Genomic DNA, 57529 nt, shown 5'->3' on the forward strand with positions numbered 1-57529 from the left:
AAATCATTCAGCAGCAGAGCGCCAGAGACAATACCCAGCCCAAGGGAGAGCATGACGCGACGTGTCAGTATTGCGAGACCGATGGCTATGATCGGGGCGAGCAGCGAAAGCGGGGACGCCGCGTAGCTGGTCAGTTCCATGTATCACCTGTTTTCAAAGGCAGGCGCCGGGACAATGCGCGCTGCCGGGTGCCGTAATGGCTGTTAGGGTGCGTGGGCGTCAGGGAAGAGCACCGTCCTGATGTGGCGCATCCGACCGGCCGCAGTCGTGGTGTCGCAACTGGGGGAGGGCGTCGCTGATGCGCCGAACATGTCCTGCAGCATCAGGCTGACCGATGCCTGCAGGTGGGAAGGGGGCGCATTATGCCCGAGAGGATCAGACAGCGAAACATTGCCTTGTGCATCTAAAGTCTAGGATGCAGTGAAAAAGACCGACATTTCGCCGGTTCCCCACTAGAATCCCGCTGTGAAACGCCAATGTTCAGTATGCTCTTCTTGCTAATCCGTGTCGGATATGAAGAATGGCGCTCACCAAAGCATGTCGAGCAACCCTTTCGTAGTGGTTGCTCGCTGCCAGCGGCAGGAAGGCCATGGCTTTTCACGCCGCCTGGCAGCGTCGACAAGATCAAAAACCCGCCAAAGCGAGACCGACATGTCGGAAACAACGTCCATCATTCCAGCGCCGATTCTGGCGTTGATCGATGCAGGCAATGGCCTGCTGTGGGGCAGCGTATTGATCTACCTGCTCATCGGAGCGGGTCTTTTCTTCACGGTCATGACCAAGGGCATCCAGTTCCGCTACTTCGGGCACATGTGGAAACTGCTGGCCACCTCACGTCAGGGTAGCGAAGGTGGGATCTCCTCCTTCCAGGCGCTGGCCACCTCCCTGGCGGCACGTGTCGGTACCGGTAACCTGGCCGGTGTCGCCGTGGCGATTTCCCTGGGTGGCCCGGGTGCCATCTTCTGGATGTGGATGACGGCACTGGTGGGCATGTCCACCAGTTTCATCGAGTCCACCCTGGCCCAGGCCTACAAGGTGTCACACGATGACAATACCTTCCGTGGTGGCCCGGCCTACTACATCGAGAAGGGCCTGGGACAGCGCTGGATGGCGATCCTGTTCTCCGTGTGTCTGATCATCGCCTTCGGTCTGGCCTTCAACTCCGTGCAGTCCAACTCCATCGCGCTGGCCATGGAGCAGGCCTTCAGCGTGCCGCCGTGGATCATGGGCGTGATTCTGGTCGTGGTGATGGTTCCGATCATCTTCGGTGGCATGAAGCGCATCACGCGGACCGCCGAGCTGATCGTGCCGATCATGGCGCTGCTCTATCTGCTGCTGGCCATCTTCGTCGTGGCGATCAACATCACCGAGCTTCCGGCGGCACTTGGCACCATCTTCCGCAGCGCCTTCGGTCTTGAGCAGGCAGCAGGTGGTGCACTGGGCTACACCATCGCGCAGGCGATGATGAACGGCATCAAGCGCGGTCTGTTCTCCAATGAAGCCGGCATGGGCTCTGCGCCGAATGCCGCGGCGATGGCGACCACCCGGCACCCGGCTTCCCAGGGCTTCGTCCAGATGCTGGGCGTCTTCATCGATACTCTGGTCATCTGCACCGCAACCGCTGCCATCATCATCATGAGCGGCACGCTGGGCAACGATGGCGGCAATGATGGTATCCAGATCACCCAGGCGGCGTTGACCTCGCAGGTCGGCAGCTGGGGGGGTGGCTTCGTGGCGATCGCCATTCTGCTGTTCGCCTTCACCTCGCTGGTGGCGAACTACTCCTATGGCGAGTCCAACATCGAGTACATCTCGGGCAAGAAGAACGCCAAGCCGGTCATCATGCTCTATCGCTTTGCGGTGCTGGGCATGGTGATGCTGGGCGCAGTCGCCAGTCTCAAGAACATCTGGAACTTCGCTGACCTGTCGATGGGGGCGATGGCGCTGATCAACCTGATCGCCATCCTGCTGCTGTCGCCGCTGGCCTTCCGGATCTTCAAGGACTACGACCGTCAGCACAAGGCCGGTCAGGAGCCGACCTTCGACCCCGAGAAGTTCCCGGAGCTCAAGGGCAAGGTCGACCCCGCCATCTGGAAGAAATGAGCGTCACCCATGAATGCCCGCGGTGCGGAATGAGGCGTCCACCTCTCCCTGACCACCCGGTCAGAATCTCCGTGATTTGACATGCCAATGGCCGCGCATCGTGATACGATGCGCGGCCATTCTGGTTCTCGACGGCGAGATATCGCGCGAGATACCGTCAATCGTCAGCTGTTATGCCGTCTGTCAGGGTTCCCTCACCCCTGCTGTTGGCCTGGAACCAAAAAGGACCTCAGATGCTCCTCCTCACCGCGAGTCAATCGCGTCGTGCGCTCGTCGCACTGTCCCTGTTTCATATCCTGATCATCACGGCCAGCAACTACCTGGTGCAGTTGCCGATGACACTGTTCGGCTTCCATACCACCTGGGGTGCCTTCAGCTTCCCGTTCATCTTCCTGGCCACTGACCTGACCGTCCGGCTGTTCGGCAAGGTACATGCTCGCCGCATCATCGCGCTGGTCATGCTGCCGGCATTGCTGGTCAGCTACATGATCTCGGTGATCTTCCATGGCGGCAGCCTTGCCGGGATCGAGGCGTTGGGCGAGTTCAATCTGGTCGTGGCACGCATTGCGCTGGCGAGCTTCATCGCCTATGTGATCGGCCAGCTGTTGGATATTCAGGTCTTTGATCGTCTGCGTCGCAATGCTCACTGGTGGGTCGCGCCCATGGCATCGACGCTCTTCGGCAATCTCGCCGATACCTTCGCCTTCTTTTCGGTGGCATTTCGCAATGGCCCGGACGTCTTCATGGCGGCACATTGGGTCGAGATCGCCTGGGTGGACTACGCCATCAAGTTGATCATTTCGCTGCTGCTCTTCCTCCCGATGTACGGTCTGTTGCTTGGCTGGTTGACGCGTCAACTGCTGGCGAGAGGCTTCATCGCCGGGCGTGAAGGCGCCTGATCAGTCCGACATCTCCCTGTACTCGAATTGCCGCCACGATGTGGTAGCCTTGAGAAAAACAGGGAGTTGATCTGCAATGAAAATCGCGGCGGTGTACAGCATCAAGGGCGGTGTCGGCAAGACGGCTTCTGCCATCAACCTCGCGTATGTCGCTGCCAACAGTGGTCTCAGAGTGCTGTTGTGGGATCTGGACCCTCAAGCCGCCGCGACTTTCTATGTGCGGACCAAGCCCAAGCTCAAGGGCGGCGTCGAGAAGCTGATCAGCGGCAAGCAGGACCTGTCACGCGTGATCCGGGCGACCGACTATCGCAATCTGGATGTCCTGCCGGCCGAGTTCTCCTATCGCAATCTCGATCACATTCTCGAGGAAGAGAAGCGCTCTCGCCTGCGCAAGGTGTTGAAGCCGGTGCGTGACGATTACGACCTCGTCATCCTGGATTGCCCCCCGAGTATCTCGACCCTCTCCGAGCAGGTCTTCGCGGCCGCTGATACGCTGCTGGTCCCGATGATTCCGACGGTGTTGTCACTGCGCACGCTGGAGCAGCTCAATGCCTATCTGGCCGAGATCGATCTCGATGTGCCTGTCTGGCCATTCTTCACGCTGGTCGATCGTCGCAAGACCTTGCACAAGGATGTGATGGAGTCCCTCAAGCAGGACCATCCGCTGCAGCTCAGTGGGCATATTCCTTACTCCAGCATCGTCGAGCGCATGGGAATCGAGCGCAAGCCGGTGCCGGTCTTCTCGCGCAACAGTGCTCCGGCGGCAAGCTACCGAGAGTTGTGGAAGGAAGTCGGCCAGCGCCTCGGGCTGCTCAAGGAGCCGGCAGCTGGTGAGGGGAAGGCAGACGCAGACGCGAGCATGCCTGAGACGAGCACGACCGCTGGCACGTCCACTGCCAATCAGTCCGCTCAGCCCTCGGACAAGCCGGATGTCAGCATCGGCTCCAAGGCCAGGGCAGCCAGGTCGTCCACCGCGAAATCGTCTGGCAAGCCCTCTGACAAGTCTGCCGGCAAGCCCTCCGGGAAGTCGGGAGCCAAGCGCAGCAAGAAGGGCGGCAACCTCGGCGATTGATGCCCAGCGTCTCACTGAGGGATGCCCACAATGCAAGAAGCCCCGCACTGGCGGGGCTTCTTGCATTGTGGGGGAGGGTGACTCAAAGCCCGGGCAGGCCGGAACTGGCATCGGCATCTTCCAGCAGGCGCTTGAGCGGTGCATGCAGGGCCGGTGAGGCTACCACGATATTCTCGCCATACAGCTCCTCGGGGATGCCGTCCGGGCAACGATAGAGGTGACCGGTACGTGCGCCGGCTTCGCGGGCAATCAGCAGGCCCGCCGCAAAGTCCCAGGGAGAGACGCTCTCATAGTAGGCATCCAGGCGGCCGCAGGCGACATCGCAAAGATCCAGCGCGGCACTGCCATTGCGCCGGACATCCTGACACACCAGCAACATGGCAGAGAGACGTTTGAGCAGGGGAGGACGGCTGTCCCGGTTATAGGGGAAGCCGGTCGCGACCAGTGCGCGGCTCATGTCTTCGGTCTCGCTGACCGTGATGCTCTCGCCATTCATCCAGGCTCCCTTGCCGCGAATGGCGGTGAAGGTCTCGCCGAGGAAGGGCGCGTGAACCACTCCCATCTGGATCTTGCCACGCTCGCACCAGGCGATGGAGACGGCCACATGGCGCAGCCCGTGAGCAAAGTTGACGGTGCCGTCGATGGGGTCGATCACCCACAGGCCTCCCTTGGTGCCGATGACGTCGCGCTCGGGCGATAGCTCCTCGGTCAGGCGTGCATCTTCAGGGAATTCGGCCTCGAGCGCCTCGGCAAGGAAGGTGTCGATCGCCACATCGATGTCCGTGACCAGCTCATCGCCTTTCTTGTAGTGGTGCGCGAACCCTTGCTCCTCGCGCGCTTTCACCATGCGTTCTCCCGCGTCTCTGGCCAATTGCGTTGCACGTTCCAGGCGTTGTTCCAGCGTCATGTGGCTCTCCAGCAGCGATGATCAGGTCAGATGAGTTGACGCTCATCCCTCCGGTGACCTCCTGTATAACAGACTCATGTGGTGAGTTCAGCCTCGAGGGAGGGAGCGGGCGCCCGAAGGGTGTGCTCAGGCATCCGATTCAGGCGTTGCATGCCCCTTCATGGTGCTTTCCCTGCAAGGCGTGCACTGCCAGCGGGAGGTGGCGAGGGCCGCTTCAGCGATTATCCCGTTATCTTGATAGGGCGTTTTCTCAACACGCTTCCTGAAGCATCCCGCTTGGGGCCCTGACGAAGACCCGGCCAGCCCCGGCCAGTAGCGGAGAGCCTGTCCCATGGAAGGCATGACGTGTCTGACCGGGGCTTCGTCAGGACTGGCCGGTGGGATCTGGGGATTCAACATCCGTTTCATTTTTTGATTTCTGGCGCACTTGTTGCAGTAGTCTGGTCATGGCGTTCGGCAAGCCGCCGAACCTTCCCGCATTCAATGCCCTGATGCACAAGGAGCGAACGTGACCCCGATCCCTGACCAGATTCATCCCCCGCAGCGCCTCCTGATGGGCCCGGGCCCGATCAACGCGGACCCACGTGTGTTGCGTGCGCTGTCAGCGCCATTGATCGGCCAGTACGACCCCGCGATGACGCATTACATGAACGAGACGATGCAGCTCTATCGCGGCGTCTTCGAGACCCGGAACGCGGCGACCCTGTTGATCGATGGCACATCACGGGCCGGGATCGAGGCGGTGCTGGTCTCATTGATCCAGCCGGGGGAGCGTGTACTGGTGCCGATCTTCGGCCGTTTCGGTCATCTGCTGCGCGAGATTGCCGAGCGCTGCGGTGCCCAGGTGCACACGCTGGAATGTGAGTGGGGCGAGGTCTTTCGTCCCGAGCAGATCGAAGCCGCCATTCGCGAGGTGCAGCCAACGCTTCTCGCGCTGGTACAGGGCGATACCTCGACCACCATGTGCCAACCGCTCGAGGAGATCGGTGCCATCTGTCGCCGTGAAGGCGTGCTGTTCTACAGCGATGCCACGGCCTCGCTGGCGGGCAATCCGCTCAAGACGGACGAGTGGGGGCTGGACGCTGTCACCGCTGGCCTGCAGAAATGTCTCGCCGGTCCGTCTGGCAGTTCGCCGCTGACGCTGTCGCCGCGTGCGGTGGAGGTGGTGCATGCACGTCGGCACGTCGAGGCCGGGATCAGCAGTGGGGGCGATCGACTGGCGGAGCCGGGCGCGCGTATTCGCTCCAACTATTTCGATCTTTCCATGGTGCTCGATTACTGGGGAGAGCTGCGCCTCAATCACCACACGGAGGCCACCAGCATGCTGTATGGCGCGCGCGAGTGTGCGCGACTGCTGGTCAACGAGGGCATGGACAACGCCATCGCGCGACATGCGTTGCACGGTCAGGCGATGGTCGAGGGACTCAAGGGGCTGGGGCTTGCGCTGTTCGGTGACCAGGCGCATCGCATGAACAACGTCAGCGCGGTGAGGATTCCGGATGGCCTGGATGGCGAGGGGTTGCGTCGCAGCATGCTGGAGGATTTCGGCATCGAGATAGGCACCAGCTTCGGGCCGCTGCACGGCAAGGTCTGGCGCCTTGGCGTGATGGGCTACAACGCGCGTCGCGATACGGTACTCACCACGCTGGCGGCGCTGGAGCAGACTCTGCGACGCGGTGGCGTCCAGTGTGTCGCCGGCGGTGGTGTCGGCGCGGCGCTGGACTTTTATCAAGAGCATCAGGACCAGCCGGCGGGAGAGCGGCCATGACCATTGATGTGTCCCGAGCGCGCACGACAGCGGGCATCGCCCCACTGGAAACGGCGGCGGACGTGCTGGCAGCCTGCGATGCCCTGGCGGCGATTTCACGCAGTGACAGCGGGATCGATCGCCGTTATCTGACGCCTGAGCATGCAGCGGCCAATGCCACCACGGCGGCCTGGCTCAAGGCGGCAGGACTTCACAGCTGGCAGGACGGGGCGGGCAATCAGTGGGGGCGATGGTGCCCGGAAACGCTCTCCAGCGAGAGCGAGGCGCCGCGGCTGGTGATCGGCTCCCATCTGGACAGCGTACCGGACGCCGGTCGTTATGACGGGATTCTGGGCGTGCTTCTGGGCGTCGCGGCGCTGACCCACTTCCAGCAGCGTGCTGAACGGGAGGGTGCCGGCTTGCCGTTTGCGCTCGAGGTGGTCGGCTTTGGCGATGAGGAAGGCACGCGCTTTGGCGCGACCCTGCTCGGCAGCCATGCCATCGCGGGCAGCTGGCAACCGGGATGGGAGCTTCTGGAAGATGAGGAGGGTATCAGCCTGGGGGAGGCGCTGACCGCCTTCGGGCTCTCGGGGCAATCGGCGGCTAATGCCAGCCTGCAAGCGACTCCGCCGCTGGGCTATCTGGAAGTGCATATCGAGCAGGGGCCGGTGCTGGAAGCCGAGAATCTGGCACTGGGCACCGTGACGGGTATCGCTGGCGCGCGTCGCTTTGCCGTCAACTTCGCCGGTCAGGCCGGCCATGCCGGCACCACACCGATGGCACTGCGTCAGGATGCGCTGTGTGCCGCGGCAGAGTGGACTCTGGCCGTCGAGACCCTGGCGCGTGAGGTCCAGACAGGCAAGCGCGCTGACATGCCGGATCACTCACTGGTGGCCACCGTGGGGTGTTGCGAGTTGCGTCCCGGTGCGGTGAATGTCATTCCCGGCGCCGCGGCGTTGAGTCTGGATATCCGTGCCCTGGACGATGCACAACGTGACCGGGCGCTGGAGGAACTGCTGCATCAGGCCCACCAGATCGCCGAGCGTCGCGGCGTCACCTTCCGTTGTGAGCAGACCCACGCCGCGAATGCCGTCGCCTGTGATGAAGGGTTGATGCAGGCAGTGGATATCGGTATCGCCGCCACCGGACAGGCGCCTTTCCGGCTGCCCAGCGGTGCCGGCCATGACGCCATGGCGGTGAGTCACCTGTGCCCGGTGGGCATGCTGTTCCTGCGCTGTGAGCGGGGCATCAGTCACCACCCTGCGGAGGCGGTGACGGAGGCGGATGTCGCCAGAGCACTGGCGGCCTTGATTGCCAGCATCGAGGCAGTGGCCGCCAGATATTCATGTTGATCATCGGCGGCCAGAAGATGGCATGGGCGGCTGCCTAGCTCGCGTCCAGCAGGCCCGGCAGTCGCACTGCGGCAATGGCATCGATCTGATTCAGGGCTTCCTGAAATTCCGTCTCGGTGGATTGCGGCAGGCGTCGTTCCAGTTCGGCGAGGATGCTTGAGGCGCTATGGCCCTTCACGCAGATGATGAAGGGGATTCCGTGACGGGCCTGATAGTCGGCGTTGGCCTTGAGGAAGCGTTCGCGGGTGGCGTCATCGAGCTGGTCCAGCCCCGCGCCACGCTGTTCGCCTTGAGAGGCGGGCGTGAGACTCTCGAGCTTGCCGGCCGCCAATTCCGGGTGGGCGTCGATCAACTGGCGGCGCTCGGTCTCGCTTGCTCGGCGTACCGCCTCGGCACAGGCGCTCAGCAGGGCTTCGGTACTGGCAAAGGGGCGCTCTGCAGCGGCGCGTTCCACTACCCAGTCGGAGTGCTCATAGAGGCCGCTCAAACGACGAGCAAGCGCTTCTGGTGGCAGGGCGTTGAGGGTGTCCAGCATTGCCAGATATTCCATCGGGGTTTCGATTGGCATGTGCCTTGCTCCAGAGAAGAAAAGAGAAAAAGACGTGAAGAATCCATTGCTTGCAAGGCACATGCCGCCGCCAGACAAGCCGGGACTCGCCCTCGAGGCAGTGCGTCTGCCGGGGAGACGTGTCCCCTGCACCTTGACCGTCAGGTCAGATTAGGCGAGTGCACTCCTGCGGTGCAATGCCACCAAAGCCCTGAGCCGTGACATGCCGAGCGCCATGCATCATTGATCGGATCAGCGGCTGCATCACGGACAACGCGTCAATGTCACACGCTATCCATCACAAGGAAATGACCATGCCCAGACTTACCACGCATGTGCTCAACCAGGCTGAAGGCATCGCCGCCAGTGGCGTCACCATTCTCCTGGAGCGCCAGGATGCGCAGGGCAACTTCCAGCAGATTGCCCGAAGCATCACCAATCAGGATGGCCGTGTCGAGGCGCCATTGCTGGAGAACGCGCCATCGAGTGACGACGATCACTCCGGCGTCTACCGCCTGACGTTCCAGATAGGGGACTACTTTGCCGGGCGTCCGGTGGGCAAGGGCATGCTCGGGCGGGTGCCGGTCGAGTTCACGCTGGAGGCCAACGGCCACTATCACATTCCGCTGCTGGTCACTCCGTGGGCCTACAGCGTCTACCGCGGCAGCTAAGGAGCCGGCATGAGCGCATATCTCCTCGATTGGGCAATGCTGCTGACACGTTGGCTGCATGTCATGGCGGGTATCGCCTGGATTGGCGCCTCGTTCTTCTTCATCTGGCTCGACAATCGCCGCCAGCCTGCCCGTCATGCCCTCGATGGTCGTCCGGGGGGCGAGCTCTGGGTAGTGCACGGCGGTGGCCTCTACCATCTGTTTCGCCATGACGGCGTCAGTGAGACGCTGCCCAGCGAGATCCACTGGTTCAAGTGGGAGGCCTACGTCACCTGGCTGTCCGGGATGGGGCTGTTCACGCTGATCTACCTGCTGCAGCCGCAGGCCTATCTGATTGATCCGCGCGTGTTCGAGATGAGCGGCAGCATGGCCGTCGGTAGCGCACTGGGACTGCTCCTCGCAGGCTGGCTGGGCTACGAGGCGCTGTGTCGCAGCCCCCTCAAGCGCAGCGCTGCGGCGCTGTTCGTCGCGGTCGGTGTCTGGCTGACGCTGGCGGCCTGGTTCGCGACGGAGCTGTTCTCCGGGCGCGCCGCCTTCCTGCTGATGGGCGCGCTGATGGGCAGCATCATGGCGGGCAATGTCTTCAACGTGATCATCCCGGGTCAGAAGGCGCTGCTTGCCGCCGCGCAGCGTGGCGAGACCCCGGACCCGATCCACGGTCAGCGCGCCAAGCAGCGCTCGGTGCACAACACCTTCATCACGCTGCCGGCGGTCCTGATGATGATCAGCAACCATTACCCGCTGCTGTACGCCAATGACTATCGTCTCGGCGTCATCCTGCTGCTGCTGGTGACGGGGGGGCTGATTCGCATCGCCACGGTGGATCACCACAAGGGTGTCAAACGACGTTGGGTGCCGGTGGGAGCCGTAGCGGCGCTGATCGGCGTGATCGTGCTGTGTGCACCACGCGCTCAGCCCGTTCCGGCAACGGCCGGAAGCGCCGCGTCTTCACCGTCCGTGGCGGCCAGCAACACCGCTGACAATGCGGTGATGGGAGAGAATGAGGCTCTGCGCGAGAAGGTCCGCCATATCGTCGAGCAACGCTGCGCCGGCTGTCACAGTGATTCGCCGACGTTGATCGGGCTTACCGCGCCGGCCGCAGGGGTCGCCTTCAATGGCTGGGAGGACATCCAGCGTCAGGCACTGCGCATCCACCAGCGCACGGTGGTCGACAAGAGCATGCCGCTGGCCAACATGACCCAGATGACCGATGCCGAGCGTCAGATGCTGGACGACTGGTGGCAGGCGACACGCTGAGAGAGTGCCGGGTCAGTCATGCATGTCATCGCTACAGTTGTGGGGCGTTCGGCCGATAGTCGTGATACTTCACTCACGGATCGGAATCGCGCGCAATGATGACAACAAGAAGGCGACTGGCCCGCGCCAGCGTCGGCAGCAAGTTGGCCTTGCTGGTGCTGGGGTTGATGATGGTGGCCTTCATCGTGCTGGGACTGGTGTTCTCCACTGCCAGCAAGCATCAGGTGGAAGAGGGCACGGAACGTGCCCTTGCCCAGCAGCAGCAACAGATCACCAATACCATCGAACTGTTCGATACCACCATGCAGGCCAGCGTGACGCGCATGCTCAATGCCTTCCTGGCCACCATCCCGGACAATTTCACGCGGATAGAGACACGCCGCCTGCCGATCGGTCAGCGAGATGCACCGGCGCTGCTCAATGCCGGTTTCATGCTCAATGATCAATCCGACTATCTGGCCGATTTTGCCAAGCGCACCGGAGCCCCGGTCAGTTTCTTCGTGCGCGATGGTGATGATTTCGTGCGCATTGCCACCACGCTCAAGACCGAGGATGGCTCGAGCCTGCTCGGGCTGACGCTGAGTGGTGGGGTCAAGGAAGCACTGAATGCCGGCCAGCCCTATACCGGCATGCTCTATCTCGCCGGCCATCACTACATGACGCGCTATCGCCCGATCACCGACTTCAATGACAACGTCATCGGAGCCTCCTTCATCGGAGTGGATATCGGAGCGCAGATCGATGAGCTCTACGCCACCATCACCAGTATCCAGTTGCATGACAAGGATTTCAGTCTGGTGGCCAGCACGGCGGCTGAGCAACGTGGGCAGGTATTGACCGAGGGGCCGTGGCAGGGCCGTTCATTGACGGACTTCAAGGATGAGGCGGGCCGGTCGGCCATGGCGCCGCTGTTTGCCGCCGATAGTGGCCAGTTTGAATATCGCCTGGCAGGCGAGGACAGCTCACGCATCACTCGCTTCCAGCACTACCCGGCATGGAACTGGGTCGTGGCCACCACCATCGACAAGGACGAGGTGACCGCTGGCATCACCCGTCTTCGCAATCAGGTCTTCGGCCTGGCGTTGCTGCTGGCGCTCTCGGTGGCCGCCATACTCTATTTCCTTGAGCGTCGCTTGATCAGTCGCCCGCTCGATGCCCTGGTCAAACTGGCTCAGGCACTGGCGCGTGGGGATCTTTCCCAGCGCATCACGAGCCAGCGTCAGGACGAGATCGGCAAGCTGACGGACGCCATGAACAGTATCGGTGAGGACCTGAGCCGCGTGGTCGGTCAGGTCCGGACGACCACCGTCGCCGTCAATCAGGCCGCCGGGGAGATCGCCCAGGGCAACGAGGAGCTGTCGGCCCGCACCGAGCAGTCGGCGTCGAGTCTGCAGGAAACCTCCGCCTCGATGGAGGAGATCACCACGACGGTGCAGCACAGTGCCGATTCCGCTCAGCAGGCCAGCCAGCTGGTCAACTCGACCTCGGAACAGGCGCGCCGTGGCAACGAGGACATGAACAAGGCGCAGGCGAGCATGGAAGACATCAATCGCTCTGCCGAACGCATCAACGAGATCATCAGCCTGATCGACGGCATCGCCTTCCAGACCAATATCCTGGCGCTCAATGCGTCGGTGGAGGCTGCGCGGGCCGGCGAGCATGGGCGTGGCTTCGCGGTGGTTGCCCAGGAAGTGCGAACGCTGGCGACACGCTCCAGCGATGCCTCTCGTGAGATTCGCGGTCTGATCGATGAGTCCATCTCCCACACGCAGCAGGGTGTGGCACAGGTGAAGGACGCCAGTCATGCGATGGCCGAGATTCTGTCGAGCGTCGAGCGTGTCAACGACATGATCGCCGAGATCAGCGCCGGTGCCCGTGAGCAGAGTGCCGGGGTCGGTCAGGTGAATACGGCGGTCAGCGAGCTGGATGCGATGACCCAGCAGAACACCACCTTGGTCAATCAGGTCAGTGGCGCGGCGCGCAGCATGAGTGCCCAGGCACAGTCGCTGGAGTCGTTGATGTCAGGCTTCAAGGTGGCTGGCGGGCATGATGGGGCGAACCCGCACATGTCTGATGCAAACGCTTCTCCCCGACAGGAGAGTGCGGCGTTTCATCGGGCAACGCAGTCGCCGCGTGATTCGCGATTGCGCGAGGAAGAGGAATGGGAGGCCTTCTGAACCGGACTTGGGCATCATCGCCTGACTCGAGAACTGTCTCGAGGACTGACTCGAGAACCGGATAGGCGCACCTCGGGCGAGAGGGACAATCCGCGACGCCATGGCACGTTTAGCAGGCCCCCATCGACGATGTGTCGATGGGGGCCTGCTGGGTATCAAGCGCGCGGTGGACACGCCTTCAGCCTGAATGACGCGCCGCGAAGCGCGCCAGTTCATGTGGCTGGCAGGGTTCACCCACGAAGATTTCCACATAGTCAGCGACGCGCCCGATGCGCTCCGCGACGCTTTCCCGGGTGCGCATCGAAAGGTAGCCGATCTGGGTCAGGTAGATGGTGCGCGCTCGGACATCGGCCTGGGATTCAGGCTGGCCATGACGCATCAGCATCGCGGTCAGTGCCTGAATGCGTGTCTGATCCGCCTGGTCGACGACGGCGGCAACGTCCTCGTTCTGCAAGCCCCAGTTGCGGATCGCCAGCTCGAAGCGAGAGTCGAACAGCGACTCATCCAGCCAGCAGTCGAAGACATTGAGCATGGCCTCCACCACCGTGGCGGCGTATTGCTCGCAGCGCCCGATCAGCCTGGCGGTATTGTGGGCATCCCAACGGGCGAGCAAGGCGGCGAGCAGGGCATCGCGGTCCTTGAAGCTCCAGTAGAAACTGGTGCGAGACAGCCCCAATGTCTTGGCCAGCGTCAGAACGCGTACCGAGTCCACGCCTCCGAGCAACAGCTGCTGATAGGCGGCCTCCAGCCAATCCTCGGCCTTGCCACGTCCTTCCGTTCTGGCGCTCGCACTCTCGGGTCGTGTGGCGGTGGTCTCTGACATGGGCGGGCTCCTGAAGGGGCTGACAGGCGGGGGATGCAGTCGTCGGGGTCTCGAAGATCCAAGCGTGACACCCGTACGGGGGGGAGTGGCGTGGCTCGAGCATGCTGTCTGCGACAGGGATGATTCTGTCTGCGCCAGCGGGACAAGAATGCCATTTCCAGCGACGCACGATCTGGATTCTAGGGCTATAGTCAGCTCATGTACACATGTGTACACGATCAAGGCATCTCTGTTTGTGATGTCTCATGACCTGACGTTCAGGAGGCCGCATGGCTCAGGATCCGCTGCTCACACCGTTCACGCTCAAGCACCTCACTCTCAAGAATCGCTTGATGATGACCTCCCACGAGCCCGCCTATCCCGAAGATGGCATGCCCAAGGCACGTTATCGCGCCTATCACGAGGAGCGTGCGCGCGCCGGTATCGCCTTGACCATGACAGCAGGCTCCGCCTCGGTCGCCCGGGATAGTCCGCCGGTATTCAACAATATTCTCGCCTGGCGTGATGAGGTGGTGCCCTGGCTGAGCGAGCTGACCGATGCCTGCCATGAGCACGGTACCGCAGTGATGATCCAGCTCACCCACCTGGGGCGTCGAACGCGTTGGGACAAGGCCGACTGGCTACCTGCCGTGTCGGCGTCGCATCGTCGCGAGGCGGCTCATCGCGCCTTTCCCAAGCGGGTCGAGGACTGGGACATCACGCGCCTGATCCAGGACTATGCGGACGCCGCAGAACGCATGAAAGCGGCGGGTCTTGATGGTATCGAGCTGCAGGCCTACGGGCATCTGATGGATCAGTTCTGGTCACCACTGACCAACACCCTGGAGGGGCCCTACGGCGGCAGTCTCGAGAATCGACTGCGCTTCACCATGGAAGTGTTGAGCGCGATTCGTGCCCGGGTGGGCAACGAGTTCATCGTCGGGGTGCGCTACACCGGGGATGAATGCCTGAGTGGCGGCCTGGATGCCAGTGATGGCCTTGCGGTCTCGCGTCTGCTGCGCGATAGCGGTCAGGTCGATTTTCTCAATGTGGTACGCGGCCATATCGATACTGATGCGGGCCTCACCGATGTCATCCCGATCCAGGGCATGGCCAGTGCGCCGCATCTCGACTTTGCCGGACAGATTCGCGAAGCAATGGATTTCCCGACCTTCCACGGCGCCAAGATTCAGGACATCGCCACCGCGCGCCATGCCATCGCCACCGGCAAGGTCGACATGGTCGGCATGACGCGTGCCCACATGGCGGACCCGCATATCGTGCGCAAGCTGTTGGCCGGCAAGGAAGAGGATATTCGCCCCTGTGTCGGGGCCAACTATTGTCTTGATCGCATCTATCAGGGTGGCTCCGCCTACTGCATCCACAACGCCGCCACCGGGCGTGAGCTGGAGCAGCCGCATGACATCGCACCGGCCGAGGTCGCCAGGAAGGTGGTGATCATCGGGGCGGGACCGGCAGGGCTTGAGGCGGCACGTGTCGCCGGTGAGCGCGGCCATCAGGTGGTGGTGCTGGAAGCGGCGGATCAACCCGGTGGCCAGATCCGCCTGACCGCACAGAGCGAGCGGCGTCGCGAGATGATCGGCATCATCGATTGGCGCATCAGTCGCTGCGAGGCGCTGGGCGTCGAGATTCGCTACAACGTCTTCGCCGAGGCCGATGACGTGCTGGCGGAGCAGCCGGATGTGGTCATCGTCGCCACGGGCGGCTACCCCGAGGAAGACATGCCGCAGGTCGGCAGTGAGCTGGTCGTCTCCAGCTGGGACATCCTCTCTGGCCATGTCACGCCTGGCCGCAACGTGCTGCTGTTCGATGACGCGGGAGACCACGCCGCACTCCAGGCCGCCGAGATGATCGCCAACACCGGTGCCAGGCTCGAGATGATGACGCCAGATCGCACCTTCGCGCCGGAAATCATGGCCATGAACCTGGTGCCCTACATGCGCAGTCTGCAACGTCTCGCCGTCACCTTCACGCCGACCTATCGCCTCGGCGGTGTCGCGCGCGGTGAGGAGGGCCAGTTGATCGCCCAGATCGGCAGTGATTATCTGGATGACGCCGTAGCACAGGGCAAGGGCACCTGTGCCTACGCGGATCAGCGAATCGTCGATCAGGTAGTCGTCAACTACGGCGCCCGCCCGATGGAAGATCTCTACTTCGAACTCAAACCTTACTCGCGCAATGGCGGGGCAGTGGACTATGACGCCTTGATCGCAGGACTCGCCCAGCCTGCAGACGGCCCAAGTCCTGAGCACACCGAGCGCTCAGCAGACGGCAAGTTCCAGCTCTACCGCATCGGCGATGCCGTCGCGACCCGCAATACCCATGCGGCAATCTATGACGCGCTGAGGCTGATGAGGGTGGTGTGAGGGTGAGCAGAGAGGTGGGATATCACAGGGGAGCCATGGCAAGGGACAAAGAAAGGCTCACGTATTGTCTTGAGAGAAGGTGTGGATCACTCGCCCCATGACCCGCTGACAAGACAGCAAGCCCATCTTTTCAGTCGAGGTACTGTCAGGATGGGTACCTTCCAGCCAGAGCATGCCGTCTGGTTGTATCTCACGGATGCGCTTGATGATGCGGCCGAAGTGGGGGTGCCGTGCCACCACGATATCCCCGACGCGATAGCGCGATTTCCAGCGTTTCAGCGTGACGACATAATCTCCCGGCGCAAGGCCGGGAGACATGCTGATGCCATTGACGCGATAGAGCCCGATGGGCATTCGTTCACTCTTGATCAATTCACTCTTCATCAGTTCTTTGGCGCATCATGTCGCTGAATCAGTCCAGCTTCGGATAGACGACAGTTTCAGACGGCGGATACGGGCAGGTGGCGGTAAAGGTGGTGAGTCCCTTGGTATCCCAGAACGCCGCGGCGAATTCATTGATGAGGGTCAGCAGTTTCTCGCCCTTGTCGCGCTCGATGCCCTGTTTGCAGGCAGAGCCGGCCAGCATGATGCTGTGGACCAGTGCATCGATGTCCGGATAGGCGTCACGCTGAGGCTGCTTGATGTAGTCGCCCCAGATGATGCGGATCTCATGCTTGGCTTTCTCGGCGTGGCTTTCCTTCTGCTCCACCAGACGGGCGAGCAAGGCCTGGTCTGCCAGCGTCAGGCTGTCCTTCTGGCCCAGCTCATTGATCAGGTCCATGAAGCGGATCACGCTGAGTGCGGCGATCTGCGCAGCGGACGGGTCATAGATCTTGCAGGGAATATCACAGTGCGCGGAGGCCGCAGGGAGTGAGACCAGTCGGTCAACGGTGCGGAGCAGGGCATGAAGCATGTTCAATCCTCCTTTTGCTGAGTGTTGTGACGTTTGTGACGCGACTGACGAATGACAAAGAACGCGGTTCCGATGACGGCTGCGATGGCGCCATAGAACAGGGTGTGAACGAGGGGGCTGCTCCAGTCACTGTGGTCATGTCCCGGGTGGGCCAGTGCCGTATTGGCGGCGGTCAACAGCAGCAGTCCACTCGCGATGAGGGGTTTCTTCATGCCATATCTCCTGTGGGGGTGAGGATCAGTGATGGACCCGCGTCGCCGCATGACGCGCGGGGGTTGGCCGATAAGTCCGCTGACGAGAGACGCCTAGCCATTGCACGGTATTCATGATGTCCATTCGCACCTGGCCACTGCCGCGCAGCAAGGCTTGCTGGTGGGCATGGCACAGGCCCGGGGCGGAAAGCGCATGGGAGAGGCGGGCATGGGCAGCCTGCAGGGCGCTCATCGCCTGCGGGTGCTGCCCTTGGGCGCGATAGAGCTCCGCCAGGTTCTGATAGCTCACCACCAGCGCCGCGACGCCGCCTTCCGGGTCTGCACAGGGCATCAGAAAGATGTCTGCCAGGTGGCAGGCACTGAGATAGTGCTGCTCTGCCATGACGTAGTCGCCCTGTTCGAACAACGCATTGCCTGAGCGGGTTTCACGCTTCCATTGGTCCATGAGGCCCTCCTGTGACCAGGTGTCGTCAGCATGCCAATCTTCATGATTATGATTATGATAATCATTATCATTCAATAATGGTGCAATACCTCGACTGCTGCAAGGGCTCAGGGAGAATCCGTCAGGGACGTCCTGTGATACGTCTCAGGCTGGCAGGGCCAGGCAGGTGATGTCAGCGAAGCACCGAGCTTGAATGGGAGGGCTCATTGACGACTGGCAGTCGCCGGGGACGATTGGGGAAGACGGTCGCTGCCGCCATCAGACCCGGGTGAGGCAGAGGGTGTCGGGCATTCAGGTGTCAGGGGCGCTGTCGGGGCTGAGGCATAGCGCTGTCTGGCCGTGTGCATGATGGTCTCCATGCTGGCGTAGACCATGTAGAGCTCTCCCAGATGCTTGTCTGTCCTTAGCGTGGCATCGTGAAGCGGCAACAGACCGAAGCGCTTGAAGATCTTCATGTTGGCGCGCTTGCACAACGCCAGAATCCCATCACCATTTCTGGATTTCACATGGCGTGCCGCTGCAGCCATCAACAGATTGCCATGGGCGAAACGTTTGGCCTCCGGGGCCATCACCAGACGGCTGAATTCATAGATGGCACCTTCTGGGATGGAAACGACATCACTGTCGTCAAAGAGGGTGCGCGACTCGAGACCGCCAGGTGTGATGCGAATGCTGCCCAGCAAGGTATCGTGCTGTGTGTCCATCAGGCAGATATGCTGACTGTTGCTGTCGATCACGTCATCGTGGTCCGTGTGCTTCTTGAGATATGCCTTGGCGACACCATGGTGTTGGTCACGCAGCTTGAGGACCTGCTGGAAGAGTGGATGGCGACGACCGAAGAATGACACCGTCTCTCGATGGGTCTGATGCGTGAAAGAAGAGGTGAACTGCGTGATGACGGCGACGTCGTGACTGTCTTTCATTCCCTTGCTGACTCCTCGTTTCCTGAGGTGGATGAGATATCTCATGCTTGTGGGATGGTAAAGCTAGCACTTTATTAGTTTTAGTGCATGTTTGTTGCGTCGCCATGACAGGTTCATGATGGGGGAAGCCGGGTGTCGGTCTGCGCGAGACTTTGCCCTGCGGGATCACGCCAGGACTGAAGCGCGAAGAGGGCATGGTCGGATATTTGGCGATATCATTGGCAAAAATGTCGCGAAAATTGGGTTGATGGCATGATTCTGGGTGGTTCGGCGGACGCGGTCATCCATCGTGAGCCATCTTTCCGCCTTGCCAGTGGCGGGGGGGATCGTCGTCCATCGTCAGCAAGGAAATGGCGCAACCTCGAATATGCCATAACGCTACCCAAGGCTCATTGCTGGCGGAGATGTGTTGAGGAAACGGTGATGTGGCGTATCGTTTCCTATCGAGGAATTCGTCGAAAGCGATCTCACCTTCGCGAGGTTAGCCTTGGGTGACGGGCGAAAATGGCGAAGACATCGAGTCTGATGTGTCGCTTCCGATCACGAGATGCCACGAAGAGGGTTGTGGTCAATCTGCCAATCGGCCGAGATGGCAATGGAGCATGGTGGGGATGCGTGATTCAGGGGTGATGCACTGCCAGAATCACCTTACATGACACACTTGAAGGAGTTGACGATGGCGCTCAAGATTCTGGTCTTTCTGGGGTCGGTACGGACAAGTTCCCCCCCATCCCCCGCACGTCTGGGAGAGCGGGTCGCCAGATGTTGCATGGCCAAGCTTGAGGAAAGTGGTCATGAAGCGGTGTTGATCGACCCCCTGAATTACGATCTCTCGGACCCCTTCAAGCCGCTGTTTTCCTATGCACAACGCAATGCCCCTCAGGATTTGCTGACACTCGCCCAGGAAATTGAGTCGGCGGATGGCTATGTGATGGTCAGCCCCGAGTACAACCATTCCATGAGTCCGGCACTGGCCAATCTCCTGAATCACTTCGGCAGCTCGCTCTACTCCTACAAGCCCTCGGTGATCGCGACCTATTCCGCAGGCCAGTGGGGCGGCGTGCGGGCGGCGGTCAACATGCGCACCTTCCTCTCGGAGCTGGGCTGTCTGCCGGTCTCGGCGATGATCCACGTGCCCCGGGCCCAGGACGTGCTCGATGAGGACGGCAGCTACACCGAGACTCAAGATGCCCAGAAATGGAGCGGCTATCTCGAGCGGGCCTTCGAACAACTTGCCTGGTGGGCGAATGCGGCCAAGCGCTATCACGAGAGTGAAGAGGGTGAAAAACGCCCCGGTGCCTTCACGCGCAGCCCCTCGCAGCGCAACGCGCCTGAATGAATCACTGAGTGTGGAAAAGCAACAAGGGACTGCCGTGGCAGTCCCTTGTTGCTTTGCGGGTCACTCTCACGCCGCGTCATGCCATCTGGCGGATGGCTTACTCGAAGTAGGCGCGCAAGGTGTCCATGTCATCGGTTTCGGTCAGCGCCAACGAGAGCAGAATGCGCGCTTTCTGAGGGTTGAGTGCGCCGCTGCCGATACCTTCTTCCTTGGCCGTCACGATGCCGTTGCCGGTACGCGTGCTGCGAACGACAGGCAGGCCATCTTCCATCGCCTGCTTCACCAATGGCTTCAGAGTGTCCGGAATGGAGCCATTGCCGCTGCCGGCTATCACGATACCCTTGGCGCCATTGTCGAGTGCCGCGGTGAACAGCGCCGGGTCCATGTCCTGATGGGCGTAGATGATATCGACCTTGGGCAGGCCATCGAGGGACGTCACGTCAAAGTGTGGCTTGTCGGTCGGGGTCGCCGGTGTGTAGTAGAAGTGCGGCTTGCCGCTGATGAAGGCACCCAGATAGCCCTGCTCGGTCGCCTTGAAGGTGTCCATCATGATGGCATTGGTCTTGGTGGTGTAATACGCCGAACCGATGCGGTCGTTGAGCACGATCATCGCCCCACGACCCTCCGCGCCTTCATCGGCGGCCAGCGTGACCGCCTCCAGCAGATTGAAGGGACCATCGGCACTGATGGCGGTCGCCGGACGCATGGCACCCACCATCACCACCGGTTTGTCGCTTTCGACCGTGAGATCCAGGAAGAAGCCGGTCTCCTCCAGCGTATCGGTCCCATGCGTGATCACCACGCCATGTGTGGCATCGCTGGCCAGCGCCTCATTGATCGATTTCGACAGCTTTAGCAGGATTTCCTGATCGATGTTGCTGCTGCCGGTATTGGCGATCTGCTCGCCCGTCACCTCTGCCACGTCTGCCAGTTCCGGTACGGCATCCAGCAGTGCCTGCACGCCGATGCTGCCGGATTTGTAGTTGGTGGTGTCCGTGGAGGAGGCTGAACTGCCCGCTATCGTGCCGCCGGTCGCGTAGATCTTGACGCCCGGGTGATCCGCCGCATTGGCCTGAATGCCATAGGCCAGTGAACAGGCGGCGATCGAGATGGCAGCTACAAGGCGGCGAGGAGTCATGAAGGAAGCTGTGGTCATTGTGGTGAGTCGCTCTTTGTCGTTGTTGTCGGAGTTATCGATGCCAATGGCCTGTCGATACCGTGCTGGCCAATGAACATCCGATGCGTCTGTGCAGAGGCAGGCGGTTTGTCTCATGGTTTCCTCAATCATGAATAAGGAAAGTTTCATGTCATGACGAGGTCTCATCCCCTCCCCCCCGGGGTCTGACGGGGGGAGGGAGGGGGGTGAACCGTACTATTGCCAGCATCAATCTGGGCAGCAATATCCCGGCCAGTTCGTGACGCTGAGTTGGCCGGATTTCATCAGGTCAGCGCTGCACCACCATCACTGCGCGGATCGTGTGCCGCCTCGACCTGGCCATCGGGGTGACGCATCACGGCACCGGCGTGACCCAGGGTGTCGCTGAAGGCCTCATCGAGGACTTCCACTTCATGCCCCAGCTCCCTGAGTGCCTCCGCCATGTCACCCTCAAGGCGCGATTCGAGCTTGAGGCTGGTGCTGACATCGCCCCAGGTGCGACCCAGCAGCCAGCGTGGAGCACTGATCGCGGCCTGCAATGACATGCCGTGGCGGGCGATGCGCGTGAAGACAGCCGCCTGAGTCTGTGGCTGACCTTCCCCCCCCATGGTGCCGAAGGCCATCACGCGGCCATCATCGAAACACGCCAGTGAGGGATTGAGGGTGTGGAAGGGCTTGCGGCCCGGCGCCAGGCTGCGCAGTCTGTCGGGCGCCAGGTCGAACGCCAGCCCGCGGTTCTGCCACATCACGCCACTGCTCGGCAGTACCATGCCACTGCCGAACTCCCAGTAGACGCTCTGGATGAAGCTGACGGTAGTGCCCTCGCTGTCCGTGGCGCCCATCCAGATGGTGTCGCCCTCGGCGGGCTCGTGGGGCCATTCCAGGGCGGCCTGCATGTCGATCATTGCCGCCTGCTGAGTCAGGGCATCCTGTGAAAGATGTACCTGTTGCGTCGCGATGCCGCTTTCCAGCCCGCCCTCGAGGCATTCCGGAGAGGTGATCAGGCTGTCGCGCACCAGGAAGGCGCGTTTGGTGGCCTCGATCAGCGCATGCAGGTGACGCGGTGTATTGCCCTCCGCTTCGCTGATGCCGTGCCTGGCGCTCAATTCATCGTAAAGCCCCAGAATCATCAATGTCGCCAGACCCTGGGTCGGGGCGGGCAGGTTGTATACCTCACTGTCGCGCAGACGCACCTTGAGCGGCGTGACGCGTTGGGCGCGATAGCCGTTGAGGTCCTCCAGGCGCAGCGGACTGCCGGCGGACTGCAGTTCCTGCGCCATGTGCGCCGCCAGCTCGCCTCGGTAGAAATCGTCCAGCCCGGCATCCGCCAGGCGGGCGAGGGTCATGGCAAGCGCCGGCTGACGCAGGCGGGCGCCTTCCTCGAGCGCCATCGGCTCCCCTGACTCGCTCTGCCCCAGATAGCGCTGCGCAAACCCGGGTTGCCGTGACAGCACGGCCAGGTGCTTCTCGCTCAAGGCTTGCTGGCTGGCGCTGACCGCGACCCCGTCATTGGCATGGCGGATGGCCTGGCGCAACAGCGTCGCGAGTGGCAATGGCGCGCGCTCGGCGTCGGAGGTGTCTGCCGAGAAGGCCAGTGCCTCCTGCCAGCCGCCGATGGTCCCGGCCACCGTCAAGGCAGACAGCGGCCCACGGGTGGGAATGCTGTCGCCATTCACCAGGGGAGCGCCTGTCTCGTCATCGGCCACACCGTAGCCTTGCGCGGCGTAGAACTCTCGGCTGGCCAGCGCCGCGGCCGGCCCACAGGCATCGATCGCGATGGGGGCGAGACCGGGTCGCTTGATCAGCCAGAAGCCATCACCGCCGATACCATTCATGTGCGGATAGACCACGGCGATGGTCGCGGCCATCGCGACCATCGCCTCGATGGCATTGCCGCCGTCACGCAGGATGTCACGGCCGGCCTCTGCTGCCAGATGATGGGGGGCAGCGCAGGCTCCGCCGAATCCTCGTCGGGTATGCATCATGGCGTCTTGCTCCTGTGAATGTCGTTGTTGTTATTGCGCCGTTGCTATTGCGCCGTTGTCATTGCGCTGAGGGCGGAGATCAGCTGCCGGTGAACAGGTCGTAGAACATGCGCAGTGCCGTGAACATCAGGAAGATGGCGAAGACCTTCTTGAGCTTGGCGGCATCCATCGCATGGGCCAGCTTGGCACCGATCGGCGCGCACAGCATGGTCGCCGGCACGATGGCGGCGAAACCGAGCAGATTGACGTAGCCGATGGAGCCCGGCAGCAGGTTCGGCTCCCCGATGCCATTGAGCAGGAAGCTGGCGGTGCCCGGCAGGCTGATCACCAGACCAAGCGCTGCGCCCGTGCCCACGGCCAGGTGCATCGGAGTGCCCAGGGTGCTGAGGGTAGGCACGCTCAGCGTCCCGCCGCCGATGCCCATCAGGGTCGAGACGCCACCGATGAAGGTACCCAGCGCGCCACTGCCCAGCGGGCCCGGCAGGCCAGTGCCCAGCACGGTGGACTGACGACGGAACATGTTGAGCGCCACGAGGAAGGCGACAGTGGCGAACAGCCCCATCAGGACCGCGCCGCTGAACAGATTGGACAGCAGGCCGCCGATGATCACGCCGATGATCACGCCCGGCAGCAGACGCTTGAGTATCGCCGGGTCAAGATTGCCCTTGGCGTAGTGGGCCCTGGCCGACATGATCGAGGTGGGAATGATGGTCGCAAGCGAGGTGCCGACCGCCTGGTGCATGCGGACCGCCTCATCGACACCCAGCAGGCTGAAGAGGTGAAAGAGCACGGGCACGATGACGATACCGCCGCCGACCCCCAGCAAGCCGGCCATCACGCCGGCAATCATGCCGGTGACGATGAGTGCGGCGATCAGACCGAGAATCCAGTGCAGTGGATAGGCTGAGAACAGTTCCATGGTGTTTCCTTGTAGTACCCGTATGGCGCGGGGTCATTCATTGCTGGTGAAAGTTGCCGACAGACGACATCGGCAGTCGAGGCATCTCCCTGGAGCGCTTTCTCTCGCGCTGTCTCCGAGGGGGTGCGAGCGGGTTGGCGAGCCAAGACATTACGCGTTGCTGAATTATCTTTTCAATGCCCTTGTGATGGCCAGGCCCCGTTGGTGACGTCAAGTCGCCAGTCAGGCTGGCCATCGTGACCGGGTTACCAGCCGATGGCGTCCGGCAGCCAGGTGGCAAGACCCGGGAAGCAGAACAGCAGCACGACGGCCATGGCCTGCAGTCCCACGAAGGGGAGTACGCCGAGATACAGGTGGCGTGTCGTGACTTCCGGTGGCGCGACCCCCTTGAGGAAGAACAATGCCCAGCCGAAGGGAGGCGTCAGGAATGACATCTGCAGATTCATCGCCACCAGTACGCCCAGCCATACCATGTCGGTGCCATAGCCGATGAAGACCGGCAGGAACATCGGCAGTGCGATATAGCTGATCTCGATCCACTCCAGGAAAAAGCCGAGCACGAACAGTATCACCATCAGGAAGATGAGAGCGCCCAGTTCTCCCCCCGGCAGCAGATTGAACAGGTCATGCACCATGTTCTCGCCGCCCAGACCGCGGAAGGCCAGCGAGAATGGCTGCGCGCACAACAGGATGAAATAGACCATGGCGGTGATGGTCAGGGTCGAGTGCAGGCAAGCCTTGAGCATCGGGAAATCGAGGCGCCGCGCCAGCAGTGCGATCACGAGACTGCCCAGTGCGCCCATCGAGGCCGCCTCGGTGGGGGCGGCCACGCCACCCAGAATCGAGCCCAGTACCGCGAAGACCAGCATCAGCGGCGGAATCACGCTGCGCGCCAGATCCCTCAGCAATTCCTTCATGCCGCCAGCGGCGGCGCGCTCCTCTTCTGGAATGGCCGGGACGAGTTCCGGCTTCCACCAGCCCAGCACCAGCAGGTAGACGATGTAGATGACCGCGATCGCCAGGCCCGGCACGAAGGCGGCGGCGAACAGGGTACCGACGGATTCGCCGAGAATCTCCGACAGCAGGATCAACACGAGGCTCGGCGGAATGATCTGCCCCAGGGTGCCTGAGGCGCAGATGGTGGCCGAGGCCACGCCCGGGTGATAGCCGCGGCGCAGCAGGGTCGGCAATGTCAGCATGCCGACGGTGACCACAGTCGCACCGACGATCCCGGTGGAGGCGCCCATCAGTACGCCGACCAGAATGATCGCGATGCCCATGCCGCCGTTCACGCCACCCATGGCGCGTCCGATGGTCTCGAGCATGTCCTCGGCGACCCGCGATTTTTCGAGCATGACCCCCATGAACACGAACAGCGGTATCGCCAGCAACGTGTAATTGGTGACCACACCATAGAGACGTGCCGGCATCAGGCTGAACAGCAGCGGGCCGAAGCCTGCCAGACCCGCCACGAAACCGGCCACCGCCAATGAGATCGCGACCGGAATCCCGATCAGCATCAGGATCAGGAAGCCGCCGATCATGCTGAGGGCAATCCACTCATTCGGACTCATGAAGGCACCTTGGTGTTGGATGACGTGGTGGAAGAGGCGTCGGGCATGCGGTTTGTCAATGTCAGCAAGGCGCGCAGGCAATCCGCCATGCCCTGCAGGGCAAGCGCGGCGAAACCGATGGGGATGAAGGCCTTGAGCAGGTAGCGATAGGGCAGGCCGCCGGGGTCGGGTGAGCCTTCCATCAGCTGATACGACTGCTCGGTATAGCTCAGGCCGAGCCAGGCAATGGCCGTGCCGATGGCGATGGTCATCAGTGCGCCGAGCAGATCCACCAGCGCACGTCCCTTGGGGGAAAATCGATCATAGAAGACATCGACGCGAACGTCGGCGCGATGCTTGAGGGCATAGGAAATGCCCAGCAGCGCGATGGGGGAAATCAGATGCCACTCGAATTCCTGGAGTGGCACGGGACTGATGCTGAAGAAGTAACGCAACAGCACGTTACTGGCGACCAGCACCACGAGTGCCAACAGCGAGTAACGGGCAATGATGCCCAGCCGCTCGATGATGCCCTCGAGACAGTGGATGATATGCAGCATGACATGACCTCACGAACGCCACGACGGGACAGGCCGTGGCGTAGACAGGGGGAGCAGGGATGACACCAGCGGTGATCCGTTCAGGCACTGGGGACGTGAGCCACAGGTACCGCGACGGGGGAGGTTCGATGTCAGCCGTCAGAGTGCCAGGAAGGTCTTCTCGCTGACGGCGGCCCATTCCTTGTGTTGATCGCGGAAGGCCATGAACGACTCGTGCACACGTGCGGTGTCCGGATCGGCGGCCGCCATGTCGGTCAGCGTCTTCTCGGTGACTTCCTTCAGGCGCGCCACCACGGAATCGGGCAACGGCTGAGCGGTGACGCCCTCGTTTTCCACCAGATCATTGAGCGCTTCGGCGTTCACCGACTCACACCAGGCCTGGCTCTCGACATTGCACGCCTGAGCGGCGGCCTTGACGATGGCCTGCAGGTCTTCCGGCAGACTCTCCCAGGCGGCCTTGTTGATCATCAGCTCGGTCACGTTGGTCGGCTCATGCCAGCCGGTGGTGTAGTAGTACTTGGCAGCCTTCTGAAGCCCCAGACGGCGGTCCTGATAGGGCCCGACGAATTCGGCGGCATCGATGACACCGCGTTCCAGCGCCGGGAATATCTCGCCGCCCGGCAACAGGCGCACGGCGACGCCCAGCTCGGCATAGACCTTGCCGGCAAGTCCCGGGATACGCATCTTCAGGCCTTTCAAGTCCTCCACCGTGTTGATCGGCTTGCGGAACCAGCCGGTCATCTGCACGCCGGTATTGCCCATCGGGAAGGCGATCAGTCCCTTGGGGGCGTACAGCTCATGCCATAGCTCCAGGCCGCCACCGTGATACAGCCAGGCATTCATGCCCTGGGTATTCATGCCGAAGGGGACGGTAGTGAAGTACTGGGCAGCGGGAATCTTGCCGGCCCAGAAATAGGCATTGCCGGCGTTCATCTCCACCACGCCACTGGCGACGGCATTGAAGCCTTCCAGTGCCGGAATCAGCTCACCGGCCGCAAAGTGCTGGATCTTCATGCGCCCGCCCGACATGGCTTCCACCTTGCGGCAGAAGTCGGTCGGGCTACCGGGGCCCTCGACATAGAAGGGCGATCCCGGGCCGTAGGCATTGGTCATCTTCCATTGATAGGTCTTGCTGGATTCCGCGCGCACGATGGCGGGCGCACCCATCACGAGTCCAGCGGTTGAGGTTGCCAGAGCGGCACCCAGGAACTTGCGACGATCGAATGTCATGGGAGGTTCTCCTGCGGACGGATGACCAGTAGTGCCCCTGCGGCGGTGGATGTGCGGATGCGGCAAGGGGAGCCTGTACGGCGTGCTGACATCGAGGTCAGCGATCTTGTTGTGTCGGTGTTTCTGCATGCTCTTGAGTAGCGATGTCTTTCATTTGTCAGTTTTGAGGCTGTCATTTGTCATCGCGCTACGAGGATGACTCTGCAAGCCGTGTGCCATTTCGCCGCCTGAGAAATTTTTCCAATTATTTCAATGAAATATGTACAGGCAGAGGGCGCTGCTTTCCGTTGAGAATGCGCGCATGCGTCTCCGGAGTTGCACATGTGAGACCGTGGAGCCGCTGATGTGCGGAGTTCAGTGCCTGACAAATGTCAGAAGATGACGCCAATCGCGGCATTTGTTCATCGATAGCATTACGGAAGGTGACATCTGGCTCGCGAATGTGGGGTGGTGATGACCAATTGTCATGCTTGCCGCATTACGGTGCGCTTGAGTCATCGCGGTGCATTACCTCTGAACGAGGCTGTCAGGAAAGGGCTTGGCACGAGAGGGCTGAGCGGTGCGTGGGCTGATAGGGACGGGGGGCAGGGAGAAGAGAGAGCTGGGCGGAGAGAGCCGACAGGGACATGAACGGGGCCGGTGATTGCCGGGCGATGACGACAGTCAGCAAGCCCGGTGGCATCATGCGGCTTTGCCCTGTTGGAGCCTTGCATGTCACCTCATGATTCTGACGATTCCGCTTCTCCCACGCCGGCCACGTCTGCCGTCTCCTCCACGCCTTTCGCGAGACATGCTGGCGTGCGCCTGCCTGCCGCCCCCGGCGCACCCACTGACGCGCGAATACCCCGGGCCTTCCTGATCGCCATCCTGCTGGTAATGGCAGTGCTTGCCTGGTGGGAGTTGCCCCAGCAGTGGGCTCGCGATGTCATCGATGCCACCCTGGGGCAGGCCTTCAGCGCCTTCGCCATCGCCAAGGGCCTGAACGCGACCATCTCGGTGCTGCAGTCCTCGACCATCGACCTGCAGGTATTTCAGGTCTCGCCCGGGGAGGCGCTGGACCCCGCCAATGACATGATCGAGCGCTTCTCGTGGGTGATGTTCGCGGCGACCGGCTCATTGGCGCTGCAGAAATTGCTGCTGGGCATCTCCGGTTCCGTGATCATCAAGAGCATGACCACCGTGGCCTGTCTGCTGGCGGTGTTCGGCCTGCTGGCCGAGGGCAGGCGGGCAGACAGCGAAGCCGGGCGCGTCCCTCCCTGGTGGCAGCAGGCACTCGTGCGCCTGGCGCTATGGGGCATCGCGCTGCGCTTTGCCGTGCTCAGTGTCGCGCTGGCCAGTGGTGCGGCAGGCCAGACCTTTCTCGATGACAGCCGAGATGCGCAGATGGCGCAGCTGAGCGTGACGCAGCAGCAGCTGGCGGAAGTGGCGGACAAGCAGGTGGGAGGCGAGCACGAGGAACGCAGCTGGTGGCAGCAGTTCAAGGGCAGCATGGAAGGCTGGGTCGGTGGGCCGATCACCAGTGTCACCGAGGGCTTTGATGCCATGACCGACAAGGTGATCGACCTCACCATGCTGTTCATCACCCAGACGGTGCTGTTTCCGTTGGGCTTTCTGTGGGTCACCATGCGCTTGCTGCGTGGGTTGGGTCGCATGCACTGATTCGCGACCCCGGTGCGTGCTTATAGCCGTGCGCCGCCACGACGATGCTTGACACGTGTCATCAGCGACTTGCAGTCGACGGAGAGAATCTCGTCACGATTGAAGATATGTTCGCGCACGAAGCTGTCGAAGGCTTCGTAGCTGTCGGTGAGGGTGTGGATGTGCAGGCTTTTCAGGTCGCTCATGATGTAGAGGCTGACCACCTCGACACAGGCGGAGAGTTCCTCGGCGATGCGCTCGATGGCGCTGGGCGCGACGGTCAGGTCCACGAAGGTGGAGATGCCCTTGCCGAGCTTGTCCGGGTTGATGACGGCGGTGAACTGCTCGATCACGCCACTCTCGACCAATGCCTGGACGCGTGAGCGGGCGTGAGCACGCGAGATGCCCAGCTTGCGGGCGATGTCGGCATAGGACATGCGGCCGTCCTTGATCAGCAGGTTGAGCAGTTCGCTGTCGGTGCGGTTGAGGTTCATGGGCCAGGGTCTCGACGGTCTTTGTGGTGGTGGTGCGCATGGCTTATCAAACCTGTGCGATCCGCACTTGTATAGTCCGACGTCAGCCTCTGGTGAGGATATCCCGGCTCTGGAAACGACTACGGGACGCCTTGGCGTCCCGTAGTGGTCTATCTCATTCGATCACATCGCGTCGCGAACGCGTTGAGCGTCACTGATAGACGATCTCGCCCTTCGGGGCGTACGCCGAGACATCGATCGGGCTCTGCTCGGCAAGGTAGGCCTTGAGCACATCGGCATCGACGAAGCCGGTATCCAGGTAGCCCGGCAGGTCAGTGACCTTCGGATAGCCATCCCCGCCGGCGGCATTGAAGCTCGGGACGGTAAAGCGATATTGCGCGCTCATGTCCAGTGGCTGGCCCTGGATCATCACGTCAGAGACGCTGCCCTCGGCCCGGTCGACCTGCATGCTGATACCGGCGAACTGGGCATAGGCGCCGGAGTCCACCGGCTGGGTCGCCACGGAATTTAGGTAGTCGAGCACCTCGCTGCCCGACATGCTGACGACCCCCACGGTGTTGCCGAAGGGCAGTACGGTCAGCACATCCTTGTAGGTGATCTCTCCTTCAGGCAATGAGGCGCGCACGCCACCTGAGTTCATCACGCCGAAGTCTGCCTTGCCGGCCTGCATGGCGGCGGTGGCGATCAGGCGGCCCAGATTGGTCTGGGCAAAGCGCACCACGTCGCGATCCCCCTCCAGCTTGCCGTTGCTCTGCGCGACGGTGACATTGAGCTGCGCCTGGCCCTTCTCTTGATAGGGGCGCAGGAACTCGAGCAGCTCACTGTCCTCGGCGATTTCCTCCTTGACCAGCACCTTGTGACGCTCGCCGTTCACTTCGACGGTCTTCTTGAGGTTCACCGGGATCAACTGATAGTTGAGCATGGTCAGCTCGCCATTGCGGAACTCATAATCGGCACGCCCCACGTACTTGCCCCACTCGTGTGCCTGCACGATGTAGGTGCCGTTCTGACGGTCCGGCTGGCAATCATCGCCGGGCGCAAAGTCCGCCATCCGGTTGACGCCCTCCATGCACACCGGCTCCTGGGAGTGCCCTCCGACGATCATGTCCAGCGCACCGGTGGGCAGGTAGCGCGCAAGCGTGACGTCGCCCGGCGCGTTGATGCCATGCTCGGCATTCTGATAATGCCCCATGTGGGTGACGGCGAAGATCAGGTCTGGCTGCTCATGCTCGTTCAGTTGCTCGATGACCTTGCGTGCCTCTTCCTTGGGATCGCGAAACTCGAGATTGCTGAAGTACTCGGGATTGCCGATGCGCACGGTGTCTTCGGTGGTCAGGCCGATCACCGCGATATGGACGCCGTCTTCATCGAAGATCCTGTAGGGCGCGAACAGACGCTCGCCGGTGGCCTTGTCGTAGATGTTGGCGGCCAGCATCGGGAAATCGGCCCAGTCGCGCTGCTTGAGCAGCACGTCCAGCGGGTTGTCGAATTCATGATTGCCCACCGCCATGGCGTCATAGCCGATGCGATTCATGCCCTTGAAGTCGGGTTCGGCCTGCTGCAGATCGGACTCCGGCACGCCGGTATTGATGTCTCCGCCGGACAGCAGCAGCACGCTGCCACCCTCGGATTCCACTTCGGCGCGGATACGGTCGACCAGCGTCTTGCGTGCCGACATGCCGTATTCGCCATCGCTGCTGCGCCAGAAGCGACCGTGATGATCATTGGTGTGCAGCACCGTCAGGTGATAGGACGTGTCTGCCTGCCATTCATGGTCCTGATGGCTGGCGCAGGCGCTGAGCGTGCTCAGCAATGCAGCCCCCAGCAAGGTCTTCAGCGCCAGGCGCGAGCGGGGGGATGTGCGCAAGCCCGGCGCGTTTGATGAGGTGAGTCGTGTGTTCAGCATGAGCGATACGTTCCTTGTGTCTGGCTCCGAGGCGCTATGGCGCCTTCCAGCCTGAAAGTGCTGATTGTCAGGGTGCCGATTGCATGACTATTGATGAGAAAGCGCTTATGTGTAGTGGGTGAAGGGTAACCGATGGCAAGGCACACCGCTGTACGAGTCTGTCTTGCCATTGTGGAGATTGGATGACCTGCTCAGGAAGTGCGAGCTGTACGCCGTTTGCGTGCGTCAGCGAATGGCGTGAAGAAGTGCACCTGAGCTGAAGAAGCGCGACTGGCCTCAAGAGGCGACCGACATGAAAAAACCGGCCAATGATGCGCCGGTTCTTTCATGTCTCATTGCGGCGCCTGCGGCTCAGGCGTGTTCCTGCTCCGCGCTGATGCTGTCGGTGGACTCACGCTCACTCGCTTTGGGATTGAACACCTCGGCATCTTCCATCTTCGGCAGCAGCAACTCGGCGAGGATGGCAGTCAGGCCGCCCATGGTGATCGGCGAGCGCAAGGCATCGGCGAAGGCCCCCGGAATCGCGTTCAGCACATCCGGTACCATGCCGACGCCCAGGCCAAGCCCCAGGGCCAGCGCGATGATCATCATCTCGCGACGCCCGATGGGCTGCGCCATCAGGATGCGGATGCCGGAGACGGCGATCAGCGCGAACATAAGCGTGGTGGTGGCACCGAGCACCGGGCGCGGCATCTGCGTGAGCAGGGTGGCGATGAAGGGCGACAGGCCCAGCAACAGCAGGAAGCCCGCCACGTAGCGGCCCACATGGCGGCTGGCGATACCGGTCAGCTGGATCACGCCGGTGTTCTGACTGAAGGTGGTGTTGGGGAAGGTGCCGGCCAGCGCGCCGAGTGCGGAATTCAGGCCATCCCCGAGCACGCCGCCGCGCAGACGCTTCTGATGCGTGTCGTCATCCACGGCGAGCCCCGAGGCGCGTGCGCTGCCGGTGAGATCGCCGACGGTCTCGATGGCGGTGATAATGAAGATGAAGGCCACCGGCAGGAAGGCGGCCAGCGAGAAGTCGAAGCCGGTATTCAGCGTCGCCGGATGCGGCAGAGCGATCAGTGCGGCATCCGCCAGTTGCGGCGCATCGTACATGCCGCCCAGCGCCGCGATGATGCAGCCGACGGCCATGCCGATGAAGATGGAGGCGATTCTCAGCCACGGGTGACGCGAGACCTGACAGGCCAGTACCGTGATCAGCACACAGCCGGCCAGCGCCAGATTGGCGGGAGCGCCGAAGTCCGCGGCACCGAAGCCGCCACCGATATCCGTCATGCCGACCTCGATCAGACTCAACCCGATCAGCATCACCACCACGCCCGTCACCACCGGTGTGATGACGCGCTTGAGCCATGGCAGTACCGTGCCCAATGCCATCTCGATCAGGCTGCCGGCCAGACAGGTGCCGAACAGTACCGCCAGCACCTGTTCGTCACTGGCATTCTGGCTGCGCGCGATCAGGCCGGCGGTGATCAAGGCCGATACGAAGCTGAAGCTGGTGCCCTGGATGCTCAACAGCCCCGAACCGAATGGCCCCAGGCGCTGGGATTGAATCCAGGTGGCGATCCCGGAGACCACCAGCGCCATCGACAGCAGACTGGCGGTATAGGCACCGAGCGATAGCGCACTGGTGATGATCAATGTCGGTGCAATGATGCCCGCCAGACTGGCCAGCAGATGCTGGGCCCCGGCGAGCGCCGAGATGGGCACGGAGGGGCAGCTCTCGAGGCCGAGCAGTGGCTCGTCGATCCCCTTGTGCTGGGAGGAAGCTTGGGTCATGGGACGCTCCTTGTCGGCTCGCGGCAAATGCGGGAGGAATGGGCTGATGATCGAGGATGACGATGCGTGATCACGCCATGCGATTCGCGGGCGGGCAATTATAAGCAAGAAGTGAACCAATATCAGGTGTCTTTTGCTGTCACGACGTCTTGTCGCCGAGGCACTCGATGACTGGCCGGATAACGCAGGACCCCGCCGAGCGTGACTCGGCGGGGTCCTGGAATTGACGTCCCTGTGGCCCGGGCAAGCGGGTGCAGGGTCAAGCGGCTGGCGTCAGACTGTCAGCAGACGTTGGATCTTGAGGCCGATCTCGCCTTCCGCGAAGGCCCCCAGGAAGCCCTGGAAGTGCTCGGATGCCACGTGGGCTTCCAGCGCTTCTTCATCCCACCATTCCTCCAGTACCACGAAGTCGCCTTCCGGTACCGGCTCGCCTTCCTCGACCTGCTTGTCTACCGCGAAGAGTTCATACTGCAGACAGCCCTTGTCGGACTGACTCTTCTCGACCAGGTCGGCGAGAATGTCACGGGCCTTTTCCTGCTGGTCGGCGGGGAAGGTCAGAGCCGCGATAAGCTTGAGAGACATGGCATGAATCCTTTCGTGAACGAAAATGATGACGCGTGAAGCGGATGCCCCACGTGACCGGCGAACGATGGGACATGAGCAGAAACGGTGTCATGTCCGATGGGCGGATGCAATGCGGCAGGCACGGAGCCCCGTGGGGGAATGCGCTGCCCGCCGCTCGATGCCCCCTGCGCTTACAGGCGAGTGAAGAGTTCGTCTGCCGGCAGACGGGACTTGGGCAGTTCCGCATTGAAGTCGTCAGCGGCGCGATAGCCAAGGCTCACGGCGACCAGGGCGTTGAAGCCTTTCTCGCGCAGCCCGAATTCGGCGTCCAGCGCCACCGGGTCGATGCCTTCCAGCGGCACGGTGTCGATGTTCAGGCTGGAGGCGGCATACAGCAGGCTGCCGTAATTGAGGTAAACCTGCTTGTCCATCCAGTGCTGCATGTCCTTGAGATCATGACGATGCAGGTCGATGAACAGACGACGCGCGCCGTCCATCATGGCGCTGAACTCGTCATCCTTCTTGAAGCGACCATCAGAGGCTTCGGTATCCAGCAGATGGTTCAGGTAGTCGTCGTCCAGGGTAGTGCGGGTGCAGAACAGCACGACGTGGGACGCATTGGTGATCTTCGGCGAGTTGAAGGCGTACTTGTCATCCGTACCGGCGCGTGCGAAGCGCTGCTTGGCATCGTCAGACTCCAGCACCAGGAAGTGCCACGGCTGGGAATTGACGCTGGAAGCGCTCAGGCGCATCACGTTTTCCAGTTCCTGCCAGTCGGCGGCGCTGATCTTGCGCGCCGGATCGAAGGCCTTGGTGGAATAACGACGTTGCATGATGGCAGTGGGAGTCATGATGACGGACCTCGTAATGCGTCGACACCTCTGAGGGTGCCCAGGACGTTGAAAGAAGATGGCGCCATCATAACGAGTGGACTCAGCGTTGAGTATCCATGTCTCACGCACCTTTATGATGAAAAAATGGCACCAATTCTATAAATTGGCACCATTTGTCAGCATGTTGTCACACCTGTGATGCCCTCAGGGCATTAATGCTTCCGCCTGTGGGCGTGTCTTCGCAGCGGGGTGATCACTCAGCAGCATGCCGTGCCGTTTGCGGCAGCGGCCCGCCACATGCACCTCGCGAATCGCGCGGTCATCCCCGAGCATCATCAGGGCGAACAGCACCTCCCCCAGCGGTACCTGCTGTGGCTGTCCCCAGCGGGTACGCCGCGCCAGCAAGTGAGTCGCCGTGGGGTCGAGCACGATCACGTCCGCCTCCATCCCCGGACGCAGGTTGCCGACCTTGTCCTCCAGCCGCATGGCGCGCGCATTGCCCAGCGTCAATTGATAGAAGCCCTGCCAGGGCGTCAGTGGCTGGTTGGCACGTGACGCAAGCCCCGCCACATCATGGGCGACCGCACCGTGCAACTGACCGACCTGATAGGCAGCCTTGAGGCTCTCCAGCTGACACAGGCTGGAGCCACCGCCGACATCGGTGGCGATGCTGATGTTGATCCCCTGATGGCGGGCGCTGGCGCGATCGAACAGCCCGCTGCCGAGGAACAGGTTGGAGGTCGGACAGATGGCGATGCTGGCGCCACGATCCGCGATGCGCTGGCGCATGCCATCGTCCAGGTGGATGCCGTGGGCGAAGGTGGTGCGCTCGTGACTCAGGCCGACATCCTCATAGACCGCCAGATAATCCCGAGCCTCGGGGAACAGTTCCGCCACCCACTTCACTTCATCCAGGTTCTCGGCCAGATGGGTCTGCAGGTGCAGGTCCGGCTGGCACTTGAGCAGTTGACCGGCGGCCTTGAGCTGCTCGGGGGTGGAGGTCGGGGCGAAGCGCGGGGTCAGCACATAGCCGAGGCGATCACGCCCGTGCCAGTCCGCGATCAGCCGCTCATCGTCCTTGAGCGCGATGACGCCTGAATCGAGCAGTGCCGGCGGCGCATTGCGATCCATCATCACGCGACCGGCATGCACACGCATGTCGCGGCTCCGCGCGGCCCGGAACAGGGCATCGGCACTGCTGGCATGCGAGGTGGCAAACACCTGGGCACTGGTGGAGCCATGACGCAGCAGCTCATCGAGGAAGATCTCGGCGACCTCGGCGGCGTGCGCGGGGTCGGCAAAGCGCTGCTCGGCGGGGAAGGTGTAGGTATTCAGCCAGTCGATCAGGCAGTGACCATAGCTTGCGATGATATCCAGCTGCGGGAAGTGCACATGGGTATCGATGAAGCCTGGCATCATCAGACCGGTGACGCTGTGCGGCGGGCTCAGGCGGACAAGCTCGTGCATGTCGCTATGCGCGACAAGGGCGGAGCAGTCGCCCAGCGCCACCACCTTGCCGGCGTGCATCACCAGCAGGGCATCCGCGTAGTACTCGATGGCGGGGTCCCGCTCGCCTGACGCAAGCGTTCCTTGCGGGTCGTCCAGAGGCTCATCCAGGAAGTGCAGCAGGGCGCCACGCAACAGGCTGACGCTTTCTGGGGCCTTTACGGCCGAGCGCAGCGCCGCCGTCAGTCGGCGGTCATCCAGGTGGCAGGCCACAGATAGCGGGGTGTCTTGGTCAATCATCATTCGGCCTTCCGTGTCGGTTCTGTCTGGTGCATCGCGTCAGGGGCAAGGCGGGCGCGCAGCTGGCGGGCACCCTTGCGCGTCAGGCCATTGCCGTCCAGTGATGGGGGGTGTGACGAGGTTGGGGAGTTCGCGTCGTCGGTCTGCTGGGCGGCTCGGCTGGCCTGCAACTGAAGCAGTTCGGCCACCACCGCGATCGCGATCTCCTCGGGGCGTTTGCCCGGAATCCCCGACACACCGATCGGGCAACGAATGCGGGCGACCTCGTGCTCGTCGAGATCGCCGCGCAGGCGCTGGCGAAAGCGCGCCCACTTGCTGCTGGAGCCGATCAGCCCCAGCGAGGCCAGGTCATCGCGCGGTGCAAGAGCCGCCACCAGCGCCTGGTCCTCGACATGATCATGGGTCAATACCAGCACATGACTGCCCGCCCTCACTGGCAGCGAGTCGGAGGCCGGCGCCGCTTTCGAGAGCGGCAGGTCCGTCAGGATATTGAATGTCTGGCGCTGCACACGGCCCTCACTGCCCGCAGGAATCGTGGCGGACTCGAGCTGCTCGGCGCGTGAATCCCGCCAGTCGATCTGCCAGTCCAGCGGCGCCAGGAGGTGGACGATGGCCTGACCGACATGGCCGGCGCCGAACAGGGTCAGCCGTGGCGCAAGCGCCGGGTACAGCTCGATCAACACCTGCACGTGGCCACCACAGCATTGTTGAGCATGCTGGCCCAGCGCGATCTCCTCGAGATGACAGCCCGATTGTCCCTGCGCCAGCATCGCTCGGGCGCGCTCCACCACCAGCTGTTCCAGCCGGCCGCCGCCGAGGCTGTCGTGCAGCGTATCCGGGGTGATCAGCATCTTGCTGCCGGCACCTCGCGGGGCGGAGCCCGCCACCGTCACCACGGTGGCCAGGGCATGGGCCGTCAGCGCTGCCTGTGCCTCGGCGAGCGCCTGATACCAGCGGCCCGTCGTGGCACTCTTGATTGCCCTCTTGATTGCACTCATGACGGCACCTGCGTTGGCTCTGCGCCAGCAGTGGCGTGCTGCTCCCGCCAGTCACGCTGCTCACGCGCCGCCAGCATCACGCGTTCCGGCGTGGCCGGGGTATCCAGGCGCACTGCGCGGCGGTAGTCGGTCAACGAGGCCAGCGCATCGCGCAGCGCCGCCCACACGCTGATGGCGAGCATGAAGGGGGGCTCACCCACCGCCTTGGAGCGATAGATGCTGGCGGCCGAGTTGGGATGTCCTTCCAGCAGGCGTACCGTGATCGCGCCGTCGGGTACGTCGCTGATGGCGGGTATCTTGTAGGTGGCCGGGCCATCGGTCAGCAGGCGACCCTCCTCGTTCCACTTGAGTTCCTCCGTCGTCAGCCAGCCCATGCCCTGCACGAAGCCGCCTTCTATCTGGCCGATGTCGATGGCCGGATTGAGCGAATCTCCCACATCGTGCAGGATCTCGGCGCTTTCCAGTCGGTATTCGCCGCTCAAGGTATCGACGACCACTTCACACAGCGCCGCGCCGAAGGCGTAGTAGTAGAAGGGGTGTCCGGTGCCACTTTCGCGGTCGTAGTGGATGTCCGGGGTGGCATAGAAGCCCTTCTCGGAGAGCGAGATGCGTTCCAGATACGCCGCCTGGATCAGCTCCCCCCATGTCATCAGTACGCCGCTCGGGCCATGCAGTTCGCCATTGTCGAGGCTCAGGCTGGCGCGTGGCTGGGCGAGATGTTCGGCGGCGAAGTCGAGCAGGCGCGCCTTGAGGCGCAGGCAGGCATCACGTGTGGCCATGCCGTTGAGGTCCGCTCCCGAACTTGCCGCGGTCGGTGAGGTGTTGGGTACCTTGTCGGTGCGCGTGGCGGTGATGCGCACCCTGTCCACGCTCAGGCCCAGCTCACGGGCCGCGACCTGAGTGATCTTGGTGTGCAGGCCCTGGCCCATCTCGGTGCCGCCATGATTCACCTGCACGCTGCCATCCGTATAGACATGCACCAGGGCGCCGGCCTGATTGAGGTGCTTGGCGGTAAAGGAGATGCCGAACTTCACCGGCGTCAGCGCCAGCCCCTTCTTCACCACCGGATTGGCGGCATTGAAGGCGCGAATCTCGGCACGACGCGCCCAGTAGTCGCCCTGCGCCTCGAGCTGGTCGATCAGCGTGGTGAGCAGTGGGTACTGATTGACGTGCTGGCCATAATGCGTGGTCTCACGGCCCTCGCAGTAGAGGTTGCGCTTGCGGATCTCCAGCGGGTCGCGCCCCAGACGCCTTGCGATATCCTCCATGGCCGCCTCGATGGCGAGCATGCCCTGCGGACCACCGAAGCCGCGGAAGGCGGTGTTGGACGCCACGTTGGTGCGGGCACGGATACCGCGTACATGGGCATTGCCGAGGTAATAGGCGTTGTCGGCATGGAACATGGCGCGATCGACGATGGCATCCGACAGATCCGGCGAGTGGCCGCAGTCGCCGGTCAGCTCGATGATGGCGGTGTCGATGCGCCCGCTGTCATCGACACCGAACTGGTAGCGGTGATGGAAGGGATGGCGCTTGCCGGTCAGGCGCATGTCGTCATTGCGGGGCAGTCGCAGTCTGGCGGCCCGCCCCGTACGACGCGCCACCAGGGCTGCCAGACATGCCACCGGCGCGGCCTGGGTTTCCTTGCCGCCGAAGCCGCCTCCCATGCGACGGGTTTCCACCGTGATGGCATGGAAGGGCACGCCCAGCACCTCGGCGATCAGCTTCTGGACTTCACTGGGGTGCTGGGACGAGCTGTGCACCAGCATCTCGTCGTCTTCACCCGGCAAGGCCAGCGCTGCCTGGCTCTCCAGATAGAAGTGTTCCTGTCCACCGCTCTCAAGCTCGCCTTCCAATTGCCAGGCGGATCTGGCAAGTCGTTCGCTGACGCTTTCGCGTGTCGCTGCCCGGCCGTTGGTCAGACGTGCCTGGGTATGGGTCGGGCGCACCAGATCACCGCGACTGGCGGCCTGGCAGGGGTCAAGCGTCAGTGGCAAGGGGGTCACCGCCACCTTGGCCAGTCGCGCCGCCTGACGCGCCGCCCGCTCGCTCTCGGCGGCAACCACGAACAGCGCCTGACCATGATGACTGATGCGATCACTGACCAGCAGCGGGTCGCCGGGGAAGACCGGGCCGACATCGCGGTGGCCGGGGATGTCTGAAGCGCTGAGCACACAGACGACGCCGGGGGCGGCCCGCACCGCCTCGAGTGTCAGGGAATCCAGAGTGGCATGCGCGACCTCGCTCATGCCGATGGCCAGGTGCAGCGTGCCTGCGGGGAGTGGCAGGTCGTCGACGTAGCGTGCCGTGCCACTGACGTGACGCTCGGCGCTCTCATGCTGATGTGACGGCGAAGCGTTCGTGGCCGGAGTGGCACTGGGGTCGGACTCAAGACTGTGCAAGGTACGCATCGAGGCTCTCCAGTGGCATGAGGGGGGCAGTCGCGTGACGTTCATTGTGGATTCGCTGCGCCACTCGGGGGACCAGATGGCTGGCAGCCAGCAGACGATACTCGCGGGAGCCACGCACGTCCGAGAGAGGCGAGAAATCGGCCTGGATGGCCTGTTCGATCCTGTGGCGAGTGAGGGTGTCGAGCTGGGCGGGCGTGAGCGATTCCAGCGTTTCACGGCTCAGGAGTGCCTCGAGATGCGGTGCACGTGCCGGAATGCCGGCCATGCCGCCGAAGGCGACTCGCCAGTGCTGAGCATGGCCACTGGCATCGCGCCGCCAGGCGAAGACCCCCAGCAGCGTGGAGATGTCATCATCTCGCCGTTTGGAAAGCTTGTGGACCGCCAGCCGCTGATTGTGCACCGGCCGCGGCAGGAAGAGGGAATGGATGATCTCGTCCGGCATCAATTGGGTGCGCTTGTAGTCGAGGAAGAAGTCCTCAAGCTTGAGGATGCGCTCCCCATCGACACTCATCAGCTGGAGATAGGCCTCCAGCGCGATCAACAGCGGCGGCATGTCCCCGATGGGTGAGGCGTTGCCGATGTTGCCGCCCAGCGTGCCACGATTGCGGATCTGTTCACTGCCCAGGCGAGTGAGCAGGTCCGCGCCCTCGGGATAATGTTCACGCAGCAGTGGCATCAGCTGGCGGTAGGTCACCGCAGCGCCGATCCACCAGCCTGCCTGGCCGGCGTGTTCCCCTTCCTCGATGGTGCCAAGGGCCGCGACACACGTGGTATCGATCAGTGCCGGGAAGTCACGCAGGCGTTGCGTGTATTCGAGCATCAGATCCGTGCCCCCCGCGATCAAGGGCGCCTCGGGATGTGCGGCGCGCAGCGCCAGCAGCTCTTCAAGACGGGTGGGACGATGGAAGGTGTTTGAGCCTGTCAGTTCGCTATCTCGCTCGCGACGGGACGCTGAATTCGTCTCGCCAGTGGCGGCCTGACAAGCTGCCTGCCCGGATGACAGCAGGGTGGCCGGCCCGAATTCTCCCTGCAGCAGGCGATGGGCAGCCTCGCGTATCGGTCGATAGCCTGTGCAGCGGCACAGATTGCCGCCCAGCGCATGGTCGATCATCTGGTCGCGCCGCGCGGCATCGAGACTCTCGCCCTCTGCGCTGCGCAGCTGATGATCGGCGTGCAGCACCGCCAGGCTCATGGCGATGCCCGGGGTACAGAAGCCACATTGGCTGGCGTGGGTCGTCACCAGCGCTTGCTGCACCGGGGATAGCGAGGAGGTGGCGGTCTCGTTCGCCAGTCCCTCGATGGTGATCAACTCGCAATCCTGCAGCTGGTGGGCGGGCATCAGGCAGGCATTGACCGTCGTCATGGGCTGGCCCGGCACCTGCAAGGCAATCGTGCAGGCGCCGCAGTCACCGGACGCGCAGCCTTCCTTGGTGCCGGTATGCCCCAGAGAGGTGCGAAGGGCTTCAAGCGTTGTCGTTCCCGGTGCAGGCGCGGGCAGCTGACGCGCGTGTCCGTTCAAGGTGAAGTCGATCATGCAGGCATCCCGTCAGGTCGTCTTGTCATTGTGGTGCCTTCAGGCGTATGGCACAGCCGAATCTGGGCATTGCGGGCCCGATTGGCGTCTTCGAGTGTCAATGTAACAGCTCATGTTGTATTTCTAGCAAGAATCTGACCAAATGGTCAGCCCATGGTGTGGTATTTTTGCGTGGGTGGCGCAAGTGCGCGTCAGGAGAGCGACGCATCGAGCGTATCGCGCCTGCCCGGGGTGAGCATTCTGACCACAGCATCGTGACGTGAGGCCGAAATCGAAGGTCATGTTCCGGTGCTGTGGTCAAGATGCTCGAACGATAACGTCTATTTGATGAGTGATGCTGATGCCTGCAGATTCTCCTTCTTCCCTGTATGCCGAAGTTCGTCGTTCCCGAAGTGCGGAATTCAGTCCGACACCGACCAGCTCTCCCCGTGAGCAGGCGGAAAGTCGAATCATGGAAGCTGCCGAGTGTGTCTTTGCCTGTCACGGCTATCGTGGCAGCACACTCAAGCAGATCGCGGACGTGGCCGAGTTGCCCAAGGCCAATCTGCTGTATTACTTCGGTTCCAAGGAAAAGCTCTATGTGCATCTGCTGGAGCAGACGCTGACGCGCTGGAATGCGTCACTTGAGGACATCACGGCCGATGATGACCCGCGCGAGGTGCTGGAGGCGCTGGTGCGCGTCAAGCTCAAGCTGGCACGCCAGGCCCCACAGGCATCGCGCCTGTTCGCGGCGGAGGTGATCAGCGGCGCGCCGTTTCTGCGTGACTATCTCAGCGGAGAGTTGCGCCAGTGGGTCCAGGCGCGCTGCGAGGTGATGAAGGCGTGGATGGCAGCTGGCAAGCTGCGCGAGGCGGAGCCGATGTGGGTCATCTATCTGATCTGGTCCACCACGCAGCACTACGCGGACTTCGCCGCCCAGATCGACCAGCTGGGCGGTGCGCCGCGCACGGATGAGGACTGGGAACAGCTGGCGGACTTCGTGGCCAGCACGCTGTGTGATGGTCTCTGTCCGCGCTGAGCCATCGGTTCGGCCAGATGGGTCATGGCAGACACGACAACGCCCGCTCCGGTGTTCCCGGCGCGGGCGTTGTCGTGTCTGCTGGTGCGTGTCATCGGAATGTCGTCGAGATGAGGGAAGGGGGAGCCGGAACAGGAGGCTCAGCTGGCCAGCTCAAGTGCACTCGCGGCCTTGCTCGTCAGGTGGGCGCCGTTGCGTTGCTCCGGCTCACAATGCTGATGCATCTGCCAGCCATCGCGGGCGTCCTGCGCCAGATAGATCAGTGCGGCATCGGCAGTGAGCCAGAGTCTGGCAAGATCACGTTGATGTCGGGTGCGGTTGGCAATCGGCAGGGCATCCGCACACACGATGACCACCGGCGCCTTGAGCAGCCAGCGTGGCGCATGGCTTGGCCAGCTGTGGTGCACGGCGTCCAGCCAGGGCGCCTTGGGGCTGGCGGGGGAGGTCTGCCAGCGCCAGCCACGGCCGATTTCCAGGATGCCGCGTGAGGTCCACAGGAGGCTGCGACGTGGCAGCTGGGTTTCCAGGCTTGCCAGCAGCGCGTTGTCACTGTCGGCGAGTGACTGGATGGCGCCCCGCTCGAGCGCCAGGCGCTCGCCGGCATGCAGTCCGGCGTTGATGTCGAAAGTCACGCGCATCACGGGTTCGGCGTTCACTGCGCAGTTTTCCAGCGGGATGTGCATGCCGCATTCCATGCCGATGGTATAGACACTCATGCCAGCATGCCCCGACGGACCATGCTGTGACGCAACAGGGTCTGATGACGATGCTCGGCTTCCCAATCCGCGTGCACCTTGTGGTTGATGTTCGGGTCAAAGACGGCCTGTTGCTGGGCGACGCGTGATGCGTCGATATCACCGACCGCACGGGTGTCGCTCACCTGCGAGGACATCAGCAGGGGCGGAGCTTCGTAGCCCATTGCCATCACGCCCAGCAGTTGTGAGGCGCAAGCGGGGGTATCAGCGGCTTTCTCTGCGCCCACTGTCAGAGGAGTGAAGGTCTGTGCGGCAAGCTTGTGAGTCATGGCCCGACAGGTATCGAGCAGAGTGGTCATCGTAGAGGTGGCCATGAGACAACTCCTTGCGCCACGCGAGCGCTTGATCGGTAAATTTGCCATCTTGGTGTTCGGTGGGTGTCCTGTCGGGTGGTGCATTGCCTGTGCCCGCTGGGTGCCCACTTCATGTATAGCGATCTGCATGCCGCTCCAGGGAGAATTACGCCAAAACAACCACTTGGTGAACACGTGCTGAGGCCGTGCCTGTCATCGCCCGCCCTGCAGCTCATGTGATGGGCCGAATTCCCGGGTCAACCGCCACCCGAGAGGGCAATTGATGCACTGTCACCTTGCCGCTGGCCCGACGCTTGCACTGTGATGAGGCACAATGACGTCTGCGGCATCCTTGAGCCCCGGGCGCGACGCCAGTCCCCCGTTGCCATATCAGACCCTGAGTGGCGGCCCACGGGGTGCCATGACACCAGAGAGACCCTTCGCCATGACTCAAGCCACGCGTGATGACTCCAGTGCTTCAGCCACTGACTCCGAGATGCCTTCTCGCGCTGCGGCAGCGTCGCTGGCAGGCCAGAGCCTGCATCAGCGCCTGACTCACCACCTTGAGCGATTGACCCCCAACGAGCAGCGTATCGCGCGTTTTCTGCTCGCGCATCAGGATGAGCTGGCGCTCTACAATGCCGCCGAGCTCTCACGGCTGACGCATGTCTCCAAGGCTACCGTCAGTCGCCTGTTTCGCCGCCTCGGCTATCAGGACTTCCGGGAGGCACGTGATCAGGCGCGCAGCCTGCGTCATGCGGGCGTGCCTGTCGTCTCGAGCACGCCCACGCCAGACCACCATCAGCGCCACTATGAGCAGGAGTGCCGCAACCTGCGTCAGGCACTGGCGGCGCTGGACATGCTCGACATGGAAGCGCTGGGCCGCACCCTGGCCAATGCCGAACGCTTGCAGATCATCGGCTTTCGCAACGCCTATCCGCTGGCACTGCATCTACGCCAGCAACTGCTGCAATTGAGAGGGCAGGTGGCGGTCCTGCCCCAGCCGGGCCAGTCACTCGGGGAGGAGGTCGCGCGGCTGAGCGCCAATGACGCCGTGGTGATATTCGCCATGCGCCGGCGCCCGCAGGGGCTGGCACGCCTGCTGGGGTGGCTGGGCCAGGCTCCCTGCACGGTACTGCTGGTTTGCGATGACAGCCTGAGCGAGATCCCTGCCGGTATCGAGCATGTGCTGCGCTGCCCGCTGGACAGTGTCAGCGCCTTCGACAGCTATGCCGCCGCCATGAGCCAGATCAACCTGCTGGCCACACGCCTGCTGCATGACGACCTCGTCGCTGGTCGCAGCCAGATTCGCCGGGTGACGGACACCTTCGAGTCACTCGAGGAGCTGGGAGACGGCTAGCAGTGTCATTGCGGTTGCCTGCGCTGCCGCCCATCCCATCACGATGCTTCTCGCCCTGCGGGTTGCGCGCACCCGCAGGGCGCATGGGCTGCCTGATTGCACCAACAGTGTCCCTTTTCATGTCGATGACGCCCGGACACTGTGCGTTCGAAGAAGCGTCATCGAGGGCGTGCAACGCAACTTCTCTCCCTCGCACTGCCTTCCCGCTGGTATTCCAGCCCGGCCTCTAGCCCGCCCCAGGCTCTCTTGAGGCCCGTCATCTGGCCTGTCTTCACGCCTGCACTTCATCACCTGAACCATTGTCAGGCGAGCGCCTCGTGCACGTTCGGGCCCTGCTGGCGTGGCGTTGGCACACTCGTTGCAAAGATGGATAAGGGAATCACTTGTTTCATTGGTCAGGATTTGAGTTTCACGTTGCCCGCCAATGCGACGAGGAGTCAGCGGACAGGACTCGTCCGATAGGGCCCACCAGACAGGGCTTGTTGAAGAGGGCTTGCCAGACAAGCCCTCGCGAACCACCACTGCGATAACCACCAACAACAATGAAACGCCCCAGGGCGCCGAGCGCATGATGAGTCGTTCTCCTCAGCGCTCGGAATTGACTGACACCGGAGTCGACCGATGAGCAAGCGTCACGAGAGCAAGGCCTTCAAGCACGCATCACGCACAGGCAGCACGCAACGTCTTGGCAACTGGTTGCGCAAGGGGATTCTGCTGGCCGTCTGGGGCACGCTGGCCGCCACGGCCCTGACGGCCCGTGCGGATGCGCTGAGCGATATCACCGACAGCGGAGTGCTGAAGGTGGCCGTACCACAGGATTTTCCACCGTTCGGCTCAGTCGGGCCGGACCTTGAACCACGCGGCTACGATATCGACATGGCGCGTTATCTGGCGGATGAGATGAACGTGAAGCTGGAGCTGGTGCCGGTCACTTCGGCCAATCGCATCCCTTACCTGCAGACCCGCAAGGTCGATCTGGTGATCTCGAGTCTGGGCAAGAATCCGGAGCGTGAGAAGGCGATCGATTTCTCCGATGCCTATGCACCGTTCTTCCTCGGCGTGTTCGGTGAGAAGGGCAGTGAGGTGGACTCCGCCCAGGGGCTGAGCGAGAAGACCATCGGCGTGACACGTGGCTCGGTGGAAGACATGGAGCTCAGCAAGGTGGTGCCGGAATCGACCACCGTGAAGCGCTTCGAAGACAACAACACGACGTTGTCGGCCTTCCTGTCAGGGCAGGTCGAGATGATCGCCACCGGCAACCTGGTCACCGCCGCCATCGCCGAACGCAATCCCTCCCGCGTGCCGGTCAGTGTACTGCCGCTCAAGAACTCTCCCTGCTATGTGGGCATGCGGCATGACACGCCGGCGCTCAAGGCGCGCGTGAACGAGCTGATCGCCCAGGGGATCGAGGACGGCACGCTCAACGCGCTCTCCGAGACCTGGTTCAAGGCGCCGCTGCCGTCACTGGATGCCTGAATCGAGCTGTCGCACGCCTGACTCCCTTTTCCCGTGAGGCTTGATCGATGAACTATCTCCCGGATTTCTCGCGCCTGCTGCCGTATCTGCCCGACCTGCTGGCCGGGCTGATGACGACGGTCTGGTTGACCATTCTGACCACCACGCTGGGGATACTCGGTGCGGTGATGTGTGTCTGGCAGCGCCATCGTGCGCCGAGCAGCGTCTTCAGCCGGCTGCTGGGCATGCTGGTGGAGCTGCTGCGCAACACGCCCTTCATCGTCCAGCTGTTCTTCATCTTCTTCGGCCTGCCGGCGCTGGGGCTGTCACTCAGCGCCGAGATGGCCGCGGTGATCGCGATGACACTCAACCTGGCGGCCTACAGCAGCGAGATTCTGCGTGCCGGTGTCGATGCCACCGGTCGCGGCCAGTGGGAGGCCGGGCGTGCGCTGGGTCTCACGCCCTGGCAGCGCTATCGCCATGTGGTGCTGATGCCGGCGCTGGAACGCATGTATCCGGCACTGACCAGCCAGTGCGTGATCGTGATGCTGGGCTCCGCCGTGGTCTCGCAGATCAGCGTGGCGGACCTGACCTTCGCGGCCAACTTCATCCAGTCACGTACCTTCCTGAGCTTTGAAAGCTACGTGGTGACGGCAGGCATGTACCTGCTGCTGGCCATCGCGATGCGCGCCTTGCTCAACCGCATCGGGCGTCGTCTGTTCGGCTTTCGCCACCTGACGCCAGCCCCGCGCCGCCGTCTGTCTTCCCATGTGCTGAGAGAGGCCCACTCATGATCGACTTCACGCTGTGGGACATCCTGCGCAACCTGCTGCTGGCGGCGCGCTGGACGCTGGCGCTGTCTCTGATCGCCTTCATCGGCGGTAGCCTGGTGGGGCTGGCGCTGACCTTTCTGCGCCTGACCCGCTGGCCGGGGGCGGCACTCTTCTGTCGCCTCTATACGGAGCTGTTCCAGGGCACGCCGCTGTTGATGCAGCTGTTCCTGGCCTTCTTCGGCGTGGCGGTCTTCGGGCTGGATGTCTCGGCCTGGACGGCGGCGGCGGTCGCGCTGACGCTGTTCAGCAGTGCCTTCCTGCACGACATCTGGCGTGGCTGTGTCGAGGCGGTGCCCAAGGGGCAGTGGGAAGGGGCGCGAGTGCTGGGGCTCGGTTATCTGAAGACCATGCGTCACATCATCCTGCCGCAGGCGCTGCGCATGGCCATCGCACCGACCGTCGGCTTCTCGGTGCAGATCATCAAGGGCACCGCGCTTGCCTCGGTGATCGGCTTCGTCGAACTGACCAAGGCCGGCACCATGCTCAACAACGCCACCCTGGAACCCTTCACCGTCTTTGCGCTGGTCGCGTTGCTGTATTTCGCCATGTGCTATCCGCTCTCGCGGCTGGCTCGCCACCTGGAGGCACGTCTCAATGTCACTGCTCGCTGAAGTTTCCCCGCTGGACACCGTCTCATCCGATTCCTCGGTCACCGAGAGTGCTGCCGTCTCCGAGAAGGCAAAGGCGCCGCTGGTCAGCCTGTCGGCGCTCACCAAGTCCTTCGGCGATCTGACGGTACTCAAGGGCATCGATCTTGAAGTGCGCCCGGGCGAGGTGGTCTCGATCATCGGTCGCAGCGGCTCCGGCAAGAGCACATTGCTGCGCTGTATCAACCAGCTGGAACAGCATGACGGCGGTAGCATCCACGTCGCCGGCAATCTGCTGGACGGTAGCGAGATGGACGCCGCCGCTCTGGCGCAGGATGTCGGCATGGTGTTCCAGAGCTTCAATCTGTTCCCCCACAAGCGCGTCGGCGAGAACGTGATGCTGGCGCCGATGCTGGTCAAGGGCGTCGCACGGGATGTCGCGGAGCGCGAGGCCCGCGAGATGCTGGCCAAGGTCGGGCTGGGGGAGAAATTCGATGCCTGGCCGAGCCAGCTCTCCGGTGGCCAGCAGCAGCGGGTGGCGATCGCGCGCGCCCTGGCGATGCATCCCAAGGTGTTGCTGTGTGATGAGATCACCTCGGCGCTGGACCCGGAGCTGGTCGGCGATGTGCTCAAGGTGCTGGAGCAGCTCAAGCGTGAGGGCATGACGTTGATTCTGGTGACCCATGAGATGAATTTCGCCCGCGATGTGGGTGACCGCGTAATCTTCATGCACCAGGGGCGTGTGCATGAATCAGGCGACCCCGCGACGCTGTTTGCCAATCCAGCCACGGAAGAGCTGCGCCAGTTCCTTGGCGCGGTGCTGTGATCACACCGCACCGCACCGCGCCACGCCACGAAGGCGAACCCCCTGATGAGTCGAAAGGAGTCGGTCCCGATGGACAAGCGTATCTATGTTGCCCCGGCGCGTTTCTCCGGGCCGAAGGGAGAGGGGTCTCTTGAGGGCAAGCGACTGGTGGTGAAGGATCTGTTCGCGATCAAGGGCGAGCGCACCGGACAGGGCAATCCTGACCTGCTGGCGAGCGCCCCCATCGAGCGGGAGACGGCGCCCAGCGTGTTGGCGCTTCAGAAGGCGGGGGCCGATTATCGGGCGCGCACCACGACCGATGAGCTGGCCTACAGCCTCAATGGCACCAATGCCCATTGTGGCACGCCGCAGAACCCGCGTGCGCCGCTGAGGTTGCCGGGAGGCTCAAGCGTAGGCTCTGCAGTAGCGGTGGCGCGCGGTGAGGCGGAGATCGGGCTGGGAACCGATACCGGTGGCTCCATTCGCGTGCCGTCCAGCTACTGTGGGCTCTACGGGCTGCGGCCGACCCATGGCCGCATTGACATGTCAGGCCTCAAGCCGCTGGCGCCGCGCTTCGATACCATTGGCTGGATGACGCGGGATCTCGCGACGCTGACGCAGGTCAGTGAGGTGTTGATGCCGCCAACGACAGCGACTCGTTTGCCGGCGAGACTCATCCTGCTGGTGCCGGAAGGGCTGGCGGCGGGGCCTTATCAGCGACTGCTGGGGCCGCTGACGCGTCGCCTTGAATCACTCGGTTTTCGCTGCGAGCGGCGAATGTTGAGCCAGGCCTTCATGGCGAGGGCCAGTGAGGCCTTTCGGATTCTGCAGGGCTGCGAGATTCGTCGTACGCACCAGGCATGGTTGAGTACGCCGGAGCAGGGCCCCGACTCTCGCTGGCCGCAGCTGAATCCGGATATCGCGGCGCGCCTCAAATGGTGCATGACCCTGAGTGATGCCGACGAGCAGGCAGCAGAAGCCAAGGCAGACACCGTCCGCCGCTGGTACCGCCAGCAGCTGGCAGCCAGTCATGAGGGCGGCGAGAGTGCCTGCGACGATGGCAGTGCGGCTGCCCATGCCCAGGCCGAGGCCACCAGCGAGGCGGTGTTCGTGCTGCCCACCACGCCGGGCGCTTCACCGCTGCTGGGCGCAAGCCTCGAGGAGATGGAGGCCTATCGTCACCGGCTGATGGGACTCACCGCACTGGCCGGCTTGAATGGCGCACCGCAATTGAGTCTGCCGTGGCTGACCGATGACGCAGCGCGCCTGCCGGAGGAGGCTGCACCACCGCCCTGGGGCGTCTCATTGCTGGGCCTGCCGGGTCGTGATGAGAGCCTGCTGGCATTGGCCTGCATGTTGGAAAACTGACCAGCATGCTGGAAGACTGACTGGCGCAGCCTTGAAGGTGCGATCGCTGACCTTCTCCTTGATTCAACCACAAACGCCGCAGCCCGAAAGGGCTGCGGCGTTCTTTTTGCGATGTCAGCTGGCGGGGGTATAGGGATGCTCACGCTGCCAGTGCTCGGCGATATCGATGCGACGGGTGATCCATACCCTGTCGTGGGACTGGACGTAATCGAGGAAGCGTTTCAGCGCCGCGAAGCGTCCCGGTCGTCCGGCGATCCGACAGTGCAACCCGATGGAGAGCATCTTGGGTGCCGTGTCGCCCTCGGCGTAGAGCACGTCGAAGGCGTCACGCAGGTACTGGAAGAAGTCCTCACCGTTGTTGAAGCCCTGGGCGCTGGCGAAGCGCATGTCATTGGTGTCCAGGGTGTAGGGGACGACGAGATGCGGCACCTGCTCGCCATTGGCGGTGGTCACCTCCATCCATAGCGGCAGGTCATCGCCGTAGTAATCGCTGTCGTAGGTGAAACCGCCGTGCTCCACCACCAGTCGGCGGGTGTTGGGGCTGTCGCGCCCGGTGTACCAGCCCTGTGGTGCGTGACCGACCAGCTCGCGATAGCTCTCCACCGCGCGTTCCAGATGGGCGCGCTCATGGGCTTCATCCATGTGCTGGTAATGAATCCAGCGCCAGCCGTGACTGGCGATCTCGTGGCCATCCTCCAGGAAACGCGCGACCAGGTCCGGATGCCGCGCCAGCGCCATGCCGACACCGAAGACCGTCAGCGGCAACTCCCGGCGCTTGAATTCATCAAGAATCCGCCACACGCCACTGCGCGAGCCATATTCGTAGATCGACTCCATGCTCATGTGCCGCGCGGGGTAGGCCTCGGCACCGATGATCTCGGAGAGAAACTTCTCGCTCTCGCTGTCACCGTGCAGCAGGCAATTCTCGCCGCCTTCCTCATAGTTGAGCACGAACTGCACGGCGATCCTGGCACCCCCCGGCCAGTTGGCATGGGGGGGATTGGCACCATAGCCGATCAGATCACGCGGATAGTCGTCGCCCCACAGGGCGTTGTCGTTGTCTGGCATCGTTCGGCTTCCTTGCGACCGGGGAGCGGAAAGGGGATGAGGCACTGTTCTATTGCCCATTGACGTGCAGGCTTTGTGCCATCTCGGGGCAAAGGCACGCCTGGCGTCATCCTGCTCGCGTCAGTCTGTCGGCGTCCACCAGCGCGGCAGCAGTCGTGCGACTTCCGGGCGCAGGAAGCGGTCATCGATCAGGTGGATCACGCCCTGATCCTGCTCGCTGCGAATCACGCGGCCTGCGGCCTGCACCACTCTGGTGAGCCCGGGGTACAGATAGGTGCAGTCGTCAGCCTTCAAGGGCTGGATGACAGGGGGCAGCGGACCTGCCTCATCGTCACGCTCCTCCTTGGCGCCGTCTGTCGAATGTCGTTCGACACGCCGCCTTGCATCGCTTTCCAGCCACTGCGCCAGACGCTGCTTGAGCGCTTCATTCTCCGGGCTGAAGCCGGCAAGCCCCAGGGTGGCGATGAAGGCCCCGATCAGACGCGACCCCGGGAGATCGATCCCTTCGCCGAAGGCACCGCCCAGCACCGCGAAACCGATGCCCTGGCCGTCGGGGGTGAAGCGCTGAATGAAGGTGGTGCGCTCCGCTTCCGTCATGGCACGGGTCTGGCGCCATTGGGGAATCTCCGGCGTCAGCTGTTGCAGGGTGCTGGCGACCTGCTCGAGATAGGCGAAGCTCGAGAAGAATGCCAGATAGTTGCCCGGGCGCTGTTGGTATTGGCGTGCCATCAGCTCGGCGATGGGCCGGCAGGAGGCCTCGCGGTCCCGCAGGCGGGTCGAGAGCCGATGGCGACTGACCTGTACCTGCGTCGCCCTGAACGGCGACTCGACACTCAACCAGACTGCATTGTCCGCCAGTCCCAGCAGGCGGTGATGATAGGCCGGCGGATTGAGCGTGGCCGAGAACAATAGGGTGGCGTGGCTGGCGCGCAGGCGGGGGGCCAGCCACGGCGCCGGGCTGACGCAGCGCAGTCGCGGCTGTATCTGGCGCACGCTTCGCCCTCGGGGCTTGCGAGGCCGGGCTGCTGCTTCTGCTTCTGCTTCTGCAGCCGATGCTGCGCCGGAGCGTGAGCTTGAATCGCTGGTGAGCGTTGCCTGACGCGGTGGTTTCGTGGCGGCGAGTTCGACTTCGAACAGCGAGTGATCGCCAAAGCCTTCCACGAGTCGCGTGAGCGTCAGCGCCGCGAAATAGGCCTCCATCATCTCGACGTCAGGCTCCAGGCGGCGGTTGGCCGCGGTGGATGTCGGACTGGAGTCTGATGGGGTGGTGCTTGAGGCCAGGGGAACGGCATCGCTCGCGATCAGGCCCAGCTGTTCGGGGGCTTGTGTGGCCGTGGCTCGCGCTGCCTGTTGTCTGGCCGCAGGAGGGGTTGCGGCCTTGTCAGGCTCCGCCAACCAGTCGCCCATCGCGCCCGTCCATTGCGTCAGCGCCTTGAGGAAGTCGCCGGGCAACGTCTCCAGCGCAAGACGTGCCTGTTGACTGCCGTCATCGGTGCTGCCGTTCCCGCTGCTTGGATTCCCTGAGCTGCCGTTTTCCGGCCCGAGCTGCTCCAGCGCTCGCCACTGCCGGGCCAGCGTGCGGGAGGCCGAGCGCAGCGGGACCGGATGGCCCGTGCGACTCAACTGCTTGAGCAGGAAGTGGAACTGTCGGGCATCGAGTTCGGTGCTGTACATGCCGCGGGCGCGTTCGATGAGGTTGTGGCTTTCATCGACGAGCACCACGGAGCGCCAGTCATTGGCCTGGGTCAGAGCGAACAGCAGCGCATGACTGTCGAAGTAGTGGTTGTGATCCCCGATGACCACATCCGCCCAGCGCGAGAGCTCCTGGGCGAGGAAATAGGGGCAGATCTCATGGGCCAGGGCGTGTCGGCGTGTCGTCGCCAGCGTCAGTGGCTGGTGGTCGGCAAGCGCGGCAGAGCGTGCCGCAGGCAGGCGATCATGGAAGCCGCGCGCCAGCGGGCAGGACTCACCATGACAGGCGAGGGTCGGGTGCTCACAGGTCTTGCTGCGCGCGCCGAGTTCCAGAATGCGCAGCGCTGCGGCAGGCGTGTCCGGTGATTCCGTGTGCTCGACTACCTCTGGCACCAGGGTGGTCAGCGCGTCCAGCGCCAAGGCCCGGCCCGGGGTGCGGGCGGTGAGGTAGAAGAGTCTGTCCGTGCCGTTTCTGGGCATCGCACGCAGCGCAGGATACAGCGTCGCCAGCGTCTTGCCGGTGCCGGTCGGCGCCTCGGCCAGCAGCTCGCGTCCGGTCATCACCGCCTTGTAGGCATGCTCGGCCAGCTGGCGTTGACCGGGGCGCCAGGCAGGCCAGGGGAAGGCAAGCGTGCCAAGGGCGCTGTCACGGGCGCGGCGATGCGCCAGTTCATTGGCGGCGAACTCGCTGAAGCGTGCGGCCAGACGTGCAAGCTCCGCTTCCAGCGCCTCGCGGCTCCACCAGGCTTCCAGGCGTTGTTCATCCTGTGAAGCCCCGATGGAGTCACCGCCGGATTCCGCTTCATCCTTGGCAGCGCTGGCTGGTGCGTCCGCGGCGATATCCAGATACACCAGCGCCAGCGTGATGCCCTCGAGATCGCGACTGCGGCACATCAGGGCACCGTAGACACGCGCCTGGGCCCAGTGCAGGGCGCGGTGATTCGCAGGCTGACGGGACAGGTCACCACGGTGGGTCTTGATCTCCTCGAGACAGTTGCGCCTGGGATCATAGCCATCGGCGCGGCCACGAATCTCGAGATTGCCGATGCAGCCGGAGAGCGATATCTCGCTTTCGTAGTCCTTGCCACGCCGACGCACGATGCGCTGATGGCCGCGAATGCCCTGTTGAGCGGTGGGCGAGGGCGTGAAGCGCAGGTCTAGATCGCCCTCGCGTGCGGCGAAGGCGCACAGCTCGCGTACCGCGATCCGATAGCGCTCGGGTGCGCTGCTTGAGGTGTCGGCGGTGATCATCGCGCAGTCGGTGCCTTGCGTGCCGTGGCCTCGTCCTCGGCGGACGCATCAGAGGCGTTTACGGTCTGCCATTCGACACGGCACTCCAGCGCCGGAATCGCATGGCGGGCGAACAGGGCCAGCCACTGACGCTGGTTGTCCTGCAGGCGGTCGGTGGGTGCCTTGACCTCGATCATCCGGTAACGCTCGCGGGTGTTCTCGGGGAAGAACTGGATCAGGTCCGGCAGGCCAGCGCGATGCTCGCGGGGATTGGCCAGCAGGTGTCGGAAGCAGGCCTCCAGATGTGCCGGAGGAATGCAGTCCAGTGCGTGGGACAGCAGCTCCTCGCTCAACAGCGGCCAATGCACGAAGGGCGCTTGAATACCCTGTTTCTGCTGATGACGCTCACGAATCGTCTCTCGGTAGCGGCCATCGGACAGGCGCGCGAAGCAGTCCTCGAAAGCGGCCTGGCGACGGTTGACGAAGTCAGGGCGGTAGAGGTCCGCCGGACCGGTATGAAAGGCGTGGAAGAAGGCTCCCGGCAAGGGCGCGAACAGCACGTCCCAGCACAACAGGGTGAAGAGCGCGGGGAGCAGACCATTCTCGACATAGAAGACCGGTGCCTCGGGCGTGGCCAGTGCATGGGCGGCCGCGCGCTCGACCCCATGGATGCCGGCGGCGGCCGAGGTGGCAAGGTCCGGCACCGTAAGGGTGATCTGCGGCGTGGCCGGCGCCTTGGCGCGTCTGGGCGCGGGCAAGCCAAGGCCACGGCACAGGCGAGGCAGGGCGCGCTCTAGTGCCAGCTGTTCGTCCAGCGTGATGTCAGCACGCGCCAGGCGCTCGCAGGCAAGCGCGTGGGCTGCGCTGATATCGCCGGAAAGCTCCAGTGCTCTCACTCGGCGCGGCATGGCACGCGGGGCATACGCAGAATCCTCGAGGCAGGCGTACTGCAGTGCGGCTGCGTGATGCCAGCCCTGACGTTCGGCATCGCGCGCCAGCGAGAAACGCAGCCGGTCACGTCGCTGTGCCAGCCAGGCATTGGCGCGATTCGCCTCTGTCGCGTCGGCTTCTGACGATGTCGGCTCGTCCAGGGCCGAGATGATGCGCTGCCAATGCGGCTCCAGTTCAGCATGCGCCGTCTCACGATTCAGACGCTCCCTGGCCGCCTGCCAGTCCTCACGCAGCTGCTCCAGGGCCAGATAACGATCCACCTCCCAGCGCTGGGTGAAGGCGCGCGAGTCTGGCGAAAGCGCGACCGCCTCGCAGCGCAGCAGGCCCAATTCACTGAGCACGAAGTCCGACAGAGTCTGGCGCAGGTTGCCGAAGAACATCAGGCTCAGGCGTCGCGACAGCTCACCCAGGCGCACACTCAGCGTGTTGGCGGCGGGGTCATTCAGCCACTCGGGCAGTGACCGTGGCGTGGTATCTACCAGCAGCTCGCTGAGGGCATCCGGCATCCGGCGTTTGGGCGTGCTTCTTGGCAGCCCAGGGAAGGCGTCCTTCAAGCGCGGCAGTGTCACCAGTGACAGCATTTCCTCCAGGCTCAGGTCAGCGTTCAGGCGGCACAGCCCATCAGGCGTGGCACTGTCGGTGATCGGTGTGATCAGAGGCTGGCTTGCGGCCTCGATAGCGCCGATTTCGGCATAATGCAGCTGCGTGACCTCGAAATGATCGCCCTTGCGCATCAGCAGGCGGACCAGCAGGGCCCGTGAAGGCTCCGGCAGGCGCGTGATGGCGTCCACCGTGGCACGCTCCGTCTCTGTCAGCAGATCGGCGTGGCACTGGCAGACCCAATCGAGCAGGGTATCGAAGTTGGCCAGGTAGTAGCGCGGATTGTCGAGGGGAGCGGCTTGCATGGCGACCTGTCGAAGTGGCGGGCAGTGCAGCGGTTTGCCCGAAAGTATGGGGTTATATACAGTATATGGCCATCTGTCGGGCTGCAAACTCTTGCAAAGCCTGTCACGAGTCACCATCTGCCTGTCAGCAAGTGGTAAAATCCCGTGATCGACGTGTCATGGCAGCCTCATGGCACGTCTGCTGGACAGGCGTGAAAGCGTGTCACCCTTGATTCCTCCCCTCGGAGGTATTTCCGCGATGGTTCAGGACGGGCCATCGATCATCATTCAAGCAGGGCAGGAAGGCAGTCCATGTTTCTTGATCAGTTTCACCGGGTCGAAGATGGCCGCGTGCGGATCACCGCCGAGCAGGCCAGTCGCTTCGCCAAGCAGATGGCGGGGGATTACAACCCCATTCATGACCCGGATGCGCGACGCTTCTGTGTGCCCGGCGACCTGCTGTTCTCCCTGTTGCTGGCGAAATTCGGCCTTTCACAGTGCATGACCATCCGTTTCTGCGGCATGGTCGGCAATGATGTGCCCTTGATCTTCGAAGCGCTGGAGGAACCCGACGAGAATGGCGTGTCCCTGCTGGTGCGCGATGAAGCCGGCAAGGTCTATCTGACGGTCGAGCGCAGCGGTGATACCACGCATGACGAGGAAGTGGTCGCCAATTTCACTCGCCAGTATATCGCCTTCTCCGGGCGCAACTTCCCGCACTTCCTGCAGCCGCTGATGCTGGAGAAGGGGGTGATGTTCAATCCGGCACGCCCGCTGGTGATCTATGACAGCATGGGCTTCTGTTTCGAACGGCTCGATATCGCCGATCTGCATCTCGACTTCGTGCGCTCCTCGCTTGAGGTCAACGGCAAGCGTGGTGATACCCTGCTCGAATTCGGCATCCATGATGGCGAGCAGTGCATCGGCAGTGGCTCCAAGAAGCTGGTCGTCAGTGGGCTGCGGGATTACTGTGCCGAGACGATGGATGCCTTCGTTGAGTCCTTCGAGGCGCTCAAGCGCGAAGCGGAAGCCTGAGCCGGCCGAACCGAGATGGCCGAACTGAGCCAGTCGAAGGTGAGATGGCCGAAGTGAGCTAGCCCTCGGACTTGCGTGCTGCAGAGATCAAGACGCCCGCCAGAGAGATCTGGCGGGCGTCTTGTCGTGGGGGCAAACGACCGGCGGCAAGGGGGCGGCTGACGTCGTCAGTGAGTTGTCTCGCCGCGTTCAGCGCTTGATGCTGATCGGCGCCAGCGCATCACCCTGTGACAGGATGCGCCCGATGATGGCGCTGGCGTGATAGCCGGCGGCCTTGAGCGCGGCCAGGCAGGACTCGGCCTCACCGGCCGGCACACTGGCCAGCAGGCCGCCGGCGGTCTGTGGATCGAACAGCAGCGGATAGCGCGGATGATCGATGACGCCGGCCTGATCCTTCAGGGCACGCTTGAGACGCAGGTTGGCCGGTTGCAGTGAGCTGACCACCCCGCGGGCGACGCAGTCCTCGGCGCCGTCCAGTATCGGCAGGGTGTTGATCTCGAGTTCGGCATCCACGCCGCTGGCGCGGGTCATCTCCACCAGATGGCCGAGCAGGCCGAAGCCGGTGACATCGGTGGAGGCGCTTGACTGATGGGCGCGCAGGATATTTGCCGCCTGCTGACTGGATTGCTGCATGCTCTCCAGTGCGGCATCGATCCAGCGGCCGCGCGCTTCCAGGCGCGCATTGGCTGCCAGCAGCGTGCCGGTGCCGATGGCCTTGGTGAGGATCAGCACCTCGCCTGGCTGCATGCCGCCCTTGCAGGTGACCCCGGCCAGATTCTCCTCCACCAGGCCATTGAGGGCGAAGCCCAGCGCCAGTTCCTGCCCCTCGCCGGTATGTCCGCCGACCAGTGTACAGCCTGCCTCGTTGAGCACCTCGGTGGCGCCTTGCATCAGCTCGCGCACCAGCGGTTCGACCTTGCGCTCGATCCCCTGCGGCACCGTGGCGACGGCGGTGGCGGTGTGGGGCGTCGCGCCCATGGCGTAGAGGTCGCCCAGGGCGTGATTGGCGGCGATGCGCCCGAACAGGTAAGGGTCATCGATGAAGGCGCGGAAGAAGTCGACGCTGTGTGCCAGTGCCTGACCCTCGGGCACTCGCACGATGGCGGCATCATCCGGGGCATGCAGCCCGACCA

General features: G+C 63.1%; 49 protein-coding genes (2 of these 49 running past the window's edge). 19 read left to right on the top strand and 30 right to left on the bottom strand.

The annotated features are described in order from the left end of the window. On the bottom strand, window positions 1-140 hold the 5' end (the start) of the coding sequence (locus OW493_RS11480; RefSeq protein ID WP_084208769.1) for a Na+/H+ antiporter NhaC family protein. 1462 nt of this gene lie to the left of the window's left edge; 140 of the gene's 1602 nt are visible here — the first part of the coding sequence; the start codon lies at window positions 138-140; its stop codon lies off the left edge, out of view. 511 nt (window positions 141-651) lie between these two features. Here OW493_RS11480 and OW493_RS11485 point away from each other — a divergent pair. From OW493_RS11485 to OW493_RS11495, 3 genes are all read left to right on the top strand, one after another. After that, complete coding sequence (locus OW493_RS11485; protein WP_136937883.1) at window positions 652-2103, top strand: sodium:alanine symporter family protein; 1452 nt, start codon at window positions 652-654, stop codon at window positions 2101-2103. Window positions 2104-2336: 233 nt separating this feature from the next. Further along, window positions 2337-3002, top strand: a complete 666-nt coding sequence (locus OW493_RS11490) for a 7-cyano-7-deazaguanine/7-aminomethyl-7-deazaguanine transporter (protein WP_077376751.1) — start codon at window positions 2337-2339, stop codon at window positions 3000-3002. A 76-nt stretch (window positions 3003-3078) separates the two neighbouring features. After that, on the top strand, window positions 3079-4074 hold the full coding sequence (locus tag OW493_RS11495) for a ParA family protein (protein WP_354670156.1): 996 nt from the start codon (window positions 3079-3081) through the stop codon (window positions 4072-4074). Between the two features lie 82 nt (window positions 4075-4156). Here the strand turns inward: OW493_RS11495 and OW493_RS11500 are convergent, their stop codons facing one another. Beyond that, window positions 4157-4981, bottom strand: a complete 825-nt coding sequence (locus OW493_RS11500) for an inositol monophosphatase family protein (RefSeq protein ID WP_084208767.1) — start codon at window positions 4979-4981, stop codon at window positions 4157-4159. 508 nt (window positions 4982-5489) lie between these two features. On the opposite strand from OW493_RS11500, the gene OW493_RS11505 reads away from it, so the two are divergent. Both OW493_RS11505 and OW493_RS11510 read left to right on the top strand, forming a co-directional pair. After that, entirely contained in the window at window positions 5490-6749 is a 1260-nt protein-coding gene (locus tag OW493_RS11505; protein ID WP_255304417.1) for an alanine--glyoxylate aminotransferase family protein, read from the top strand. Beyond that, on the top strand, window positions 6746-8080 hold the full coding sequence (locus OW493_RS11510) for an allantoate amidohydrolase (RefSeq protein WP_289864251.1): 1335 nt from the start codon (window positions 6746-6748) through the stop codon (window positions 8078-8080). Before OW493_RS11505 ends, OW493_RS11510 begins: the two co-directional genes overlap by 4 nt. A 34-nt stretch (window positions 8081-8114) precedes the next feature. On the opposite strand, the gene uraD is transcribed toward OW493_RS11510, so the two are convergent. Continuing rightward, window positions 8115-8648, bottom strand: a complete 534-nt coding sequence (gene uraD / locus OW493_RS11515) for a 2-oxo-4-hydroxy-4-carboxy-5-ureidoimidazoline decarboxylase (protein ID WP_170877430.1) — start codon at window positions 8646-8648, stop codon at window positions 8115-8117. Between the two features lie 293 nt (window positions 8649-8941). Here uraD and uraH point away from each other — a divergent pair, with 293 nt between their 5' ends. From uraH to OW493_RS11530, 3 genes are all read left to right on the top strand, one after another. Next, window positions 8942-9298: a hydroxyisourate hydrolase gene (gene uraH / locus OW493_RS11520; protein ID WP_077377409.1), complete on the top strand. Its 357-nt coding sequence runs from the start codon at window positions 8942-8944 to the stop codon at window positions 9296-9298. A 9-nt stretch (window positions 9299-9307) separates the two neighbouring features. Further along, complete coding sequence (locus OW493_RS11525) at window positions 9308-10555, top strand: urate hydroxylase PuuD (RefSeq protein ID WP_289864252.1); 1248 nt, start codon at window positions 9308-9310, stop codon at window positions 10553-10555. A gap of 95 nt (window positions 10556-10650) precedes the next feature. After that, complete coding sequence (locus OW493_RS11530; protein WP_289864253.1) at window positions 10651-12732, top strand: Cache 3/Cache 2 fusion domain-containing protein; 2082 nt, start codon at window positions 10651-10653, stop codon at window positions 12730-12732. Between the two features lie 178 nt (window positions 12733-12910). On the opposite strand, the gene OW493_RS11535 is transcribed toward OW493_RS11530, so the two are convergent. Further along, window positions 12911-13555 carry a TetR/AcrR family transcriptional regulator gene (locus OW493_RS11535; protein ID WP_176503667.1) on the bottom strand — a complete coding sequence of 215 codons (645 nt, stop codon included), beginning with the start codon at window positions 13553-13555 and terminating at the stop codon, window positions 12911-12913. 269 nt (window positions 13556-13824) lie between these two features. On the opposite strand from OW493_RS11535, the gene OW493_RS11540 reads away from it, so the two are divergent. Continuing rightward, the gene (locus OW493_RS11540; RefSeq protein ID WP_289864254.1) at window positions 13825-15921 is read left to right on the top strand and encodes an NADH:flavin oxidoreductase; all 2097 of its coding nucleotides are present in this window, start codon (window positions 13825-13827) and stop codon (window positions 15919-15921) included. A gap of 57 nt (window positions 15922-15978) precedes the next feature. On the opposite strand, the gene sodX is transcribed toward OW493_RS11540, so the two are convergent. The 5 genes from sodX to OW493_RS11565 form a co-directional block, all read right to left on the bottom strand. Further along, window positions 15979-16305, bottom strand: coding sequence for a nickel-type superoxide dismutase maturation protease (gene sodX, locus OW493_RS11545; RefSeq protein WP_289864255.1), 327 nt, complete (start codon window positions 16303-16305; stop codon window positions 15979-15981). A gap of 28 nt (window positions 16306-16333) precedes the next feature. Continuing rightward, window positions 16334-16834, bottom strand: coding sequence for a superoxide dismutase, Ni (sodN, locus tag OW493_RS11550; protein ID WP_176493247.1), 501 nt, complete (start codon window positions 16832-16834; stop codon window positions 16334-16336). 2 nt (window positions 16835-16836) lie between these two features. Continuing rightward, window positions 16837-17046: a hypothetical protein gene (locus tag OW493_RS11555; RefSeq protein WP_077376715.1), complete on the bottom strand. Its 210-nt coding sequence runs from the start codon at window positions 17044-17046 to the stop codon at window positions 16837-16839. Between the two features lie 25 nt (window positions 17047-17071). Next, complete coding sequence (locus OW493_RS11560) at window positions 17072-17491, bottom strand: hypothetical protein (RefSeq protein WP_284728288.1); 420 nt, start codon at window positions 17489-17491, stop codon at window positions 17072-17074. A gap of 203 nt (window positions 17492-17694) precedes the next feature. Further along, the gene (locus OW493_RS11565; protein ID WP_141392070.1) at window positions 17695-18414 is read right to left on the bottom strand and encodes a hypothetical protein; all 720 of its coding nucleotides are present in this window, start codon (window positions 18412-18414) and stop codon (window positions 17695-17697) included. 676 nt (window positions 18415-19090) lie between these two features. Between OW493_RS11565 and OW493_RS11570 the strand changes: the two genes are divergently transcribed. Then, window positions 19091-19753, top strand: coding sequence for an NAD(P)H-dependent oxidoreductase (locus OW493_RS11570; protein WP_191236956.1), 663 nt, complete (start codon window positions 19091-19093; stop codon window positions 19751-19753). 97 nt (window positions 19754-19850) lie between these two features. Here OW493_RS11570 and OW493_RS11575 read toward each other — a convergent pair whose 3' ends face one another. From OW493_RS11575 to dctP, 6 genes are all read right to left on the bottom strand, one after another. Next, window positions 19851-20909, bottom strand: a complete 1059-nt coding sequence (locus OW493_RS11575; protein ID WP_289864256.1) for a type II asparaginase — start codon at window positions 20907-20909, stop codon at window positions 19851-19853. 284 nt (window positions 20910-21193) lie between these two features. Then, window positions 21194-22894 (bottom strand): gamma-glutamyltransferase family protein, encoded by a 1701-nt coding sequence (locus OW493_RS11580; RefSeq protein ID WP_289864257.1) that lies wholly within the window; start codon window positions 22892-22894, stop codon window positions 21194-21196. Window positions 22895-22973: 79 nt separating this feature from the next. Beyond that, complete coding sequence (locus OW493_RS11585) at window positions 22974-23813, bottom strand: sulfite exporter TauE/SafE family protein (protein WP_054556070.1); 840 nt, start codon at window positions 23811-23813, stop codon at window positions 22974-22976. A gap of 245 nt (window positions 23814-24058) precedes the next feature. Continuing rightward, on the bottom strand, window positions 24059-25387 hold the full coding sequence (locus tag OW493_RS11590) for a TRAP transporter large permease subunit (protein WP_136937865.1): 1329 nt from the start codon (window positions 25385-25387) through the stop codon (window positions 24059-24061). After that, entirely contained in the window at window positions 25384-25926 is a 543-nt protein-coding gene (locus OW493_RS11595; RefSeq protein WP_289864258.1) for a TRAP transporter small permease subunit, read from the bottom strand. The genes OW493_RS11590 and OW493_RS11595 overlap by 4 nt, the downstream gene beginning before the upstream one ends. A gap of 138 nt (window positions 25927-26064) precedes the next feature. Beyond that, window positions 26065-27156 carry a TRAP transporter substrate-binding protein DctP gene (dctP, locus tag OW493_RS11600; protein ID WP_077376697.1) on the bottom strand — a complete coding sequence of 364 codons (1092 nt, stop codon included), beginning with the start codon at window positions 27154-27156 and terminating at the stop codon, window positions 26065-26067. A gap of 711 nt (window positions 27157-27867) precedes the next feature. Between dctP and OW493_RS11605 the strand changes: the two genes are divergently transcribed. Further along, entirely contained in the window at window positions 27868-28815 is a 948-nt protein-coding gene (locus OW493_RS11605; protein ID WP_289864260.1) for a hypothetical protein, read from the top strand. Between the two features lie 20 nt (window positions 28816-28835). Here OW493_RS11605 and OW493_RS11610 read toward each other — a convergent pair whose 3' ends face one another. From OW493_RS11610 to OW493_RS11650, 9 genes are all read right to left on the bottom strand, one after another. Further along, the gene (locus OW493_RS11610; RefSeq protein WP_077376692.1) at window positions 28836-29288 is read right to left on the bottom strand and encodes an Lrp/AsnC family transcriptional regulator; all 453 of its coding nucleotides are present in this window, start codon (window positions 29286-29288) and stop codon (window positions 28836-28838) included. A 190-nt stretch (window positions 29289-29478) separates the two neighbouring features. Further along, window positions 29479-31194: a bifunctional UDP-sugar hydrolase/5'-nucleotidase UshA gene (ushA, locus tag OW493_RS11615; protein WP_289864261.1), complete on the bottom strand. Its 1716-nt coding sequence runs from the start codon at window positions 31192-31194 to the stop codon at window positions 29479-29481. Window positions 31195-31545: 351 nt separating this feature from the next. Next, a complete protein-coding gene (locus OW493_RS11620) occupies window positions 31546-32976 on the bottom strand; it encodes a solute carrier family 23 protein (protein ID WP_077376686.1) in 1431 nt (476 codons plus the stop codon). A 273-nt stretch (window positions 32977-33249) separates the two neighbouring features. Next, window positions 33250-33558, bottom strand: a complete 309-nt coding sequence (locus tag OW493_RS11625) for a putative quinol monooxygenase (RefSeq protein WP_289864262.1) — start codon at window positions 33556-33558, stop codon at window positions 33250-33252. A 173-nt stretch (window positions 33559-33731) separates the two neighbouring features. After that, on the bottom strand, window positions 33732-34391 hold the full coding sequence (gene nfsB, locus OW493_RS11630; protein ID WP_077376681.1) for an oxygen-insensitive NAD(P)H nitroreductase: 660 nt from the start codon (window positions 34389-34391) through the stop codon (window positions 33732-33734). 186 nt (window positions 34392-34577) lie between these two features. Next, on the bottom strand, window positions 34578-36122 hold the full coding sequence (gene guaD / locus OW493_RS11635) for a guanine deaminase (RefSeq protein ID WP_289864263.1): 1545 nt from the start codon (window positions 36120-36122) through the stop codon (window positions 34578-34580). Continuing rightward, window positions 36119-37117, bottom strand: coding sequence for a xanthine dehydrogenase accessory protein XdhC (xdhC, locus tag OW493_RS11640; RefSeq protein WP_289864264.1), 999 nt, complete (start codon window positions 37115-37117; stop codon window positions 36119-36121). The genes guaD and xdhC overlap by 4 nt, the downstream gene beginning before the upstream one ends. Next, window positions 37114-39528, bottom strand: coding sequence for a xanthine dehydrogenase molybdopterin binding subunit (gene xdhB / locus OW493_RS11645; RefSeq protein WP_289864265.1), 2415 nt, complete (start codon window positions 39526-39528; stop codon window positions 37114-37116). The genes xdhC and xdhB overlap by 4 nt, the downstream gene beginning before the upstream one ends. Next, window positions 39506-41062, bottom strand: coding sequence for an FAD binding domain-containing protein (locus OW493_RS11650; protein WP_289864266.1), 1557 nt, complete (start codon window positions 41060-41062; stop codon window positions 39506-39508). Before OW493_RS11650 ends, xdhB begins: the two co-directional genes overlap by 23 nt. A 340-nt stretch (window positions 41063-41402) precedes the next feature. On the opposite strand from OW493_RS11650, the gene OW493_RS11655 reads away from it, so the two are divergent. Continuing rightward, window positions 41403-42080, top strand: a complete 678-nt coding sequence (locus OW493_RS11655; protein WP_084209727.1) for a TetR family transcriptional regulator C-terminal domain-containing protein — start codon at window positions 41403-41405, stop codon at window positions 42078-42080. A gap of 140 nt (window positions 42081-42220) precedes the next feature. Here the strand turns inward: OW493_RS11655 and OW493_RS11660 are convergent, their stop codons facing one another. Both OW493_RS11660 and OW493_RS11665 read right to left on the bottom strand, forming a co-directional pair. Then, window positions 42221-42796 (bottom strand): hypothetical protein, encoded by a 576-nt coding sequence (locus tag OW493_RS11660; RefSeq protein ID WP_289864267.1) that lies wholly within the window; start codon window positions 42794-42796, stop codon window positions 42221-42223. After that, the gene (locus OW493_RS11665; protein ID WP_077376667.1) at window positions 42793-43149 is read right to left on the bottom strand and encodes a hypothetical protein; all 357 of its coding nucleotides are present in this window, start codon (window positions 43147-43149) and stop codon (window positions 42793-42795) included. Before OW493_RS11665 ends, OW493_RS11660 begins: the two co-directional genes overlap by 4 nt. 424 nt (window positions 43150-43573) lie before the next feature. On the opposite strand from OW493_RS11665, the gene OW493_RS11670 reads away from it, so the two are divergent. The 6 genes from OW493_RS11670 (at window position 43574) to OW493_RS11695 (ending at window position 49536) form a co-directional block, all read left to right on the top strand. Continuing rightward, a complete protein-coding gene (locus tag OW493_RS11670; protein ID WP_205632693.1) occupies window positions 43574-44488 on the top strand; it encodes a MurR/RpiR family transcriptional regulator in 915 nt (304 codons plus the stop codon). Between the two features lie 621 nt (window positions 44489-45109). Further along, complete coding sequence (locus tag OW493_RS11675) at window positions 45110-45964, top strand: transporter substrate-binding domain-containing protein (RefSeq protein WP_077376664.1); 855 nt, start codon at window positions 45110-45112, stop codon at window positions 45962-45964. Window positions 45965-46011: 47 nt separating this feature from the next. Then, a complete protein-coding gene (locus tag OW493_RS11680) occupies window positions 46012-46737 on the top strand; it encodes an amino acid ABC transporter permease (protein WP_084208742.1) in 726 nt (241 codons plus the stop codon). Then, window positions 46734-47387: an amino acid ABC transporter permease gene (locus OW493_RS11685; RefSeq protein WP_077376658.1), complete on the top strand. Its 654-nt coding sequence runs from the start codon at window positions 46734-46736 to the stop codon at window positions 47385-47387. The genes OW493_RS11680 and OW493_RS11685 overlap by 4 nt, the downstream gene beginning before the upstream one ends. Continuing rightward, window positions 47371-48189, top strand: a complete 819-nt coding sequence (locus tag OW493_RS11690) for an amino acid ABC transporter ATP-binding protein (RefSeq protein ID WP_136937856.1) — start codon at window positions 47371-47373, stop codon at window positions 48187-48189. The genes OW493_RS11685 and OW493_RS11690 overlap by 17 nt, the downstream gene beginning before the upstream one ends. 69 nt (window positions 48190-48258) lie before the next feature. Continuing rightward, window positions 48259-49536, top strand: a complete 1278-nt coding sequence (locus OW493_RS11695) for an amidase family protein (protein ID WP_289864268.1) — start codon at window positions 48259-48261, stop codon at window positions 49534-49536. 114 nt (window positions 49537-49650) lie between these two features. On the opposite strand, the gene puuE is transcribed toward OW493_RS11695, so the two are convergent. The 3 genes from puuE to OW493_RS11710 form a co-directional block, all read right to left on the bottom strand. Then, the gene (gene puuE, locus OW493_RS11700) at window positions 49651-50604 is read right to left on the bottom strand and encodes an allantoinase PuuE (RefSeq protein WP_218015177.1); all 954 of its coding nucleotides are present in this window, start codon (window positions 50602-50604) and stop codon (window positions 49651-49653) included. Between the two features lie 120 nt (window positions 50605-50724). Beyond that, window positions 50725-53547, bottom strand: coding sequence for an ATP-dependent DNA helicase (locus tag OW493_RS11705; protein WP_289864269.1), 2823 nt, complete (start codon window positions 53545-53547; stop codon window positions 50725-50727). Further along, window positions 53544-55382: a VRR-NUC domain-containing protein gene (locus OW493_RS11710; protein ID WP_289864270.1), complete on the bottom strand. Its 1839-nt coding sequence runs from the start codon at window positions 55380-55382 to the stop codon at window positions 53544-53546. Before OW493_RS11710 ends, OW493_RS11705 begins: the two co-directional genes overlap by 4 nt. A 291-nt stretch (window positions 55383-55673) precedes the next feature. On the opposite strand from OW493_RS11710, the gene OW493_RS11715 reads away from it, so the two are divergent. Beyond that, window positions 55674-56396, top strand: a complete 723-nt coding sequence (locus OW493_RS11715) for a DUF3581 family protein (protein ID WP_077376644.1) — start codon at window positions 55674-55676, stop codon at window positions 56394-56396. A 189-nt stretch (window positions 56397-56585) separates the two neighbouring features. On the opposite strand, the gene selD is transcribed toward OW493_RS11715, so the two are convergent. Further along, on the bottom strand, window positions 56586-57529 hold the 3' end of the coding sequence (gene selD / locus OW493_RS11720; protein WP_289864271.1) for a selenide, water dikinase SelD. Its footprint extends 1456 nt past the window's final position; 944 of the gene's 2400 nt are visible here — the last part of the coding sequence; its start codon lies beyond the right edge, outside the window; its stop codon occupies window positions 56586-56588.

Origin of the sequence: Cobetia sp. 14N.309.X.WAT.E.A4 (genome assembly GCF_030397495.1) — a bacterium.
In the GTDB taxonomy this organism is placed as follows: Bacteria; Pseudomonadota; Gammaproteobacteria; order Pseudomonadales; family Halomonadaceae; genus Cobetia; species Cobetia marina.

Coding starts and splice junctions, on each gene's coding strand:
- OW493_RS11485 (WP_136937883.1), top strand. CDS start 652: ATGTCGGAAACAACGTCCATCATTCCAGCGCCGATTCTGGCGTTGATC.
- OW493_RS11490 (WP_077376751.1), top strand. CDS start 2,337: ATGCTCCTCCTCACCGCGAGTCAATCGCGTCGTGCGCTCGTCGCACTG.
- OW493_RS11495 (WP_354670156.1), top strand. CDS start 3,079: ATGAAAATCGCGGCGGTGTACAGCATCAAGGGCGGTGTCGGCAAGACG.
- OW493_RS11500 (WP_084208767.1), bottom strand. CDS start 4,981: ATGACGCTGGAACAACGCCTGGAACGTGCAACGCAATTGGCCAGAGAC.
- OW493_RS11510 (WP_289864251.1), top strand. CDS start 6,746: ATGACCATTGATGTGTCCCGAGCGCGCACGACAGCGGGCATCGCCCCA.
- uraD (WP_170877430.1), bottom strand. CDS start 8,648: ATGCCAATCGAAACCCCGATGGAATATCTGGCAATGCTGGACACCCTC.
- uraH (WP_077377409.1), top strand. CDS start 8,942: ATGCCCAGACTTACCACGCATGTGCTCAACCAGGCTGAAGGCATCGCC.
- OW493_RS11525 (WP_289864252.1), top strand. CDS start 9,308: ATGAGCGCATATCTCCTCGATTGGGCAATGCTGCTGACACGTTGGCTG.
- OW493_RS11530 (WP_289864253.1), top strand. CDS start 10,651: ATGATGACAACAAGAAGGCGACTGGCCCGCGCCAGCGTCGGCAGCAAG.
- OW493_RS11535 (WP_176503667.1), bottom strand. CDS start 13,555: ATGTCAGAGACCACCGCCACACGACCCGAGAGTGCGAGCGCCAGAACG.
- OW493_RS11540 (WP_289864254.1), top strand. CDS start 13,825: ATGGCTCAGGATCCGCTGCTCACACCGTTCACGCTCAAGCACCTCACT.
- sodX (WP_289864255.1), bottom strand. CDS start 16,305: ATGAAGAGTGAATTGATCAAGAGTGAACGAATGCCCATCGGGCTCTAT.
- sodN (WP_176493247.1), bottom strand. CDS start 16,834: ATGCTTCATGCCCTGCTCCGCACCGTTGACCGACTGGTCTCACTCCCT.
- OW493_RS11555 (WP_077376715.1), bottom strand. CDS start 17,046: ATGAAGAAACCCCTCATCGCGAGTGGACTGCTGCTGTTGACCGCCGCC.
- OW493_RS11560 (WP_284728288.1), bottom strand. CDS start 17,491: ATGGACCAATGGAAGCGTGAAACCCGCTCAGGCAATGCGTTGTTCGAA.
- OW493_RS11565 (WP_141392070.1), bottom strand. CDS start 18,414: ATGAAAGACAGTCACGACGTCGCCGTCATCACGCAGTTCACCTCTTCT.
- OW493_RS11570 (WP_191236956.1), top strand. CDS start 19,091: ATGGCGCTCAAGATTCTGGTCTTTCTGGGGTCGGTACGGACAAGTTCC.
- OW493_RS11575 (WP_289864256.1), bottom strand. CDS start 20,909: ATGACCACAGCTTCCTTCATGACTCCTCGCCGCCTTGTAGCTGCCATC.
- OW493_RS11580 (WP_289864257.1), bottom strand. CDS start 22,894: ATGATGCATACCCGACGAGGATTCGGCGGAGCCTGCGCTGCCCCCCAT.
- OW493_RS11585 (WP_054556070.1), bottom strand. CDS start 23,813: ATGGAACTGTTCTCAGCCTATCCACTGCACTGGATTCTCGGTCTGATC.
- OW493_RS11590 (WP_136937865.1), bottom strand. CDS start 25,387: ATGAGTCCGAATGAGTGGATTGCCCTCAGCATGATCGGCGGCTTCCTG.
- OW493_RS11595 (WP_289864258.1), bottom strand. CDS start 25,926: ATGCTGCATATCATCCACTGTCTCGAGGGCATCATCGAGCGGCTGGGC.
- dctP (WP_077376697.1), bottom strand. CDS start 27,156: ATGACATTCGATCGTCGCAAGTTCCTGGGTGCCGCTCTGGCAACCTCA.
- OW493_RS11605 (WP_289864260.1), top strand. CDS start 27,868: ATGTCACCTCATGATTCTGACGATTCCGCTTCTCCCACGCCGGCCACG.
- OW493_RS11610 (WP_077376692.1), bottom strand. CDS start 29,288: ATGAACCTCAACCGCACCGACAGCGAACTGCTCAACCTGCTGATCAAG.
- ushA (WP_289864261.1), bottom strand. CDS start 31,194: ATGCTGAACACACGACTCACCTCATCAAACGCGCCGGGCTTGCGCACA.
- OW493_RS11620 (WP_077376686.1), bottom strand. CDS start 32,976: ATGACCCAAGCTTCCTCCCAGCACAAGGGGATCGACGAGCCACTGCTC.
- OW493_RS11625 (WP_289864262.1), bottom strand. CDS start 33,558: ATGTCTCTCAAGCTTATCGCGGCTCTGACCTTCCCCGCCGACCAGCAG.
- nfsB (WP_077376681.1), bottom strand. CDS start 34,391: ATGACTCCCACTGCCATCATGCAACGTCGTTATTCCACCAAGGCCTTC.
- guaD (WP_289864263.1), bottom strand. CDS start 36,122: ATGATGATTGACCAAGACACCCCGCTATCTGTGGCCTGCCACCTGGAT.
- xdhC (WP_289864264.1), bottom strand. CDS start 37,117: ATGAGTGCAATCAAGAGGGCAATCAAGAGTGCCACGACGGGCCGCTGG.
- xdhB (WP_289864265.1), bottom strand. CDS start 39,528: ATGCGTACCTTGCACAGTCTTGAGTCCGACCCCAGTGCCACTCCGGCC.
- OW493_RS11650 (WP_289864266.1), bottom strand. CDS start 41,062: ATGATCGACTTCACCTTGAACGGACACGCGCGTCAGCTGCCCGCGCCT.
- OW493_RS11655 (WP_084209727.1), top strand. CDS start 41,403: ATGCCTGCAGATTCTCCTTCTTCCCTGTATGCCGAAGTTCGTCGTTCC.
- OW493_RS11660 (WP_289864267.1), bottom strand. CDS start 42,796: ATGAGTGTCTATACCATCGGCATGGAATGCGGCATGCACATCCCGCTG.
- OW493_RS11665 (WP_077376667.1), bottom strand. CDS start 43,149: ATGGCCACCTCTACGATGACCACTCTGCTCGATACCTGTCGGGCCATG.
- OW493_RS11670 (WP_205632693.1), top strand. CDS start 43,574: ATGACTCAAGCCACGCGTGATGACTCCAGTGCTTCAGCCACTGACTCC.
- OW493_RS11675 (WP_077376664.1), top strand. CDS start 45,110: ATGAGCAAGCGTCACGAGAGCAAGGCCTTCAAGCACGCATCACGCACA.
- OW493_RS11680 (WP_084208742.1), top strand. CDS start 46,012: ATGAACTATCTCCCGGATTTCTCGCGCCTGCTGCCGTATCTGCCCGAC.
- OW493_RS11685 (WP_077376658.1), top strand. CDS start 46,734: ATGATCGACTTCACGCTGTGGGACATCCTGCGCAACCTGCTGCTGGCG.
- OW493_RS11690 (WP_136937856.1), top strand. CDS start 47,371: ATGTCACTGCTCGCTGAAGTTTCCCCGCTGGACACCGTCTCATCCGAT.
- OW493_RS11695 (WP_289864268.1), top strand. CDS start 48,259: ATGGACAAGCGTATCTATGTTGCCCCGGCGCGTTTCTCCGGGCCGAAG.
- puuE (WP_218015177.1), bottom strand. CDS start 50,604: ATGCCAGACAACGACAACGCCCTGTGGGGCGACGACTATCCGCGTGAT.
- OW493_RS11705 (WP_289864269.1), bottom strand. CDS start 53,547: ATGATCACCGCCGACACCTCAAGCAGCGCACCCGAGCGCTATCGGATC.
- OW493_RS11710 (WP_289864270.1), bottom strand. CDS start 55,382: ATGCAAGCCGCTCCCCTCGACAATCCGCGCTACTACCTGGCCAACTTC.
- OW493_RS11715 (WP_077376644.1), top strand. CDS start 55,674: ATGTTTCTTGATCAGTTTCACCGGGTCGAAGATGGCCGCGTGCGGATC.